The organism is Bradyrhizobium sp. MI1.3 (assembly GCF_055811695.1).
On sequence record NZ_JBVVPQ010000003.1, the window covers coordinates 31,995 to 84,239 of the forward strand.

Consider the following 52,245-nt stretch of genomic DNA (forward strand, 5'->3'; position numbering starts at 1 on the left):
GTTCTCGGGGCCCCCCCCCCCCCGGGGGGGGCGCCCCCCCCCCCAAAAAACCCCCCCAACCCCCCCCCCCCCCCCCCCCCCCCCCCCCCCCGCCCCCCCCCCCCCCCCCCCCGCCACCCTCTCCCGCAAGGGGAGAGGGAAGAGTCTTACTTCGGCAACAGCGCTTTCAGCTTGTCCATGTCGCGCACGTTCATCTTGAAGCCGCCGGGCATCACGATGTCGCCGGGCTTCTGGTCCGGCTTGCAGGCCCCCAGCCATTTCGCTTCGAGCTGCAGGGTCGTGTCGCGGCCTGCTGCGCCGGCGGCGCCGCCTTGCGCGTGCGACGACGTCTTCACTGTATAGGCCGAATTGAAATCGCCGGTGATCTCGGCATGCGAGGTCGTGCTGATGCCGGCGACATTGCATTCGGAATCGCTGACATAGCCGGTCGCGGTCTTCTTGATGTCCTGCTTGGCGCAAATCTGCTTGGCCATCGGGGAGACGTTGTTGTTCATCTCCTTGTCGACGGTCTCGTCGGTGCAGTGCTGCATGGTCATCTCGGGCACCGGCGTGCCGGTCCTGACCATCTTCAATTCCCACAGGCCCGCCTTGCGCACCGGCAGGTCGTCAGCGCGGGCGCTGCCTGCCGACACGACGAGGCAAAGGGCGGAGCCGAGCAAAGCGAGTTTGCGCGTCATGTGGGAAGCTCCCGGCTGAGAGGTAGCGGCGCTGCGAAAGCGCCTCAGTAGAGCGTGCGGATCGGCTGGTCGGCCGCGCCATAAGGCACCCAGCGGCAGGAGAACGAGATGTAGCCGCCCTCATAGGCCTGCATCGCCAGGAATTTGGCGACCTTGCCGTAGCGCGCGCAGTGATCGACCGCGACCTGCCGCGCATCGACCTGGGTTGCCATCGAATAGGCGATGATACCGCCGGTGTCGTTGCCCTTGAACGGAGGCACCGGAAGGAGATCGGCGCGCGCCGACTGGCTCGCCATCATACCCAAGGCAAGTAGGCCCGCGGCCGCAATGATTCGCATTCCCGTCACTCCGATTGGTTGGTGGCAGTTTACGGTGCCGGCGCGGCGGTGGAAAGAACCGAAGACCCCTCTGGTGCAGCATTGCGGTCAACTCGTCGGCAAGTGTTGCCGCGCTGCACTTGACCTCCCCCGGCCTTCGCGGCACCGTCCGACCCTCGCAGATCATGCTGTCTGGATTGCCCATGCGCGCCTCGACCTTCCTGAAATCGCTCCGCTTTGCCGCCGTGCTCGGCCTCCTGTTCGGGGCGCTGTCGCTCGGTGAGGCCAGGGCCGCCAATCCGCTGGAGCTGAATTTCTGGCTGAGCGGGCCGCGCTATGACGGCAACGTCTCCGAATGCGACAGGGCGCTGCCGACGATCGCCAGCCAGTTCTGGGAGAAAGAAAGCTCGTTCTGGAATTCCTCGTTGAAGATCACCGGCTTCTCCGCCGTTCACGAGACCGCGTTCCGGCCCTGGGCGTCCGACAACATCCCGCGCCGCTATTGCACCGGCGAGGCTATGCTCACGGATGGCAAGCTGCGCAAGGTGCATTTCTCGATTGTCGAGGATGGCGGCTTCGCCGGCTACGGCCAGGGCGTCGAATGGTGTGTGGTCGGGCTCGACCGCAACTGGGCCTACAACCCGGCCTGCCGCGCCGCCAAACAATAATTGCAAAAGTTCTGATCCGGACCGATCAGGCGGCCGAACGACGGTCGTCCGAATTTTGTTCTTGAAATGTTCTTACCGCCTGCTAGGCTCTTCTGCACAGTCTAGTTGAGGGGCGTCGCCATGTTTCATTCCAGATTGCATTTTTTCTCCCGCCTGATGATCTCGCTGACGCTTGCAGCCGGGCTGGCTGCGCTGGCCGGCGGTGCCAAGGCCCAGGACAAGCGGCAGAACACGCCCGGCGAATTCGATTTTTATGTGCTGTCGCTGTCGTGGTCGCCCTCCTTCTGCGAGGAGGCGGCGGAGCGCGGCGGCCGCTCGCAGACCCAGTGCAGCGGACGGCCCTACGCTTTCGTGGTGCATGGTCTGTGGCCGCAATATGAGAACGGTTTTCCGGAATATTGCCAGCGGCCCTCGCCGCGGCTGAACCGCAGCATCGTCTCCTCCATGCTCGATCTGATGCCGGCGCCGGGTCTGATCTTCAACGAATGGGACAAGCACGGCACCTGCTCGGGGCTCGCCGACCGCAGCTATTTCGAGACGATCCGGAAGGCGCGCGCCGCGATCAAGATTCCGGCTGAATATCTCGATCTGTCGCAGGCCAAGACCGTGGCGCCGGCGGAGGTGGAGGAAGCCTTCATCAAGGCCAATCCGGGCCTCAGCAATGCCGCCGTCTCGATCACCTGCAACCGGACGCGGCTATCGGAAGTCCGCATCTGCCTCAGCAAGGACCTGCAATTCCGCGCCTGCGAGGAGATCGACCGCCGCGCCTGCCGCCGCGACCAGGTGGCGATGCCGCCGATCCGGGGTGGGTAGCCCAGGCATCGTGCCTCTTTGCTCAAGCCGCCACGTGGCGTAGTGCTCTTGCATGAATTACCGCCACGCCTTCCATGCCGGCAACTTCGCCGATGTCATCAAGCACATCGTGCTGGCGCGCATCATCACCTATCTCCAGGACAAACCGGGCGCGTTCCGCGTCATCGACACCCATGCCGGCGCCGGCCTCTACGATCTCGAAAGCGACGAGGCGCGCCGCGGCGGCGAGTGGCTGACGGGCATTGCGCGGCTGATGCACGCGCGGCTGTCGAACGACGCCATGGCACTGACCAAGCCCTATCTCGACATCGTCCGCGCCTTCAATCCGAAAGGCGAGCTCAAGGCCTATCCGGGCTCGCCGCTGATCGCGCGCGCCCTGATGCGGCCGCAGGATCGCCTCGTCGCCTGCGAACTCGAGCCGAAGGCGCGGAAAGCGCTGATCGGCGTGCTGCGCCATGACGAGCAGGCCCGCGTGGTCGACCTCGACGGCTGGATGGCGTTGCCGGCTTTCGTGCCGCCAAAGGAACGGCGCGGGATCGTCCTGATCGACCCGCCGTTCGAGGCAAAGGACGAGTTCGAAAAGCTCGGCGAGGCCTTCTCGACGGCTTTCGCGAAATGGCCGACCGGTATCTATGTAATCTGGTATCCCGCCAAGAGCCGGCGCGCCACCGACGCGCTGGTGCAATCAGTGGCGCGGCTCGCAGCCGCAGCAAAACCGCCGGGAAAATGCCTGCGCCTCGAATTCAGCGTGGCGCCGCAGGCCGACGGTGCAACTCTCACCTCCACCGGGCTCTTGATCGTCAATCCCCCTTACACGCTGCAGGGCGAGCTCAAGACGATCCTGCCCGAGCTGGAAATGCCGCTCGGCCAGGGTGGCGCTGCCAGATTCCGATTAGAGGTGCCGAGACCGTAACACTCCGGCATCTTGGGAAAAATATGCAGGAGCGGTGGTCAATCTGCGGAGAACCGTATTATGCTGTTTCCGTGACTGGCTTTACGTTCCGCTTCCGCGAATGGTTGCGGCGGAGTGAAGGCCTAAGAAAGATCCAGTCGGACCAAATGGTCTGCCCAAGGATGGCCAGCTCCCGGGCTTCGTAAGGCCCGGTCATATCGTGACGTGCGTCTGCGTCACGACGGAGGAGCAATGAGGGGGAGTTTCCCGATGGCCATGACGGGAACGGTCAAGTTTTTCAACGGTGAGCGCGGCTACGGATTCATCAAGCCGGACGACGGGGGCCGCGACGTCTTCGTACATATTACTGCTGTGGAGCGGGCCGGACTGAAGGACCTTGCCGAAGGACAGCGTATTACTTTCGAAGTCGAACCGGACAAGAAGGGCAAGGGGCCGAAGGCGGTCGATTTGGTCATCCTTCCCTAGCGAGCCTGGCGTAAAAAAAATCCCGGCCGCAAGCGGCCGGGAGGTTGGTCCGGTATTTTCTTCTTAGCTATCAGAAGTGATAGTTCACGCCTGCGCGCACAACGCTGGCGCTATAGCCGTTTGACACGCCTGTAATCGCGAACTGACTCGTCGACAGATCGATATAGAGATATTCGAGCTTGGCGCTCCAGTTCGGCGCGAATCCGACTTCCGCGCCGGCACCGATGGTCCAGCCAGCGCTGGTGTGCGACTCGGTCCAGCCGAACGTCTGCGCGCGCAGCTCGCCGAAGGCGAGGCCCGCCGTGCCGTAGAACAGCACGTTGCTGAAGGCATAGCCGGCGCGGCCGCGCAGGGTACCGAACCACGGATTGGAGAACTTCCACGGCGCGAAGGTGTCGTCGGCACCGGCGGCCTGGATGTCGCCCTCGACGCCGAACACCCAAGGGCCGGTCTGGAAATTGTAGCCGGCCTGAACGCCGCCGACGAAGCCTGACGGCTTTGCGGGATTGTTGTTCACCGAACCCCATTCATAGCCGAGATTGGCACCGAGATACGGGCCGGCCCAGCTATAGGCATTGAGCGGCTGATTGACCGTATAGGGCGCACGCTGCCCGTAATTGAGATCGGCGGCCTCTGCCGAAGCCGTCCAGCCGACTGCAGCCAACGCGGCTGCGCCCACAACGAGCGCCTTCATCACACACTCCAACGCAACTGCCGTCACCGGTGCGATGCCTGCGCCGCCGCGCGAGGCAAAACCGCATGGTTACGGAACCACCACTTTTTCGCGTAAGATTTATCGAGAGTTTTAAGTTAAAGGCCTGTTAAGTCGGGTTACCGGGCTGTTAACAGGCTTAAGCAAGCGTTACCGGGAACTGCGCCGCCATCCTGTGCGTGCCGCACGGCCGGAACTTCAAATCGGCACCCGCAGCGCCTAAATTCGCACCATGGTTCACGATTCCACCGACAATCCGGACGACGCACGCACGCGCAAACCCGTGCGCGGCAACGCACCCGATGTCCCGGCCCAGGAAACCGAAGCGGCGCCGCCCGACCTCGATCCCGCCACAGCAAACGGCGACGACGAGGACGACGCACGGCTGCCGGACATCCTGGAAGAGAGCGGCACCGTCGGCGAAGAGCCGCTGGCGACCGGCCACGAGGCGATCGAACGCGCGGTCCGCCTCGCTCCCACCTCGCCCGGCGTCTACCGCATGCTCAATGCGAATGCCGACGTGCTCTATGTCGGCAAGGCCAAGAACGTCAAAAAGCGCCTGTCGAACTATGCGCGCCAGAGTGCGCCGCAGCCGGCCCGCATCCTGCGCATGATCGCCGCTACAGTTACCGTGGAAATCATCTCGACCCACACCGAGACTGAAGCACTGCTGCTGGAGGCCAACCTCATCAAGCAGCTTCGGCCGCGCTTCAACGTGCAGCTGCGCGACGACAAGTCGTTTCCCTACATCCTGATCACGGGCGACCATTGGGCGCCTCAGATCCTGAAGCATCGCGGCGCGCAGACGCGGCCCGGTCGCTATTTCGGCCCGTTCGCCTCTGCCGGCGCCGTCAACCGCACCATCACCGCGCTTCAGCGCGCGTTCCTGATCCGCTCCTGCACGGATTCCTTCTTTGAGAGCCGCTCGCGGCCCTGCCTGCTCTATCAGATCCGCCGTTGCGCCGGCCCCTGCACCCGCGAGATCGACTTCCCCGGCTACACGACCCTGGTGCGCGAGGCGAGCGACTTCCTGTCCGGCAAGAGCCATGCGGTGAAACAGGAGCTTGCCGCCGAGATGGAGAAGGCCTCCGGCGAGCTCGAATTCGAGAGCGCCGCGCTCTACCGCGACCGCCTCGCTGCGTTGTCCGCGATCCAGTCGCAGCAGGGCATCAATCCGCGCACGGTGGAAGAAGCCGACGTCTTCGCCATCCACCAGGAGGGCGGCTTCTCATGCGTCGAGGTGTTCTTCTTCCGCACCGGGCAGAACTGGGGCAACCGCGCCTATTTCCCGCGCGCGGAGAAGACGTATACGCCGGAAGAGGTGCTCGGCTCCTTCCTCGCCCAGTTCTACGACGACAAGCCGCCGCCGAGGAATATCCTGCTCTCGCACGAGATCGAGGAGAGCGAGCTGCTCGGCAACGCGCTGTCGATCAAGGCCGGCCGCAAGGTCGAGGTGTCCACGCCGAAGCGCGGCGAGAAGAAGGAGCTCGTCACCCACGCGCTCACCAACGCGCGCGAGGCCCTGGGCCGCAAGCTCGCGGACACCGCGACGCAGAGCCGTCTGCTCGACGCCATGGCCACGACCCTGAACCTGACGCATGCGCCGAAGCGGATCGAAGTCTACGACAACAGCCACATCCAGGGCACCAACGCGGTCGGCGCCATGATCGTCGCCGGCCCAGACGGTTTTGTGAAAAACCAGTACCGCAAGTTCAACATCAAGTCGGAAGGGATCACGCCGGGCGACGACTTCGCCATGATGCGCGAAGTGCTGGAGCGCCGCTTCAAGCGCCTGATCAACCCGCCCGAAGAGGGCGCGGCCAAAACCAAGGACGACGACTTCCCGCAATGGCCCGATCTCGTGATCATCGACGGAGGCCGCGGCCAGCTCAACGCCGTCCGGGAAATCTTTGCAAATCTCGGCCTGACCCAAGTGGCGCTGATGTCGGTGGCCAAGGGGCCGGACCGGGACGCCGGCCGCGAGACCCTGTTCATGCCGGAGCGCGAGGCGATCAAGCTGGAGCCGCGCGACCCCGTGCTCTATTTCATCCAGCGGCTGCGGGACGAGGCGCACCGCTTCGTCATCGGTTCGCACCGCAAGCTGCGCAAGAAGGACATCCGCGAGGCCGGCTTGCAGGAGATTCCGGGCATCGGTCCGTCACGCAAACGTGCCTTGCTGCACCATTTCGGAACCCTGAAGGAGATCGAACGGGCTTCGATCACCGATCTCGGCAAGGTTCCGGGGGTGAGCGCCGAGAGCGCTCGCAGGATTTTCGAGTATTTCCATCCCCAGCCGGGGTGAAATAAAGGGGGGCCGCGGTCATATGGTCGTCGCATCCCGCACCCCATTTGGGGAGCGGAACGGTTGACCTTCAGGCTGCAGCGGTATTGGTAGGACGGATGAACATCGCCACGACACGAGGGACCACCAGCCGCGCGATGTCCCTCCCGAACATCCTGACCTACGGCCGGATCGCCGCGATCCCGGTCGTGGTCGGGTGCATCTACGCACAGTCGATCATGGACGGTCCGCTGTGGCTGCGCTGGGTTGCGGTCGCCATTTTCATCGCGGCTGCGGTCACCGATTACCTCGACGGCTATTACGCGCGAATCTGGAATCAGCAATCGGCGTTCGGCCGCATGCTCGATCCGATCGCCGACAAACTTCTGGTCGCCTCGTGCCTGCTGATGCTGGCCGCCGACGGCATCATTCACGGCTGGTCGCTGTGGGCCGCCATCGTGATCCTGTGCCGCGAGATCCTGGTCTCGGGCCTGCGCGAATATCTTGCCGCGCTGCGCGTCAGCGTGCCCGTGACCAAGCTTGCGAAGTGGAAGACGACGGTTCAGCTCATCGCCATCGGCTTCCTGCTGGCTGGTCCGGCCGGCGATGAGGTGGTGCCCATGGTCTCGATGATCGGGCTGGCGCTGCTCTGGGCCTCGGCGATCCTCACCATGTACACGGGCTATGACTATTTCGGCGCTGGCATCCATCACCTCATCAAGGAGGATGAGGGATGAAGGTGAAGTACTTCGCCTGGGTGCGCGAGCGCGTCGGCAAGGCCGAGGAGACCATCGAGCCGCCCGCAACCGTGCGCACCGTGGAAGAGCTGATCGCCTGGCTGTCCGGCCAAAGCGAAGCCTACGCCTACGCCTTCGAGAAGCCGAAGGTGATCCGCGCCGCGATCGACCATGCCCACGTCAAGTCGGACGCCGCGATCGCGGGCGCTCGCGAGATCGCGTTCTTCCCGCCGATGACCGGCGGCTAGGCCATGCCCGTCGCCACCTGCCCCGTCACCATCCGTATCCAGCAAGACGATTTCGACATCGCGCGCGAGATCGCGGTCCTGACCGGGAACCGCACCGACATCGGTGCGGTCGTGAGCTTTTCCGGCATCTGCCGCGGCGACGAGGACAGCGCGAAGATCGCCGCACTCTCGCTCGAGCATTATCCTGGCATGGCCGAGGAAGAGATCAGGCGCCATGCCGACGAGGCCACCTCGCGCTGGCCTCTCAACGGCGTCACGGTGATCCATCGCGTCGGCCGGTTCATGCCCGGCCAGAACATCGTGCTGGTGCTGACCGCCTCTCAGCACCGCCAGGCCGCGTTCCAGGCAGCCGAGTTCCTGATGGATTATCTCAAGACCAACGCGCCGTTCTGGAAGAAGGAAGAGAGCGCCACCGGCACCGGCTGGGTCGAGGCCCAAGCCCGCGACGACGAAGCAACCGCACGCTGGACCCGATCCTGATGGCAACAACGACCAAAAAGAGCGTGCGCGGCCGCGCCGCGCCAAAGCTCGCGAAAGTGGGCCGCGGCGAGCTTCTCACGCTGATCGATTTTGTCCGCTATGCGGTCAGCCGCTTCAATGAGGCCAAGCTTGCCTTTGCCCACGGCACGCCCGATCCGGTCGCGGAAGCGGCCTTCCTGGTCTGTGAAGCCCTGCATCTGCATCCCGAGCAGTTCGAGATTTTTGCCAACGCGGGCGTCACGGCCGCCGAGGGCAGGATCATCATCGATCTCGTTCATCAGCGCGTCACCACGCGCAAACCGGCCGCCTATCTCGTCAACAAGATCTACATGCGCGGCCTGCCGTTCTATGTCGACGAGCGCGTCATCGTTCCCCGCTCCTTCATCGGCGAGCTCTTGGAGTCGCATTTCGGCGGCGACGGCGAAGCCGGCTCGCTGATCGACGATCCCAGCGCCGTCGAGCGCGTGCTCGATCTCTGCACGGGATCGGGATGCCTCGCGATCCTCGCCGCGCATCATTTTCCGAACGCCACGATCGACGCCGTCGATATCTCCAAGGGCGCGATCGACGTCGCCAGACGGAATGTCGGCGAATACGGGCTCGATGACCGGATCAGCCTGCATCGCGGCGACCTGTTCGCCCCGCTCGGTGACGCCAAATACGACCTGATCATCACCAACCCGCCTTATGTCGATGCCGAAGGCATGGCGGCGCTGCCGCTGGAGTGCCGGGCCGAGCCGAAGCTCGCCTTTGACGGCGGCGCCGACGGTCTCGACGTGGTGCGCCGGATCCTGCGCGACGCGCCCGACCACCTGACGCCGGATGGCGGGCTGATCTGCGAGATCGGACGCGGCCGCGAACTCGTCGACGAAGCCTTTCCCGAACTGCCGCTGCTCTGGCTCGACACCGAGGACTCCGAGGGCGAAGTGTTCTGGATCGCGGCAGCCGATCTCGGCTGATCCATCACGGCGGGCAGACCTCGTCGGAACAAGTCAAATACCGCCACGTTCATCCCCCGACGAATTTTCTCGCACTCGGAGGATAACCGCATGCTTGCGCCATCGGGCGAATTGCTGCGCGCCGGCGTCGCGCTCAAGCTCAACCATCTTAAGCGCGCCGCCCAGTCCTATGCCCGCGACCGGAGCAACCAGGCCACAGGGCGCATGACGTCATACGCGGCTGCGGCCGGACTGCTCGCGGTTGCGGGCTTGTTCGTCGTCGCAGCCTTCTTCGTCGGCCTGATCGCCCTGTACCGCTGGATTGCAATCCATTACGGGCAATTCTGGGGGTTCGGCGCCGTCGGCGCCGTGCTCCTGGTCCTGGCTGCCGCCTGCGCCGGCGTGGCCACGGCTCAGATGAAGCGCAAGACCAAGCCGATCGTGCCGCTTGCCAGCCGCCTGCGCGTGGCTATCGCCACCCCGCGCATCCCGCGCGGAACGGTGAAGGAGGCGGTGAAGGAGGTCGCGACCACAATTCCCCTGGCGCCGCTCGCGCCGGGCGAACGCGGACATGAAGGAGGACATGGCGGCAGCACGTGGCCGGCTCGGTCCAACCGGCCCGTGCAACTCGGGCTGATGCTCGCGGCCGTTGGGCTGGTCGGGCTCACGGCAGCGCGCCGGCGGCGTCACGGCCACCGAGCGGATACCTAAAAATGCGTATGCGGCGCGCCGAGCAATTCGACCGCTGGCTGTTAGTGGCAGCCACGACCGTGTTCGTGCTCACCGCGGAACGGTATATCCAGGATTCTGGCCTGGTCAGGGCGGGACCTCCGCAAGACCACCGCAACGGCGAGGCGAATTCGCCGGAAACGAGCCCGACGGGCGCAGCCTCGCAGCCCGGCCGCGGCCGCCGCGCGAAAAGCCCGTTCGCAATCCCGTGGGCAGGCTGGAAGGACATCCTCTGGCGCACCTATCAGCGCATCGACGAGGATCGCCTGCTCGCGACCGCCGGCGGCGTCGTCTTTTTCGGGCTGCTCGCGATCTTTCCCGCCATCACAGCTCTGGTTTCATTCTATGGCCTGTTCGCCGATCCCTCGACAATCAGTTCCAACCTGCAATCGCTCGCGATGATGCTGCCCGAGGGTGCGTTCCAGATCGTCGAGGACCAGGTGGCGCGCGTCGTGTCGCACGGCGGTGCGACGCTTGGTGTCACCTTCCTGTTTGGCCTCCTGCTCGCGATCTGGAGCGCCAATGCCGGCGTCAAAGCCATCTTCGATGCCCTCAACGTCGCCTATGAGGAGCGTGAAAAGCGCAGCTTCATCCGGCTGAACACGGTCTCGCTGGCCTTCACGGTCGGTGGCATCGTTGCCCTGCTGCTGATGGTGGGCGCCGTCGTCGCCTTCCCGCTCGCGCTCAACCACCTCGGCATGGCGCCCGAAAGCAAGCTGATCGTGGCGCTGGCGCGATGGCCGGTGCTGTTCGTCATTCTCCTTGCGGCGCTCGCCGTCCTCTACCGCTTCGCGCCCAGCCGCGATGCCCCGCGCTGGCAATGGCTGAGCCCCGGCGCGGTGACGGCCGCGATCCTCTGGATCGCCGGCTCGGCGCTGCTGTCCTGGTACCTTTCGGAGTTCGCCAATTACAATGCGACCTACGGTTCGCTCGGCGCTGCGATCGGCTTGATGATGTGGATGTGGATGTCGGCGATCGTCATCATGTTCGGGGCCGAGCTGAATTCGGAGATCGAACGGCAGACCCTGCGCGACACGACCACCGGGGCACCCAAGCCGCTTGGCACCCGCGAGGCCGTCTCGGCCGACACGGTCGGCGCTGCGGCGCCATCCTGACTCCGCGATTGGGTCGCTATCCCCTCGAATCAACAATGATGTTAAGCTCATGCCGCTTGGGGGAGCATGCGGCGTGACGGGTTCGAGACGCCACCCGTGTTTTCCCGGTCAGGCAGTCAGCTCTTGAGGCGTAACGCGCGGCATGATTCGTATTTCGACGATCTTCATCGCCATCTGCATGGTTCTGGTCGCGGCCTCGCTCGGGCTCGTGCTCTACGCGGTCGCCGGCATCAGCGGAACCGAATCCGCGATCGTGGCGCTAACGGCGCTGACCTTCCTGATCCTCTACAATGCAGTGTCGATGCGGTTGCGCGACCGCAGCGACGTCGGCGGCCAGATCGCCGACCTTTCGCGCGGCACCGCCGATCTCGCCCGCCAGGTCGCCGAGTTCGGCCGCCGGCTTGCCACGATCGAAGCACGCATCGCCTCCTCCAATTCGGCCAACTCAGACCGCATTCAGGCGGTGGTCGGCGAGATCAACGAGCTCGGCGGATTGGTCAGGCAGCTCGCCACCACCGTCTCGGCTCATGAGGATCTGATGGCCGGCAACGCGCCGCTCCCGGCCCCAGCTCCGGTCGCAAGGCAGGAGCAGGACGCGTCGCTCGACCTGATGGCCCCGTTCGAAGAGGAGCGGTCGGCTGCCCCTCCCCCGGCACCCGCGCCGACGCCACGGCCGGCGGCACCGGCGATCCAGACCCAGAGCGCCAATCCGGTTCAGACCGCCAACGGCCGCAACCAGACCCAATTGCTGGCGACGCTCCGCAACGCGATCGACGAGAACCGCATCGACATCTTCCTCCAGCCGATGGTGACGCTGCCGCAGCGCAAGGTCCGCTTCTACGAGGCCGTGACGCGCCTGCGCGACGAGCGTGACCAGCTGGTCGCGGCCGAGGAGTTCATCAGCATTGCGGAGGCCTCCGGCCTGATCGGGCGCATCGACAACATGGTGATGCTGCGCTGCGTGCAGGTGCTGCGACGCCTGATGGTACGCAACAAGGAGGTCGGCGTGTTCTGCAACGTCGCGGCTTCCACGCTCGGCAATTCCACGACCTTCGCGCAATACCTCGATTTCCTCGAGGCCAACCGGGCGCTGGCGCCCTCGCTGGTGCTGGAATTCAAGCAATCGACCTTCCGCAATCTCGGCCTGGCCGAGACCGAGAATCTCGCCGCGCTCGCCCAGCGTGGCTTCCGTTTCTCGATCGACCATGTCACCGATTTGCGGATCGAACCGCGCGAGCTCGCCGATCGCGGCGTGCGCTTCATCAAGGTGCCGGCCTCGCTCCTGCTCGACCCCAGGCAGGCTTCGACCTCGGACATCCACCCGTCCGACCTCTCCGACCTGCTCGGCCGCTTCGGCATCGATCTGATCGCCGAGCGGATCGAGGGCGAGCGCGCCGTGATCGACCTGCTCGATTATGACGTGCGGTTCGGCCAGGGGTTCCTGTTCGCGCCGCCCCGGCCATTGCGGCCGGAGGGGTCATCTGCTACCGCCGCGCCGAACCAGGCACAGGACACTCAGGGATCCAATGGCTCCGGCATACCCAGCTCGGGCGCGACATCGGCTGCGTCTGCGCCACAGCGCGTCACCGGCAACGCCGCACTCGCGCGCCGCATCTGATCGGCCGCACGCATCATGACCACGCTGCATTTCGCTGAAAGCCTGCGTGAACTCGTGGCGGGCGTGGACGTCGTGCTCAGCGACATCTGGGGCGTGGTCCATAACGGCCTCGAATCCTTCCCCGAAGCCTGCGACGCGCTGCACACCTATCGCAGCCGCGGCGGTACGGTCATCCTGATCACCAACGCGCCGCGCCCGGCCGACTCCGTGCAGCGTCAGTTGCGCAAGCTCGGCGTCGCCGACGAGACCTACGACGCGATCGTGTCTTCAGGCGATCTGACGCGGCTCTATGTCGCCGACCATCCCGGCCGCAAGATGTTCTGGCTCGGCCCCGAGCGCGACAACTCGATCTACCGCGGCCTCGATGCGGTGACCGCGCCGCTGGAGGAGGCGGATTACATCGTCTGCACCGGCCTCTATGACGACGAGACCGAGACGGCGGAAGACTATCGCGGCATGATGCTGAAGGCGCGCGAGCGCAAGCTGACGCTGGTTTGTGCCAACCCCGACATCGTGGTGGAACGCGGCGACCGCCTGATCTATTGCGCCGGCGCGATCGCGGAGCTCTATCGCGAGCTCGGCGGCGAGGTGATCTTCTACGGCAAGCCGCACCGGCCGATCTACGAGCGCGCGATGGCGCTCGCCGGCGAACGCCAGGGCCACCAGATCGACCGCAAAAAGGTGCTCGCGATCGGCGATTCCGTCCGGACCGACCTCACCGGCGCGCGCGAGTTCGGCATCGATTGCCTATTCGTGACCCGCGGCATCCATGCCGAGGAGTTCGAGGGTCTCGACCAGCTCGACCCGGCTTCGGTGCTGGAATTGTTCGGCCATCCGCCAAAGGCGCTGATGCGCGAACTGAAGTGGTAGCGAGTTGATCGTCATTCCGGCTTGATATCGGGCATCGATTCCAGAACGACGAACCAGACGCAGAAAGCCCGGGACAACCGCCCGGGCCTTCCGAATTCAACCGATGGCTTCGAGCGCGCCTTACGCGCTCGCCATGTCCGGGAAGACCGCCTCGATCTTGGTCTTCAGCGTCGCCGCGTTGAACGGCTTGACGATGTAGTTGTTCACGCCGGCCTTCTTGGCCGCGATCACGTTCTCGGTCTTTGATTCGGCCGTGATCATGATGAAGGGCGTGGTGGCGAGGTTCGGATCCGCGCGCACTTCGCGCAGCAGGTCGTAACCCGTCATCGGCTCCATGTTCCAGTCGGAAATCACGAGACCGTACTTCTTGCCACGCATCTTGTTCAGCGCTGCCGAACCGTCGCTTGCATCATCGATATTCTCGAAGCCAAGCTGCTTCAGGAGGTTCCTGATGATACGGATCATGGTGCTGTAGTCGTCAACCACCAGAACCGACATCGACAAATCAACCGCCATCTCGACTCCCCCAACGCAAACCCAGGAAATATTACGATCGGACCTGCCGGGCCGGAGCCCCGCGGTTCCACGCTCCAAGGACTAGCACCAAGGCGTTAAACAGCGCGTTAACTGGGAACGCCCCCGGTGGACTGAAATCACCTTCGATGCGGCCGCCCCCCTCCCGCTTGACTTCATCCGGCCCGTCGCGCCACGGTCCCGGCCGGTCCCGCCGGTTCGAGAATTCCCCTGATGGCTCCGCATTTTACCGTTATCCGCGACACCACGCCGGACTCCGCCATTGCAAGGGGGGCCGTGGTCGCCATGGGCAATTTCGACGGCGTTCATCTCGGCCATCGCGCCGTGATCGCCGCAGCCCTGGAAATGGGCAGGATCCATGGCCGCCCTGCGCTGGCATTGACCTTCGAGCCGCATCCGCGGCGGTTTTTCAGCCCCAACACCCCGCAATTCCGCCTGACGGACGAGCGTGCCAAGCTGCGGCTTCTGGCCGGCACCGGACTTGACGGCGCCGTGGTCATGACCTTCGACAAGTCCCGCGCCGGGACCAGCGCGCAAGACTTCATTCACCATGACCTGATCGGGCGCCTGGGCATCGGCGGAATCGCAGTCGGCTACGACTTCCACTTCGGCAAGGGTCGCGTCGGCTCGCCGAGCCTCCTGGTCAACGAGGCGCCCCGGCTCGGCATCGAGGTCGACGTGCAGCCGCATGTCGACATCGACGAGCGGCCGGTCTCGTCCAGCGCGGGCCGGATCGCGCTCGCAGAAGGCCAGATCGACGAGGCCACGGCCATGCTCGGCGCGCCCTGGTTCATCACCGGCGAGGTCATCCACGGCGAGAAGCGCGGCCGCGACCTCGGTTATCCCACCGCCAATATCCGCCTCGATGCCAATTGCGGCCTCAAGCACGGCATCTATGCGGTGCGGGTCGGCCGCGGCGCGGAGCGGCTGGACGGGGTGGCAAGCTTCGGCCGCCGCCCGACCTTCGATAACGGCGCGCCGCTGCTGGAAATCTTCCTGTTCGACTTCAAGGGCGATCTTTACGGACAGACGCTCGACTGCGCCTTTATCGGCTTCATCCGCGAGGAGCTGAAATTCGACGGCCTGGATGCCCTGATCCGCCAGATGGACGACGATTCCGCCCGCGCCCGCGCCATGCTCGCCGCCGCCCCGGACGCGTTTCCGCGGCTTGGCATCATCGATTGAGGCCGGAAACCGGCCCCCGAACCTTTTGCGCTTCCCTTAGCCCCCTGCTATGGAGAGCCCATGTTTGCGCGGCGCATCATAGGGATTAGCGGCCCGGCTTCCGCCTGAGCCTTCGGCTCGGCGCAAGACCGGGATGTTGTCGTTTCACCCGCGATTCCGCATCGCCATCCGTTCCCGCGCCCTTCCGAGCCAGTCAGCCTCATGTCCGACAAGCCACAAAAGTCCCAAAAATCCGAAGCCAAAGACTATTCGAAAACCCTGTTCCTGCCGCAGACCGAATTCCCGATGCGCGCCGGCCTGCCGCAGCGCGAGCCGGAGCTGCTGAAATACTGGAACGACATCGGCCTCTACGACAGACTGCGCCAGCAAGCCCAGGGCCGCGCCAAATTCGTGCTGCATGACGGCCCGCCCTACGCCAACGGCAACATCCATATCGGGCACGCGCTGAACAAGATCCTCAAGGACGTCGTGACCAAGAGCCAGCAGATGCTCGGCTTCGACTCCAACTATGTGCCTGGCTGGGACTGCCACGGCCTGCCGATCGAATGGAAGATCGAGGAAGAGAACTACCGCTCCAAGGGCAAGCAGAAGCCCGACTTCCGCGACTCCGCCGCGATGGTGGCGTTCCGCAAGGAATGCCGCGCCTATGCGACGCACTGGATCAACGTGCAGCGCGAGGAATTCAAGCGCCTCGGCATCATCGGCGACTGGGATCATCCCTATCAGACGATGAGCTATCCCGCCGAAGCGCAGATCGCCCGCGAGCTGATGAAGTTCGCCGCCAACGGTACGCTGTATCGCGGCTCCAAGCCGGTGATGTGGAGCGTGGTCGAGAAGACCGCGCTCGCCGAGGCCGAGGTCGAGTACGAGGACTACACCTCCGACATGGTGTGGGTGAAGTTCCCCGTCACGTCCCCGGCACATGGTGCGCTCGCCAATGCTTCGGTCGTGATCTGGACCACCACGCCCTGGACACTGCCCGGCAACCGCGCGATCTCGTTCTCACCGAAGATCGCCTACGGCCTCTACAAGGTGACGGATGCAGCCGCGGACAATTGGGCGAAGACCGGCGATCTCCTGATCCTGGCCGATGCGCTTGCCGCAGAGGTGTTCAAGCAGGCGCGCGTCACGGCCTATGAGAAGCTGCGCGACATTCCCGGCGATACGCTGGACGCCGTGGAGTGCGCTCATCCCTTGCGCGGCCTCGATGGCGGTTACGCGTTTATCGTGCCGCTGCTCGCCGGCGAGCATGTCACCGACGATACCGGCACCGGCTTCGTGCACACCGCGCCGAGCCACGGCCGCGAGGACTTCGACGTCTGGATGGCCAATACCCGCGAGCTCGATGAACGCGGCATCTCGACCGCGATCCCCTACACTGTCGACGAGAACGGCGCCTATACCGCGCAGGCCCCCGGCTTCACCGGCAAGCGCGTGCTCAACGACAAGGGCGAGAAGGGCGATGCCAATGAGGCCGTGATCAAGGCGTTGATCGAGGCCGGCAAGCTGCTCGCGCGCGGCCGCCTCAAGCACCAATATCCGCATTCCTGGCGCTCGAAGAAGCCGGTCATTTTCCGCAACACGCCGCAATGGTTCATCGCGATGGACAAGGACATCAGCGAAGATGGCCATGCCAAGAAGGGCGATACACTGCGGGCCCGCGCGCTGCATGCGATCTCGGTCACGCAATGGGTGCCGCCGTCGGGTGAGAACCGCATCAACGGCATGATCGCCAACCGTCCGGACTGGGTGATCTCGCGCCAGCGCGCCTGGGGCGTTCCGATCGCCGTGTTCGTGCGCGAGAAGAGCGACGGCTCGGCCGAAATCCTGCAGGACGAGATCGTCAATCAGCGCATCACCGAGGCCTTCATGGAGGAAGGCGCCGACGCCTGGTACATGGAAGGCGCCCGCGAGCGCTTCCTTGGATCGCGCGCGAGCGAAGACTGGAAGAAGATCGACGACATCTGCGACGTCTGGTTCGATTCCGGCTCGACGCATGCATTCGTGCTCGAGGATCGCCAGAACTTCCCGCAGCTCGGCAACATCGTCCGCAAGGTCGATGGCGGCGACGACACCGTGATGTATCTGGAAGGCAGCGACCAGCATCGGGGCTGGTTTCATTCCTCGCTGCTGGAGAGCGCCGGCACGCGCGGCCGCGCGCCCTATGACATCGTGCTCACCCACGGCTTCACGCTCGACGAGAACGGCCGCAAGATGTCGAAGTCGATCGGCAACACCGTCGAGCCACAGAAGGTGATCAAGGATTCGGGCGCGGATATCCTGCGCCTGTGGGTCTGCGCCACTGACTATGCCGACGACCAGCGCATCGGCCCGGAGATCCTGAAGAACACCATCGAGACCTATCGCAAGCTGCGCAACACCGTGCGCTGGATGCTGGGAACGCTGGATCACTACAAGCCCGCCGACGCAGTCGCACCCGCCGACATGCCTGAGCTCGAACGGCTGATGCTGCACGAGCTCGCGGTCCGTGCTGCCGTCGTCCGCAAGGCCTATCAGGAGTTCGACTACAAGACGGTGGTCGCAACCTTGTCCGCATTCCTGAACAGTGAGCTCTCCGCGTTCTATTTCGACATCCGCAAGGACACGCTGTATTGCGATCCGCCCTCCTCGCCGACGCGCAAGGCGGCGCTGACCACGATCGATCTGTTGTGCAGCTCGATCCTGAAATGGCTGGCGCCGATCCTCAGCTTCACCGCGGAGGAAGCCTGGCGCATGTACAGGCCCGGCGCCGAGCCCTCGGTGCACCTGACGCAGTTTCCCGACGACCTCGAAAGCCTGCGCGACGACAAGCTCGCCGCGAAGTGGGAAGCGATCCGCAACGTCCGCCGCGTCGTCACCGGTGCGCTGGAGCTCGAACGCGCCGCCAAGAACATCGGCTCGTCGCTGGAGGCCTCGCCGGTGATCTATGTCGCCGACCGCGACATGCTTGCGACGCTGTTCGACACCGACCTCGCCGAGATCTGCATCACCTCGAACTACGAGGTGCGCGAGGACGAGGCGCCGGCTTCCGCATTCCGTCTCGATGCCGTTCCCGGCATCGCTGTCGTGGTGGAGAAGGCGGTCGGCACCAAATGCGCCCGTTCCTGGAAGATTTCGCCGACGGTGGGTGAAGACCCCGAATACCCCGACGTCACCCCGCGCGACGCCAAGGCGCTGCGCGAATGGAAGGCGCTGGGGGTGAGTGTCTAACTTCGTGTCGTCCCGGCGGAGGCCGGGACCCATAACCACGACCGCCGATTGCAGCGAAGGCTGATGACCACGAGTCCCTCAAACAACTTCCGCCTCGGAGTATGGGTCCCGGCCTTCGCCGGGACGACGGCGGTGTTTGTAGTGGAGATAGAGATCTCGCCTGCATGACCCCGCTCCGCGCCGGCATCCTCGCGGCCCTGCTCACGCTGGTGGCCGATCAGGCTTCAAAGCTCTGGCTGCTGAATGTGTTCGACCTTGCCCGTCGCGGCGCGGTCGAGGTGACCCCGTTCTTCGACCTGGTGCTGGCCTGGAACATCGGCATCAGCTTCGGCTGGCTCCAGAACGACGGCCAGGCTGCGCAAATGGCGCTGATGGCCGTGAAGGTCCTCGCCGTGGTTGCGCTGGCGATCTGGATGGCCCGCTCGCACACCCTGCTGGCAACCATCGCGCTCGGCCTGATCATCGGCGGCGCCATCGGCAATGGGATCGATCGCCTCGCCTATGGCGCGGTGGTCGATTTCGCCCTGTTTCACGTCGAGATCGGCGGAAAGACCTATAATTGGTACGTGTTCAACCTCGCGGACGTGGCCATCGTTGCTGGCGTGGCGGCGCTATTGTATGATTCCTTCCTGGGGGTACCCGCCGCAAAAGCGCCCTGATCCCGGCCGATACGGACCGGCAGGCGGACCCTTGTTTTTGCGAGGGATTATGCCGCGCGAGAGCGGCAAACTGCCACAATTTGGAACAGGTACAGTGATGCGCAGCTCGAAGACCAGCAGTTCGATGGTTGGAGATCCCGGGCAAGGGTTCTGGCGGGCATTGAAATTGTCCGCTGTCGCACTCGGCATCGGTCTCGTCATGTCGGCTGGCGCCGCCCGCGCCGGTGACGACGGCGAGGACGATGACGATATGACCTTCGAAGAGAAGCTCATCGACAATCTGATGTCGGGCATCGGCGCCAAGAGCATGGAGAAGAAGGGTATTGAGTACCGTGAGCGGTCGCCGCTGGTGGTACCGCCCAAGCTCGACCTGCCGCCGCCCGCCGGCACCGAAGCCAAGAACGCGCCGAACTGGCCGAAGGACCCGGACGAAAAGCGCCGCAAGGAGGCCATCGCCCAGCGGAAAAAGGCCGTCAAGGCCACAGAGAACTGGCAGGCAGGCCGGACGTTGTCGCCCGCCGAGATGGAGGTCGGCAGGACAGCCGCACCCGAGCGCACGAGCAACGACCCCATCCAGCCGGGCACCAACGGCAACCCGTCGCTCAGCCCCGCCCAACTCGGTTTCACCGGCGGTCTGTGGGGCATGATGTCGAACAACAAGGGCGAGGCGAAGCAATTCACGACCGAGCCGCCGCGCCAGTCGCTGGTCGAGCCACCGCCGGGCTACCAGACGCCGTCGCCGAGCTACGCCTATGGCGCCGGAGAGGACAAGACGAGGCGGACCTATTTCGACATCATGTCCGGGAAGGACAAGGAACAATAACGCTCCTGTCACTTTGCGATATCCCGACAGACGCGGTCCCGCGCCGACGGCTCGTGCGCGCCGGACGCGGTCTTTAATTGCTTATCAGTAACTTGCGCCCGAGTTGAGTTCTCTGCTTCGTGACGCGAAGCGTTTGCCGCACGGTGTACCATGCCGTGCCTCCGAGCCGGACATCCGGGCTCGGCCTTTCATAAGGATCATGATGTCCTCTTACCGATCGGCTGCCCGCCTCCTTGCCGCGCTGCTTTCGACGAGTGTCCTCACGGCCGGCGCATCTCTTGCGCAGACCACGGTGACATCGGCTCCGCCCGCCAGCTTCACGCTTGGAAACGGCATGCAGGTCGTGGTGATTCCCGACCACCGCACGCCCGTCGTCACGGAAATGATCTGGTACAAGGTCGGCTCGGCGGACGAGACGCCGGGCAAGTCCGGGCTCGCGCACTTCCTCGAGCACCTGATGTTCAAGGGCACATCGAAGCATCCGGTCGGCGAATTCTCCCAGACCGTGCTCCGCGTCGGGGGCAACGAGAACGCCTCGACCTCGGTCGACTACACCAACTATTACCAGCGCGTGCCGAAAGAGCAGCTGCCGACCATGATGGAGTTCGAGGCCGACCGCATGACCGGCCTGATCCTCAAGGACGAGAACGTGCTGCCCGAGCGCGACGTGGTGCTCGAAGAATACAACATGCGCGTCGCCAACAATCCGGACGCGCGGCTGAACGAGCAGATCATGGCCGCGCTCTATCTCAACCATCCCTACGGCCGGCCGGTGATCGGCTGGCACCAGGAGATCGAGAAGCTCGATCGCGAGGATGCGCTCGCCTTCTACCGCCGCTTCTATGCGCCGAACAACGCGATCCTGGTGATCGCGGGCGACGTCGAGGCCGCCGACATCCGCCCGCTGGTGGAGCGCAATTTCGGCTCCATCCCGGCCCAACCCGCGATCCCGGCCCGCCGTGTCCGCCCGCAGGAGCCGGAGCCCGCGGCGCCGCGCACCGTGACCCTTGCGGATCCGCGCGTCGAGCAACCCGGCTTGCGGCGCTATTACCTGGTGCCCTCGGCGACCACGGCTGCGGCCGGCGAAAGCGCGGCCCTCGACGTGCTGGCGCAGCTAATGGGCAGCGGCAACAATTCCTATCTCTACCGTGCGCTCGTGGTCGACAAGCCGCTCGCGGTCTCCGCCAGCGCCAGTTATTCGAGCATCTCGCTCGACCCGACCCAGTTCGCGATCTCGGCTTCGCCCAAATCCGGCGTCAGCTTCGCCGAGATCGAGCAGGTGGTCGACGGCGTCATTGCCGACATCGCGCAGAATCCGATCCGTGCCGAGGATCTCGAGCGGGTCAAGACCCAGCTCATCGCCGAGGCGATCTACGCCCAGGACAACCAGGCGGTGCTGGCACGCTGGTATGGCGGCGCACTGACCACGGGCCTGTCGATCGAGGACATCCGGAGCTGGCCAGATCGCATCCGCGCGGTCACCGCCGAGCAGGTCCGCACCGTCGCGCAGAAATGGCTCGAGAAGAAGCGCTCAGTGACAGGCTATCTGATCAAGGACACCGCGACCACCAAACGCGAGGAGAAGCGTTCGTGACCTATCCCTTCCTTCGACGCGTTGCGTTCTCCTTTGCCACCGGCGCGGCACTCGCGCTCGCTACCGTCTCGCCGTCGCAGGCGGCTGCAAAGATCCAGCACTTGACGTCGCCGGGCGGCATCGAGGCCTGGTTCGTGCAGGATGCGACCGTACCGCTGATCGCCATGGAATATTCCTTTGCCGGCGGCTCGGCCCAGGATCCCAAGGACAAGTCGGGCGTCGCCAATCTGGTCGGCGATCTCCTCGACGAAGGCTCCGGCGATCTCGATTCCAAGACCTTCCATGAGCGGCTCGATCGCCGCGCCATCGAGCTCTCCTTCTCCGCCACCCGCGACACGTTCCGCGGCAGCCTGCGCATGCTGCGCGACAACAAGGACGAGGCCTTCGACCTGCTGCGGAGCGCGCTGACCTCGCCGCATTTCGAAACCGCCGATGTCGAACGCATTCGCTCGCAGGTAATCTCGGGCCTGCGCCGCGAGACCACCAACCCGACCTCGCTGGCGAGCCGCAAATTCCTGGAAGTCGCCTTCGGCGAACATCCCTACGGCCGGCAGTCCAACGGCAACCTCGACAGCGTTCCGACCATCACGATCGCCGACATGAAGGACTATGTCGGCCGCGTGCTCGCCAAGGACACGCTGAAGATCGCGGTGGTTGGCGACGTTGATCCCGATACGCTCGGCAAGCTGCTCGACCACACGTTTGGCAGCCTGCCCGCCAAGGCCAATCTCGTGCCGGTCCCCGACGTCGAGGCCGCCAAGCCGCCGCAACGCGCCTTCGTGACGCTCGACGTTCCCCAGACCGTGATCACCTTCGGCGGCCCCGGGGTGAAGCGCAGCGATCCGAACTTCATGGCGGCCTATGTCGTCAACCACATCCTCGGCGGCGGCGGGTTGTCCTCGCGGCTTTATCGCGAGGTGCGCGAGAAGCGCGGGCTGGCCTATTCGGTGTTCGAATCGCTGCTCTGGATGGAGCATTCGGCGGTCTTCATCGGCAATACCGGCACCCGCGCCGACCGCGCAGGCGACACCATCGACGCCATCGACAAGGAAGTGCGTCGGATCGCCGAGGAAGGCCCGACGCAGAAGGAGCTCGATGAGGCCAAGTCCTACCTCAAGGGCTCGCAGATGCTGGCGCTCGATACCTCCTCGAAGCTCGCGCAGGCGCTGCTGCAATATCAGCAGGACAAGCTGCCGATCGACTACATCGAGAAGCGCAACGCCGTCGTCGATGCGGTCACCATGGATGACGCCAAGGCGGCCGCAAAGCGCCTCTGGGGCCAGGGCCTCCTGACCGTCGTCGTCGGCCGCGCTCCGCAGGCGGCGGCGCAACCGGCAGCCGCACCGGTGACGAAGTCGAACTGACGTCTTTCGTACGCTTCTGAAATGGCCGGGCTCGCCCGGCCATTTGCATTCCGGGCGCCATTGCCGAACCTAGGCGTCCGGGATATGTCCGGGCATCACGAATGGTGCCACCATGCTGCGGATATCCCGCGATCTCGTCATCGACGAGGACGACATCGAGATCGGCTTTGTCCGCGCCTCCGGCCCCGGCGGGCAGAACGTCAACAAGGTCGCGACCTCGGCGCAATTGCGCTTCGACACCCGCAAACTGACGCTGCCGGAGGATGCCGCGTTGCGCCTGGCCCGGCTCGCAGGGCAGCGCATGACCAAGGACGGCGTCATCGTGATCCAGGCCCAACGCTTCCGCACCCAGGAGCGCAACCGCCAGGACGCCATCGACCGCCTTACGGAGATGCTCGGCGAAGCCATGATCCGGCCGAAGCCACGGCGCGCGACAAAGCCGACCTTTGGGTCCAAGCAGCGCCGGCTCGAGGGCAAGAAGCGCCGCAGCGACATCAAGTCGAAGCGCGGCGGGCATTTCGAGGATTGACCGATTGACGAAAAAACCTCCGGCCGCAATGCGACCGGAGGTTTGCCGTTTCGCTGGCTGCGTCAGTAGCGCTTGCCGGTCGCAGCACCGCCCGACACGGAATCGTCAGCCGTGCCCTTGTGCGTCGCGCTGCCGGTGGTGCCGACCGTGCCCTTCGTACCCTTGGTCGACTTCATGCCGACCTTCTCACCCGCGGCTCCCTGCTGTGCGCCGAGATCCTCTTCATCGCCGCTCGAGGCACCGCCCTGCATGGTCTTGCCCTGCGCGCTGCCACGCAACTTGGTGTCCGACGATACGCCTTGTGCGAGAACCGGTCCCACCAGCAGTGCGGAAAGAGCGCATGCGATTACAGAGGTCTTCACTACCTTCATCCATTTCTCCTGGATTTTGTTCGCGATGAGCGGTTGGTGTTTTCGCCGTTCGCCTGGACTGGACCATCCCATCGCGCAGAGAGCCGAACGGCGCAGTCGCCATGCAATCCGGATCGTGTGGTCATCGTTGAGGGATTTCGCGGCGGTTTCGCGGAATTGTGCTCCTCATATGCGGCGGTGCGGAACAAGTTGCGGACCGCGAACGCGACGCTCGGGCTCGCGGGGTCGTCAACGACGGCCCCCGCGACCGGCGCGATCGTCCAATGTCTTCAGTGCGATAGGCCCCCCTTTTCCCCAGGGCGCCACGCGCCTGTTGCTCACCACATGCTTTTGACGCAACACGGCCTAGAATAGCGTCCCGAATCTGAAATCGAACTCATGCCCGTCCGCCAATTGCCAGAACAGGTCGTCAACCGCATCGCCGCCGGCGAGGTGGTCGAGCGTCCCGCGAGCGTGGTCAAGGAACTGGTCGAGAACGCCATCGATGCCGGCGCCAGCCGCATCGACGTCTTTACCGATGGCGGCGGGCGCCGGCGTATCGGCATCACCGACGACGGCGGCGGCATGACCGCCAGGGACCTCGCACTGGCGGTCGAGCGTCACGCCACCTCCAAGCTCGACGACGAGGACCTGCTGCAGATCCGCACGCTTGGATTCCGCGGCGAGGCGCTGCCCTCGATCGGCTCCGTGGCGCGGCTCTCCATCACCACGCGGCATGCCAGCGAGCCGCATGCCTGGGCGCTCAATGTCGAGGGCGGCGAGAAGTCCGAGATCATGCCGGCCGCGCTCGCGCACGGCACGCGGGTCGAGGTCAATGACCTCTTCTACGCCACGCCGGCGCGGCTGAAGTTCTTGAAGACCGACCGGACCGAGGCGGAAGCGATCCGTGAGGTGGTGCGGCGCCTCGCGATGGCGCGGCCCGAAATCGCCTTCACGCTCGCGGGCGAAGAGCGCGCCCCGGTGACCTGGGCTGCCGCACTGCCCGGCGTCGCCGGTCGCCTCACGCGTCTCGGCGACATCCTGGGGGCAGAGTTCCGCAGCCATGCCATCGAGGTCCATGCCGAGCGCGAGGGCGTGGTGGTCGCCGGCTATGCCGCAGCGCCCGCGCTGACCAAAGCCAACGCGCTTGGGCAATATCTCTTCGTCAACGGCCGCCCGGTGCGCGACAAGCTGATCTTAGGGGCGGTACGCGGGGCCTATGCCGATTATCTGCCGCGCGATCGTCATCCGGTGCTGGCGCTGTTCGTCACGCTCGATCCGCGCGAGGTCGACGCCAACGTGCATCCGGCCAAGACCGAGGTGCGCTTCCGCAACGCCGGCCTCGTCCGCGCGCTGATCGTGCACGGATTGAAGGAAGGGCTTGCACGGGAGGGCCGGCGTACGGCCGCCAACAGCGGCGAGAGCGCGCTGTCGTCGTTCCGCCCCGCATTCACGCCGCGCCCGGCAAGCTGGGACTGGCGGGCGTCGCCATCCGCCCCGGTCGCGCCGATGCCGTCATTCGACGGTGCGGCTGCGCCCACCTTCGCCGAGCGCGCGCAGGCTGCGTTCGATGTCGGTGCGCCCAGTGCGGACGTGCGGATCGAAACGCAGCCCGCCGGCGATCTGGTCCACCGCCCGCTCGGCGCGGCGCGCACGCAAATCCACGAGACCTATATCGTCTCGCAGACCCGCGACGGCCTCATCATCGTCGACCAGCACGCCGCGCATGAACGCATCGTCTACGAGCGGCTGAAGGCTTCGCTGGCAGCCAACGGCGTGCAGCGGCAGATCCTGCTGATCCCCGAGATCGTCGAGATGGACGAGGCCACGGTGGAGCGCCTGCTGGAGCGCAGCGAGGAGCTGGGGTCGTTTGGTCTTGCGATCGAATCCTTCGGCCCCGGCGCGGTCGCGGTGCGCGAGACGCCGTCGCTGCTCGGTAAGACCAATGCGGGCGGGCTGTTGCGCGATCTTTCCGAGCATATGGCCGAGTGGGACGAGGCGCTGCCGCTGGAGCGCCGTCTGATGCACGTCGCCGCCACCATGGCCTGCCACGGCTCGGTGCGCGCCGGCCGAAGGCTCAGGCCGGAGGAGATGAACGCCCTGCTCCGCGAGATGGAGGACACCCCGAACTCCGGCCAGTGCAATCACGGCCGCCCGACCTATGTCGAGCTGAAGTTGAGCGACGTGGAGAAGCTGTTCGGACGGAGGTAATTCGAAATTACGGTCGCTTCAAAAACACGAATTCCGTGTCGTCATAAGGGCGCCGCTCCAATTCCTCGAAGCCTTCCGGCGTGACGAACTGCGCAGCCTTCGCCTCTTCCACGACGAGCAGCGCGCCCGGCGTCAGCCAGCCGCCGTCGCGCAGGCTCGCAAGCGCCTTCTCCGCAAACCCCTTGCCATAGGGCGGATCGAGGAACACCAGCGAGAACGGCTCGACCGGATGCGCAGGCCCGAGATCGGTCGCATCACGACGATAGACTTTTGTCACGCCACCCAAGCCCAGCGTCTCGACATTATTCCGCAGCAGGGCGCGCGCCTCCGCGCCGTTGTCGACGAACAGCACGAATTTCGCGCCGCGTGACGACGCCTCGATGCCGAGCGCACCGGTGCCGGCGAAGAGATCGAGCACGCGCGCATCCGCAATCGGATCGTCATAGGCGTGCACGAGGATGTTGAACACGGACTCGCGCAGGCGGTCCGCCGTGGGGCGGATGTCGCGCGAGGACGGTGAGGCCAGATTGCGCCCCTTCAATCGACCGCCGACGACGCGCAACGTCAGTCCTCCTTCGGCGCCAGATCGCGCTTGCCGTGATAGCCGCGCTTGGGACGGCGCGGCGGGCCGTAGCCGCTGGCCTCAGCCTCGTTGCGCTCGCGCGCTTCCTCGCTGCCGGTGCGTTGCACCAGGACGCGGCGGCCCTTGCGGTCGTTGATCACGCCGCGCTTGCTCGCGGGCTTCTTCTCGCGCGGCGCGTCGTCTCCCTCATGCGAGGCAGATTTCTGCGGCACGTCGAACTGCGCACCCGATTTCTCGATGATCTTTTCGCCGAGCTGGTCGCGCAGCACGCGGGACTTGATCTCCTCGACCTGGCCCTCGGGGACCTCGCCGAGCTGGAACGGGCCGTAGGAGACCCGGATCAGCCGGTTCACCTCGAGTCCAAGATGGGCGCAGACATTGCGCACTTCGCGGTTCTTGCCCTCGCGGATCGCGAAAACCAGCCAGACATTGGCGCCCTGGTCACGCTCCAGCGTGGCGTCGATCGGACCGTATTTGACGCCCTCGATCTCGATGCCGTTCTTCAGCTCGTCGAGCTGCGCCTGCGTGACGTCGCCATGGGCGCGGACACGGTAGCGGCGCAGCCAGCCGGTGTCCGGCAGCTCGAGCGTGCGCGCGAGCCCGCCATCATTGGTGAGCAGCAGCAGGCCCTCGGTGTTGAAGTCGAGCCGGCCGACGCTGATCAGCCGCGGCAGACCTTCGGGCAAATTGTCGAACACGGTCGGACGCCCCTCGGGATCGTCATGGGTCGTCATCAGGCCGCGCGGCTTGTGATAGAGGAACAGCCGCGTGCGCTCGCGCTCCGGCAACGGCTTGCCGTCGACGGTGACGACATCGTTCGAGGTGATGTCGAGCGCCGGCGAGTTGATGACACGGCCGTTGACGCTGACGCGGCCCTGCGTGACCATCTCCTCGGCATCGCGGCGCGAGGCAAGGCCCGCACGCGACAGCACCTTGGCGATACGCTCGCCAGCTTTCTTCGGCTTGACCTCTTCCTCGCGGCGCGGCCGCCGCTCGGAATCACGATCACGGTCGCGATAGGCGCCGCGACCGCCGAAGGCGGGACGTTTCTCGAAGATCCTGCTCTCGTCCTCGTTTTCGCGGCGTGGACGATCGCCGGTGCGAGCTTCGCTGCGGGGATGCTCGTGCCAGTCGGAGCGGCCCTCGGAGCGCTCGCGCGGACGATCGAATTTCGGGCGATCGCCGCCGCGATCGAACCTGGGACGATCATCGCGGGGGCGATCGAATTTGGGCCGCTCGCGGAATGGACGGTCACCCGATGGACGATCGTCGCGCGAACGCGAAAAGCGCGGACGGTCGTCGCCGCCGCCTTGCCGATCGTCGCGCTTCTGCCAAGGCTTGTCCTGACCGCGGTCGCTGCCGCCAAACTCCTTGCGCGGACCCTTGCTGAAGTCCTTGCGCGGCGGCCGGTCGCCGCGTGGGGCCGCATCGCGCTTCTGCCAGGGTTTCGAATCGCTGCGCTCGCTGCGATTGCGGTCCGGTGCGCCGCGCGAAAACTTCCGCTCGCCGTCGAACTTGCGTTCCGGACGGTCGCCACGCGGCGCGTAAGGTCGCTTGTCGCCAAACTTCGTGTCACCGGTTCGGCCGGCCGGACGGGAATCGTCGCGATCCCTGCGCGGCGGACGGTCATCACGCCCATAGGACGGGCGATCACCGCGCGGCTTGAACGACCGCTTCTCGCCATCGCGCGAGGGGCGATCAGAAAATGGGCGGTCGCCCCGGGGCTTGAACGGGCGCTTCTCGCCGTCGCGCGACGGACGATCCGAAAACGGACGGTCTTCACGCGGCTTGAAGGGCCGATCGCCACGCGGCTTGAAGCTGCGCTCGCCACGATCTTCGCCGCGCGGCCGGTCTTCCCGATTGAACTTCGGACGGTCGCTGAAGTCGCGGCGCGGGGCATCGCCCTCCTCGCGGCGGCGGACCGGCCGGCTGTCGCGGTCGCCGCGGGGCGGGCGGCTGTCGCCCTTGCCCTCGAAGCCGCGCTTGGCGAACTTCTTCTCGGGGCCCCGCGCCTTGCCGGAACGGCCGCCCTTGGCCGGGCCGCGATCACGACGGCCGCGGGAATCGTTGTCTTTGTCGCTGTCGCGAGGCATGAATAATCTCACTCAGGGGGTGGCCAGAAAGCATTGTGCGCGCTCGTCTCGAGCCGCATGCTCAGGCAAAATCGTAAGCACTTCTGCTGAAGGCGCAGCTACTAGCAGGTTTCTGGCGATGATACGAGGCTTGAAAGCCCCCTCTTTCATGGATTTGGCGCTCAAAACGGCCGAAAACGCCGGAAAGGCGGGCGAAGTTCCGATCGGATGCGTCGTGGTCCGCAATTACGAGGTCATCGCCACCGCGGCGAACCGGACGCTGACCGACTACGACCCCACGGCGCATGCCGAGATCGTTGCGCTGCGCGAGGCGGCCAAAAAGATCGGCAGCGAGCGCCTGGTCGACTGCGACCTCTACGTGACGCTGGAGCCCTGCACCATGTGTGCGGGCGCGATCTCGTTTGCAAGGGTGAGGCGCCTGTATTACGGCGCCGCCGACCCCAAGGGCGGCGCGGTTGAATCAGGCGTGCGGTTCTTCACCTCGCCGACCTGCCATCACGTCCCCGATGTCTATTCCGGGGTCGGCGAAAGCGAAGCGGCGCGGCTGCTCAAGGACTTCTTTCGGGAGCGGCGCTAAGGCGCGGCAAAGAACTCGCGCAGCGCCTTTGCGGTGACGTCGGGGTTCTCCTCGGTGAGGAAGTGCCCGGAGTCCACGGGCTGGCCTTCCACGTTGGTCGCCCATTGCTTCCAGATGTCGAGCGGGGTGGCGGCGGCTTGCGCCACGCCGGCATTGCCCCACAGCGCCAGCATGGGAATGGTGATCTTCTTGCCGGCCTCGAAATCGGCCTTGTCGAGATCGTAGTCGAAATAGGCGCCGGCGCGATAATCCTCGCACATCGCGTGGACGCGGGCGGGATCGCGGAACGGCGCGATGTAGTGTTCGAGCGCGCGCGCGTCGATGGCCTCCAGCGTCTTCGACCTGGTCTGGCTTGCCATCTTGAAGCGCAGGAAGAACTCGCCATTGCTCGCAATCAGCGTCTCCGGCAACGGCGCGGGCTGCGCCAGAAAAGTCCAGTGATAGATCTTCAGCGCGTAGGCGCGGTTCATCCGCTCCCAGTAATTATAGGTCGGCAGGATATCGAGCACCGCAAGCTTCGACAGCCGGCCGGGATGATCGAGCGCAAGGCGATAGGAGACGCGGCCGCCGCGATCGTGGCCGGCGAGTGCGAAGTGCACGTGGCCGAGGCGCTCCATCGCCTCGACCATGGCCTTGGCCATCGCGCGCTTGCTGTAGGGCATGTGCAGCGCATCGCTCTCGGGCATGTCGGACCAGCCATAGCCGGGTAGATCGGCGATGATCAGCGTGAACTGGTCGGCCAGCTGCGGCGCGACGCGGTGCCACATCACGTGGGTCTCGGAGAAGCCGTGCAGCAGCAACAGCGGCGGTCCCTTGCCGCCGACGCGGGCGAAGATGCGGCCGAGGGAGGTGTTGATCCATTCGGAGGCGAAGCCGGGATAGAGGTCGGCGAGATCGGACATCTTCTGCATCCTTATCTGTCAGCGTGGGCTGTTCGGTCTTGAGAATGCCCCAAAACAAAAAAGTCGAAAAACAACCCCATGCACAGTAGCTAAGTCCAACAGCCGCCTACACAATTTCGGAGTGCCGACGGCGCGGGCGGAAATTGCGCGCGCGTGCGAAAAAAGCCTGTCAGCCCTTGGACTTCTCGGCGTCCACCGCCTGCCAGCCGATGTCGCGGCGGCAGAAGCCTTCCGGCCAGTTGATGCGGTCGACGGCTTGATAGGCGCGGGCCTGCGCTTCCGTCACGGTCTTGCCGAGCGCGCAGACATTGAGCACGCGGCCGCCATTGGCGAGGATGGCGCCGTCCTTCTCGACCGTGCCGGCGTGGAAGATCTCGGCGGTCTCGACCTTGGCGGCGTCGTCGAGCCCCTCGATCCGCGTGCCTTTCTGATAGTCGCCGGGATAGCCCTTCGCCGCCATCACCACCGTGAGCGCGGCCTCCGGATGCCAGCGGAGGTCAAAGTTCTTCAGCTGCCCGTCGCAGGCGGCGAGGAAGGCCGGCACGATGTCCGACATCATCCTGAGCATCAGCACCTGGCACTCGGGATCGCCGAAGCGCACGTTGAACTCGAACAGTTTTGGCCCTTGCGTCGTCAGCATGATGCCGGCGTAGAGGATGCCGCGAAACGGCGTGCCGCGCTGCTTCATGCCTGATACCGTCGGCAGGATGATCTTGGCCATGATCGCGTCATGGATCGCCGGCGTGACCAGCGGCGTCGGCGAATAGGCGCCCATGCCGCCGGTGTTCGGACCGACGTCGTGGTCGAACACGCGCTTGTGGTCCTGCGCGGACGCCAGCGGAATGGCGGTCTCGCCGTCGCACAGCGCGAAGAAGCTGATCTCGCGGCCCGGCAGAAACTCCTCGATCACGACCTCGGCGCCGGCCTCGCCAAAGCCGCCCTCGAACATCATGGCGATGGCGTCCTCCGCCTCGCGCACCGACTTGGCGACGACGACGCCCTTGCCGGCGGCCAGACCGTCGGCCTTGACCACGATCGGCGCGCCCTGGCTCTGGACGTAGGCACGCGCATCGGCGGCGTTAGTGAATCGCTTGTAGGCGCCGGTCGGAATGCCGAACTCGGTGCACAGCGCCTTGGTGAAGCCCTTCGAGCTTTCGAGCTGGGCGGGGATCCTGTCCGGCCCGAACGCCTTGATGCCGGCGGCGGTGAGGTCATCGACGATCCCGGCCGCCAGCGGCGTCTCCGGGCCGACCACCACGAGCTCGACCGCATTCGCCTTGCAGAAGTCGATCACGGCGGCATGGTCGGCAACATCGAGCGCCACGCATTCCGCCTCGCGCGCGATCCCGGCATTGCCCGGCGCGCACCAGAATTTGGTCACCAGGGGAGAGGCCGCGATCTTCCACGCCAGCGCATGTTCGCGGCCGCCGGAACCGAGCAGGAGAATGTGCATAAGAGGCTCAGAAATGAGGGTTTTGCTGGGGGCGGAGGTCGCATGAATCGGGGTGGGGCTCAAGGGGGAAAGGGCCCGAACTCCCCGTGATTCCGGGGCGCGGCGAAGCGCTGTCTTCTCTTCTCCCCTTGAGGCAGAATTCAGCTGAGCGGTCCGAAAATTCCCTCGCGCTTATAAGGAGGCGGGCCGGGCGGCTGTTCCACCGTGTGTCCCTCTTTGATAAACCCCAGAGCGCACTCTGGAAGTCCAAACGGTTCTGATCTATTTAGGGACAGCAATGCCAGTCGATCAAGCTCAGCACCTCGCGCAGCGCGCCGCCGAGAAAACTGAAGCGGCCACCGCGATCAAGGCTGTACTTGCCAAGGTCGCGGATAACCCCGATGGCTGGCAGCGCCTGCATCTTGCACAGGCAATCAGTTGGCTTTGGCGAGGCGCCTACCGGCTTGCCAAGGTCAACGCTGCATTGGCGCTCACGCCTGCGAATGAGCACGTGCTGGTGACTGATCCGGCAACAGATAGCTACACGCCAGATGCACTGCGGCAGGCTCTTTCCGCGGTCGAGGCGGAGCCCGTGAGGGCCTTCGTTGCGTTCGGCGAGATCAAGTACACCGGCTAGGCCGACGACCCGGCTCGATTTTCAATCGGCTCAATCGCGGCGAAATGTCAGCGGCAGATGCCAACGTTGCCTTCCGGCAAGCTTTTACCGACGTCGTGACGGCCGAGAAGACGCGCGACGCGGTAAAAAGGCAATGTTTCGAATCCCATCATTGGATTTCGAAGAAGATGACATTTGAAAAGAAGCTAGCCGGTTTGCGGGACGGATACAAAACTGTTCACCTGTCAGCTACCGGGCGGTGGTTTTGAAGAACGATCCAACCAAGAATAGCGCGATGTCCGAATTGACGGAACAGGCCCAAGGTGACGCCACTGCTGGCACCATCAATGTGACCCTGCATCCGGACGGCGTCGCAGCACCTGCTCATCGGGCAGCCGTGATTTGCCGAGAGGTCATTGATCTCTATTTCGAAGCGCTGTCCAAAACTGATCTTTCTCAACCACCTCCTGCTCCGGGCGATGAATTCTTCCGATTTGACATCAAAGGGCCGGAGCTATCTGCCGAAGAACGACGTGGGGTTCATGAGCGCTGGGTTTTGATTAAGGCGTTCCAAGATCTGATGCGCGGCGTCAGGGGATCGCTAGAGGAGGCATATTTCTTCATCGCGCTGTTGAGAGAGGGAAAAATTCGAGCTCCGACAAGCGCGACGCTGGGTGAGATTCTCGCTCCCTATCGGGCCAAAGCGGAGGCAATGAACTTTCCGAACCTGATGGAGCAAGTAAATCGCGGGCTCGAAAAGCCGGTACCGTTTGCGGAGGCCTACGGCTCACTACAATCCGCGCGAAATTGTTTGGAGCATCGCGATGGGGTCGTCGGACGCCGGGACGTTGACGCGACCGGCGTTCTCAAGATCAGCGTCCCCAGAGCAAAGATTTTCGTCGAGCAAAACGGCGCAGAGATTGAGGTCTGTAAGAACTTTTATGCGGAGAAAGATACGGTAATTCAGATGCGGATGGAGACTCGCGATCTTGTTTTTCGATTGGGCGAGCCTCTGAAGATTTCCGCAAAGGATTTCGATGACATCGCGTTTGCGTGCGCGAACTTCGGTACAATGCTCGCTCAGCAACTTCCTAAGGTGCCGTCCCTAGGCTGAGTCGCAGGAGAGCCCGTAGAATGGGTTGAGCCCTTGCGAAACCCATCGCACTTGTTTCGTGGTAACGTCCCGTCCTCGTACCGCCGCAACTTCGTTCCGGGTGGGTGTTTCTTCTTTACCGTCAACCTGACGCGCGGAAGCTAGCGTTGCTGACGGATCACATCGGGTTGTTGCGCACGGCGTTTCGTGAAACGCACCGACGCCATCCATTCACGATCGATGCCATCGTGGTGCTGCCCGATCACCTTCACACGGTGTGGACGTTGCCAGAAGGTGATGCCGATTTTTGCAATGCGCTGGCAGTTGATCAAATCCACCTTTTCGCGCGGTCTGGCGCGCAACGAGAGGATATGCCCAAGCCGCGCGGCTAGAGGTGAACGGGGCATCTGGCAACGCAGATATTGGGAGCATACCATTCGCGACGAAGCCGATGTCGCGCGGCATGTAGACTATGTTCATATCAATCCGGTCAAGCACGGGCTCGTCGACAGAGTCCATGACTGGGCGCCCTCCTCGTTTCATCGCCGCATAAAGCTCGGCAATTACCCGGCCGATTGGGCCGGCGATCAGTCGGATGACGGCCGCGATTTCGGAGAACGGGGATAGAGAAGCGATGGGTTTCGCAAGGGCTCAACCCATCCTACGAGCTGAAGACGTCAGCTAGGAAGCCAGGAGCGGGCGCTTCCGGAACCATCATCGCTCGATCATCCCGCAGGTCCCGCTCGCCGAGTCGCCCAACGGGCGTGAATAGTATGATGTATGCAAGATCCTGCTTGCGCGGCGAGACGGCGGCAGTGTCTCCGCAAATGTCCGTGCTTGATCTCGACCAATGGCTCTGTTTGGATAGTTGCGTTTCGCGCAACTCGTATTCGGATAATCATAGTGAATGAAAGAGATGGATACCGACGTTCAATGGATGCTCTTTCACAAGAGAAAGCATCGTGACCCTCTACCGTACCGGCATCGGGAATCGGCTTTTGGCGGCTCTGCCGCCGGCGGATCTCGGCTTGCTCACGCCCCACTTCCGGAAGGTCTCCTTTGGGCCAGATGCCGTTTTGGTGCGCTCGGGCGATGAGATGGACCCGGTCTACTTTCCCCATAGCGGCGCAATCGCCTTCATGCTCGATATGCCGGACGGGCAAACGGTCGCAACCACCTTGATGGGACGGGAAGGCGCTTTGGCCTCTTTTTCCGTACTCGGCCCATCGCTTTCATCCGTGACCGCGATTGCACGCATGGCGGGCACAGCATCATTGATTTCCGCCGCCAAATTTCGGGATGCCTATGCGCAAAGCGCGGCCATCAGGAATGTCGTTCAGCTCCACGCCCGCGCGGTGTTATTGCAACTCCAGCACGTAGCCGCTTGCAACGCGCTGCACCGGGTGGATGGCCGCATGGCGCGGTGGCTTCTGCAGCTTCACGACCGCGTTCCCGATGACCTCCTCCCGGTGACGCAGGAGGCGCTTGCGCAATTGCTTGGGGTGCGGCGGACGACAGTGACTCTGACGATGAGCAAGCTACGCGAGGCCGGAGCCGTCCCCTCCGACCGGCGCGGATTTGTTGAGATCGATCGGGCGCGGCTCGAGAGGGTCGCATGCGACTGCTATGCGCTTATGCAGCGCAAGATCGATCGGATGTATTGCCAGGAATTGTCGGCGCCCCAACCTACCCGTGCGCCGTTCCGGGAAAGCGCCATCGTCTCGTCCGGCGGAGCGAGGGGTGAATCCAGAGCCGTTTCGCGGGCGGAGAAGTAGAGACTATGCGATGACCGCCTTCGGTCAGAAGCTGCCATTAGGTAGCAGTCGGCGCAGATCCGCAACGGGTCACAAGCCGTCGATCACGCCCGTGGTGGGAGACTTCCGCTTTGCGTTAGTAAGCCGACGTTTATGAGCACACGTCCTAGCTCTGCTTCCCCGCGATGATCTCCTGCAATGTCGCAACATGCCGCGCGAAAGCGACGCGGCCGGCGGCGGTGGCGGTGACGGTCGTCTGCGGCTTCTTGCCGACGAAGGCTTTTTCCACCGAAACGTAGCCCTCCTTGGCCAGCGTCTCGATATGCGCGCCGAGATTGCCGTCGGTGGCGCCGGTGAGCTTCTTCAGCCGCGCGAATTCGGGGCGAGGCGAGTCATCTCATGGCTTGACATCGTAGGAATGAATGTCGCTCGCCATATCATTTGACTGTGAAGTTCTCCTTCACACCCTGTGAGTTTTATCTTGGATAGCCCCTATCGAGCATGCGTCCTATCTCTCCTCAGCAATTTCAAAGCTCTCACAGGAGACACTGAGATGAACGACATCCCCGCAAAGCGCGATGAACTCCACCAGAAAGAAGTTTATTCGCCGCCTTCTCGACGGCTTTCTGAGCAGAACGCGGGCGGATTACATCGTCGAGCGTTTCTAGCTGCAAGTGCAGGCGCCACGGTTCTGCTTGGGGGCCCGAGTTCTGCGCAGGTCCAATCCCCGGTTGCCTCTGCTCCAACGGGTTCGGGCACAATGCCAAGCAATGTCAGAGTGGAACGCGTGGACGGCTCAATTCTGCTGATCGGCATTCGGCAGGAGACCGACCGTGTCGACCTATCAAGCGTCATTGGCTTGGGTCGCCTGATGTATATGCTCGACCACGATGACGCGCTGCGCGTCGCAGTCCTCTACTCCCAAGGCTCCGACTTCGTGGGCGGTGTGCTCGATCCTGACAGTTGGGCGCCAGTCTTGCGCACGGGCAAGTTCCCGGAAATGTCTGAGTTCATCAATCCCGTCGGCACGATACCTCCTCGCAGGCAGAAGCCACTCGTCGTCGCCGTCCAGGGCAAATGCCAGGGTGCAGGCCATGAGCTTTTCCTGGCGGCAGATGTCCGCGTTGCAGCGAGCGATACCGTGTTCGCCCAACCAGAGGTCACCCGCGGACACTTCCCTGCTGGGGGTGCACCGATCACGTTCGTCCGGGAAGCGGGTTGGGCAAATGCGATGCGCTACATGCTGACAGGCGACGAATGGAGCGCCGATGAGGCCTACCGAATGGGATTGGTTCAATACGTGACGCCGCCCGGAAAGCAACTTGATCGGGCGATCGCAGTCGCTCGCAGGATATCGGCCGCGGCTCCGCTTGGAATTCGAGCGACAATCGCGTCGGCCCATCGCGCGCTGAGCGAAGGTCAGGAAGCCGCGTACGCGGCGCTGTTTCCTGAACTGGCTCGATTGGCTCAGAGCGACGACCACCAGGAATATTTCCGGGCGCTTGGGGAAAAGCGTGCTCCCGCCTTCCGCGGGCGCTGACCGCCACACCGGGGCGGCCCAGTGAGTGCAGGCGTCAACGACGCCGAGACTTGGCGTGATGGTCAATGAAAGCTCGCAGTTTCGGCAAGATTTGGCGCTTGCTCGGATAATAGAGAAAAAGGCCGGGCGTTGTCGTGCCAAAGCGCGTCAACACCGCCTGCAATCGGCCCTCCGAGATATGAGCCTTAACAGGTGGGCCAGGCACCTGCGCAAGTCCCAGACCCTCCACTGCCGCTTCGATCAGCGTCGGATAATCGTGCGCGACAAGCGGACCCGAGACGACTGCCTCGATCGTTCTGTTGCCGTCGAGAAACGACCACGGCACGACTGATCCGTTCGGCCGGCGCAGACGCAGGCAGGCATGGCCACGCAGGTCGTCGATAAGCTTCGGTCGTGTCCGTGCGCGCAGATAATCGGGACTCCCGACAACGACGAACGGGAAGGGCTGGGAAAGCCTGACCACAATCATGTCGGCGTCGATGAACTGACCCATCCGGATGCCGGCGTCAAATCCTCCGGCGGCGAGATCTACTCGCTCCTCGCTGGCAGCGATCTCCACTTCGATCTCGGGATAAGCCTTGCAGAACGAGAGGATGACCGGCTGCAGGATCAGCGGAACGACCGCTCTGGGAACGGCGAGCCGCAAAAGCCCGACGGGACGTTGCCCGAGTTCGCGCACGGCAGCTCCGGCCGCGATGAGCTCTTCAAAGGCTGGTCTGGCGCGGGACAGGAATTGCTCGCCAGCTTGAGTGAGGCCGACACTGCGCGTTGTGCGAACGAACAGGGCAACGCCCATGCGCGCCTCGAGCGCGCGCACCGCCTGGCTCATCGCCGATGGGGTGATGCCCAGCTCTGCGGCCGCCTTTCGAAAGCTGCGGTGCCGGGCAACGCTGAGGAATGCCTCCACACCATCGATCGTGCCCTGCTTCATTGTGAAGTTCTGCTTCATGGCTTGTCCACTTTATAGCGGATAGTGGACCGACGAAAGCTTTCTTAAGTTCAGTTGCAGAGCGAGACGCCACGCCGGCGGGTGACTTGGTTGCCTATCGCGCCAGAGTCGGAGCCTGAAAACGATGACGCAAGTCCGGAACGCCGCCCTCACCTTCATCCTCATAGGAGCCCTTGCCATGACTGAAGCATCCATTGCCCAAACACAAAACCTATCGCCCGTAACAACTGGGGTGATGGTTATCCTGACGGCCAAGAGCAACGTCACACGCGAACAGGTCATGGCTGTAATGCCGGCCGAAGTCCGACAGACCGTGCAGCTCTACGTCGGCGGGAAAATCCGGGAATGGTTCTCGCGTGCCGATGGCCGCGGTGCTGTCTTCTTGCTCGACACCAGGGATGTGGCGGAAGCGCACGCGATCATGGATGATCTGCCGCTGGCCCGGCAAGGCCTCGTCGATCACGAGTACATCGCGGTCGGTCCGTTGCTGCCCCTTCGGTTGCTTCTGGCCAGCCCGGAACGCCCGCAATAGCGAGGAGGCAGAGAAATGCCCGCCATCAACCTGCCATTTGTTCTGAGCGTCGTCGGCGCCTTCCTGACAAGTTCAGCGATCGGTTACATCTATGTCTGGCCATGGCTGCGTAGCCTGCCGCGATTTGAGGCTTTGCGATTGATTGCGGCCTTTCATGCCTTCAGATTCTTTGGGATGAATTTCCTGGTGACTGGATTTGTGTCGCCGGAATTGAATCCGGATTTCGCCCGTCAGGTCGGATGGGGCGATTTCATCGCCGCGGCCTTGGCCCTTGGCTCGATGGCGGCACTCTCCCGGCGCTGGTCGATCGCCATTCCAGCTGTTTGGGTCTTCAATGTCTGGGGCACGATCGACCTCCTGAACGCATACTACATGGGAGTGACACAACTCAGAGATCCCGGTCTGATGGGCGCAGGGATTTACGTGCCCGCACTTTACGTCCCCTTGCTACTTGTCAGTCACGTTCTGATCTTTCTGCTTCTGTTTAAGGTCGGACCAGCGGAAGAATACTCGTCGACTCCGGCGCCGGCTCGCAACTAAGTCTCTTCGCATCCCGTACAACCCGGTGACGTATGCGCAGCATAGCGATGTGGGCCTGGTGGCAAGCGAACAACGAGCGCGCCAGCTTCGGAAGATCAGACCTATTGGAAGATCAGACCTGCTTCCCCGCAATGATCTCCTGCAACGTCGCGACATGCCGCGCGAACGCGCCGCGGCCTGCCGCGGTGGCGATGACCGTGGTCTGCGGCTTCTTGCCGACGAAGGCTTTTTCCACCGATACGTAGCCCGCCTTGGCCAGCGTCTCGATATGCGCGCCGAGATTGCCGTCGGTCGCGCCGGTGAGCTTCTTCAGCCGGGAAAACTCCAATCCTGTCGCGGCCGGCAGCGCGTTCAGTGCCGCCATGATCTTCAGCCGCAACGGCTGGTGGATGATGTCGTCGAGCTCGGCCATCAGATCCGCCGCATCCAGAGGCCGCCGAGGATCAGGCCTCCGCCATTGACGAAGGCCATCCAGAGCGGGAACGCCTCGCCGATGTAGAAGTAGCCGATCAGCGTCAGCGCGGAGATGCCGACACCGATCGCCATGAAGGCATAGCCGAACCAGAGACCGGCCAGCGTATAGAACAGCATGAAGTAGAGCGGCCAGAACGTGCCGAGCTGGCGCGGGCCGAAGTGACCGATCACGTTGGTGCACAGATAACCGAAGGCGAAGAACAGCACGAACACCAGAAGCAGTCTGACGTTGAAAGCGGCGCCATGGGAGTGATGCGGCGGATTGAAAATGCGCAGCGCCACCAGACCGCCGGCGCCCAAAGTGTCCGCGGCGACCCAGGCGTAGACCGCATAGACCGGCCAAAGCCAGGTCACGAGATTGGCCGCGAACACCAAGAGGCCCCACCAGACGGCAGCAAAGCTCGCCAGCTCATAGAGCTGCGATTGCTTCACGCGCTGGACGATGTCGTCGATATCGGCCAGCGCCGCGGACGCTTCCTTGCTGTCGATCATGACTGCCTTGCCCCGCGCGTCGCCACATCGTCGGCGATGACCGAAATCGCCTTCGGGTTGGTGACGATGCCCATATGGTTGATGCCGTCGATGATCTTGACATCGACCGACGGTTTGATGGCCTGCACGACTTCCGCATATTTGTCCGAGATCATCATCTCGTCCTCGGCGCCGCCGAAGATCGTGACCGGACGTGTCGTCGCCGGAAGATCGATGCGATAGCCGCGCGTCGCGAAATTGCGCGTCAGGCGATCGGAATAGGTGGAGACGAGGTACTTTGCCGAAGTCGCGGGCACGGCGAGCGCGAGCACCGGAAGCTGCGAACAGCAGTCGATGCCGAGCTTGCGCAGCGTGGCGAGCGCGAAGAAGCGCGGCAGGTCGACATTGGCCCAGCCGCCGGCATGCGGCTTATTGGTCGGGGCGTCATAGCCGAGATAGGGCGCGAGCAGCACGGTGCGCACGAACATGTCCTGCATGATCGGCGTCGCGGCGATGCGCAGCGAGAAGCCGGCGCCGGCGGAATGGCCGATCAAGGTGAGCGGCAGCTCCGGCGCGGCCTTGCGCACCTCGGCGACGAAATCGACGAGGTCGTCTTCGAGCTGGCCGACATAGCCGATGTCGCCGCGCGTGCCGGAGCCGCCATGGCCGCGGATGTCGAGCGCCCAGGTCTCCACTCCGCGCGAGGCGATGGCATGGGTCAGGGCATGATTGACGGTGCCGCTGGAGCCGGACGAGCCATGGATGAAGATCGCGCCGCGGCCGGTCGCGGGGCCGTTGGCAGCGTAGTGGCGGAAACCGATCCAGGTGCCGTCGCGGGCCTGGAAGCGCTCTAGGGGCGGGAGGGTGGACCAATCGATGCCCTTGGAGGAGTCGGAGACCGATCGCATCTCGGGCGGCCGCGTCAGCGGGGTTGCGATCATCGCGGCCAGGATCAGCGCCACGGCGCCGACCGCACAGAGGGCCCATTTCATTCCGTTCAACACGCCGCGCAGCAATCGAACTGCCATGATCCACTCCCCTCAAACCGATCAACTATAGAGAACTCTATATGACAGAGTACTCTCTTGGTCAATCCCCGGATTGGCGCGGCGCCGCAAAAATCCTTAACGTCGGGTCTGATCCCCAAATGCCGAATCGTTTGCCGATGCCTTCAGCGGAACCCCTGCTCAACACACCCGAATTCACCGTTTCCGAGCTCTCGCAGTCCCTGAAACGGACGGTTGAGGACACCTACGGCCATGTCCGGGTCCGCGGCGAGATCTCCGGCTTCCGCGGCGCGCATTCCTCCGGCCATTGCTATTTCGCGCTCAAGGACGAGAGCGCCAAGATCGAGGCGGTGATCTGGAAGGGCGTGCACGGCCGCATGCGCTTCAAGCCCCAGGAGGGGCTCGAGGTCATCGCCACCGGCAAGCTCACGACCTATCCGGGCTCCTCGAAATACCAGATCGTGATCGAGGCGCTGGAGCCGGCCGGCATCGGCGCGCTGATGGCGCTGATGGAGGAGCGCAAGCGGAAGCTCGCCGCCGAAGGCCTGTTCGACGAGGCGCGCAAACAGCTTCTGCCGTGGCTGCCGGAGGTGATCGGCGTGGTGACGTCGCCGACCGGCGCCGTGATCCGCGACATCCTGCATCGGCTGGAGGACCGCTTTCCCCGCCACGTGCTGGTGTGGCCGGTGAAAGTTCAGGGCGAAGGCTCGGCCGAGCAGGTCGCGGCCGCGATCCGCGGCTTCAATGCGCTGCCGGAGGGCGACAAGATTCCGCGCCCGGACGTGCTGATCGTCGCGCGCGGCGGCGGCTCACTGGAGGATCTGTGGTCGTTCAACGAAGAGATCGTGGTCCGTGCCGCGGCCGAGAGCATGATCCCGCTGATCTCGGCGGTGGGGCATGAGACCGACATCACGCTGATCGATTTCGTCGCCGACAAGCGCGCGCCGACGCCGACGGCGGCGGCCGAGATGGCCGTGCCGGTGCGCAGCGATCTCTTTGTCGAGGTCGGCGATCTCGGGCGACGCACCCGGTCCTGCTGGCAACGCGGCCAGGAGAGCCGTCGCAGCGAGCTGCGTGCGGCCGCGCGCGCGCTGCCGGCGGCAGGCGATTTGCTGGCGATCCCGCGGCAGCGGCTGGATTCGGCAGGTGCGTCCCTGCCCCGCTGCCTCAAGGCCAATACGCACGCGCATTTCCGCAGGTTCACCGCCGCAGGCGCCAAGCTGACGCTGCGGGTGCTGCATGGCCAGATCGCGCAGGCCGATCATCGCCTCACGGTGTGCGGCGAGCGACTCGGACTGTCCACGCGCTCGCTGCTGCGGCGGCGGCGCGACCGCTTCGCCGGGCTGGAGGTGCGCTTGCGCGCCTCGAAGCTCTCCAATGCGCAGGCGCAGCGCAACGCGATTGCGCGCCAGCGCGAACGCACGCATCGCCTGGCCGAGCGCGCGGGCCGCGCGCTGGTGACGCTGTTGCAGCGGCTCGACGCCCGCGTCGAGAACAGCGGCAAGCTGCTCTCCGCGCTGTCTTATCGCGGCGTGCTCGCGCGCGGCTTTGCGCTGGTGCGCGACGAGGCCGGCCATCCCCTGCATTCGGCGGACACGATCGGGCCTGGTGCAAGAGTCGAGATCGAGTTTGCGGATGGACGCGTGGGTGCGACCGCGGATGCGGATCGTGCAGCACCGACGGCAAAACGCGCGCCGGCGCAAGCCAAGGCGGCGGCGCAGGAGGCGAAGCCAGCGCCAAAGCGCGTGGGCAAGCCGGTGGATCAGGGGAATTTGTTTTAGCTGGAGCGACGGCATCGCGTCACCCTCGGCGTCATTCCCCGCGAAAGCGGGGAATCCAGTACGCCGCGGCTTCTCGATCAATCACAGGCGTCTCGGCGTACTGGATCGCCCGGTCAAGCCGGGCGATGACAGTGAGTGTGTGGGACGCGTGCCACGAAATCGCTGTCGTAGCCCGCATGAGCGTAGCGACATCCGGGACCAGCGGCCCCGGATATCGCTACGCTCATCCGGGCTACAAGACTGCGCGTCTCAGCGGCAGGACAAGCCCGCGTCGATCGTGGTCCAGAAACCGCAATGTTCCGGCGCGAGTTGTGGCGCGCCGGCATGGGCTTCGAACAGATGGGCTTCGAACAGGAAGACCGCGACGGTGAAAACGATCAGGGCGGAGGAGAACAGGACGAAGCGGTTGCGCATGGGACTGCGTTTAATCGACATCGTGGTCGAATGATGGCGTCGGCACGGGCTGAAACCCACACGGCGCGGGATCCGTAGAGTCACGGTCGGCCATTTTCCGTGCAGGGCGGTGGTCGATGCGGGGCTGTCCGCTGTTGTTCCCAAGGGCGGCCCCGCTCGGCACATGTAGCCCGCACGAGCGCAGCGATATGCGGGACGGACCTACCCGGATATCGCTACGCTCATCCGGGCTACGGCACTGCCGTCACCGCGCCAGCCACTCCGCAACTTCCTTCTGCGATTCCGCGCGCGCTGCCGCATCGGTGCCGAGATGGCCGTGCTCGGGCGTGGCGGCGTCGGTGCTGCCGGCAGCTGCGTGCAGCGGCGTGTTGGCGCGGTCGAAGTCGTGATAGGCGCCGGGATAGACCACGATGCGCGCGAGCGCGCTGCGGCCATGCGCGCCATCGACCATCTGGCGGCAGGCCGGCGGCGACGAGACGTCGTCATTGCCGCCGATCAGCACCAGCGTCGGCACCCGTGTGCTCCAGCCGAGGCCTGCGGAAATCCTGCAGTCCGGATAGAACGCGATCGCGGCGCGGAAATCCGGGCCCACATCGCGCGCCAGGCTCTGCGGACGCACGGCCCAAAGCAGCGCGCTGGCGCCATTCGCCCACCCCATCAGGCTGACGCGGTCGCGCGCAACCCAACTCTGCCGCATCAACCAGGCGCGCGACGCCGCGATGTCGGTGACGCGTTCGCGCCGCGCCTTGACGTGGATGTCCTTGACGCGGCATTGCGGCCCGAGCTCACGCGAGCCGTAGCTGTCAGGGAGCAGGACGGCGTTACCGGACTTGAGCAGCCGCTCGGCCCAGTCGCGATAGCGCGGCAGCACGGAATCGGAATGGCCACCGAGCCCGCCGCAGCCATGAAGCGCGATCACGGTCGGAAACGGCCCCGCGCCCTCGGGCTTGTAGAGCTGCGCATGCAGCACGCCGGACGCCAGCGGAATCTCGACCGGCTGCGGCGCCGGCGACGCGTGCGCGGCCGAGATCAGGAACGTCAGGAACAGGGCGGTGAACGGAAGGCGCATCGAACTTTGCCGTTGGATCCTTCGCTCAAGCACTATCACGCGGAAACGGCGCCAAAACATCACAAACCGGTGGGTTTACCGGGCGGACAAGCCACCCTATTTATGCTACATCCCGTCCAACACATCGTGCCCTCCAAGGTGACCCCGGAGCGGCCTTCCACGGAGACTTTCGACCGTGCTGAACAAGTTCGGCCCCTCGGGCCATGGCGAAGCGCAGGTGCAATATCTCGACGGCGATTTCCGCGTGATCTCGCCGGGGACTTTCGTGCGCTGCGCGATCACCGATACGCGCATCCCGCTCGACGAGTTGAAATACTGGAGCGTGGACCTGCAGGAAGCCTACGCCACACCCGCCGCCGTGCTCGAGCGACATTACCCGGGCGCGCCCAAGCCGCAAGCCTGAGGCCGCGGGCGCGCGTCTATTGCTGCTCCGCGCCATCCGTGCCCACGCAGGTTTTGATGAAACTCTTCCTGGGCTCGCCGACGATCTTCTGATCGATCGCCTGCTTGAGGCAATCCAGCCGCGCCTGCGCCATGCAGAGCTGCATCTGGTCGCGCTTGTCCTGTCCCTTCAGGTTCTGAGTTGTCGCGAGGCAGGTGACGCGCTTGGTCGCGGGCACCGGCACGGTGGTGGTTTGAGGAGCCGGCGGAGTCGTTTGTGCAAACACCGGCGCAATGATCAGACACACAAGGCTGGCGGCAACGGCGGCGAACGGCAACTTCATCGAACTCTCCTGGTCGTATGAAACGGTTAGGAGTTTTGCGATGAACGACGCGTGAATGGCAGGCTGCTGTGTCGGATGGGCAAAGCGCAGCTGCCCTGCCGGCACAGCACGAGCGGTGCAGCTTTTTCACGAGGCATGTTCGCACGCACCAGAAATGCTGCTCGCACAGCCGAGACGATTTCCGTTATGCCGATCCGCGTTGCATCGAAGAGTGCTTGCACTCCGTGGTTAGCCATTTCGCGTTGTGGTTGGATTCTTTGTTGCGATTGGCGCTCTTAGGTTGTTTGACGAAGTCTTGGTGAAACAAAGCGCCGCTATGCTTCATCTTAGGTAATTGGCCCTGCTCTTTTTATCGCACAGACAATCAAGTCAACCAAACGGCCACTGAGCTCTGGAATTGGCGCAGTCTGTGAACGGGCTCATATCGAAGAGCCATCTGTCGGGCTACGATCACCTCGAAAATTCGCGGTGGATTATTTGTAAATCGAAAATCAACGATGGGGGTGATCATGCCCACCATACTAGACCTGCTCTATCGTGAATATTGCCGCGCCCGCCTCGCTGAAATGCGGAAACAGCTTCTGATCGCAGCTGAACGCTTTGAAGCTCTCGAAGCGCATCATCATCCGGATCAGGGTGACGATGAGAGGACGGACACACAGCGCAAGACCGGTCGCCGCGCGCCGAATTGAAGCGGCCCGAGACCGGCGATCTCTCCCGCGTAGCAGTGACCAAGCAGTTGGCAACAGTTTGGGAGGCAGCAATGAATACACCCGAGTACTATACCGCCATGGTAGCCTGCGCCTCGTGCCTGACCATTATCGGATTGATGGCCGTTGGGGCGTGGTGAGCATGATTGACTGCTGAACCGCAATCGCAGGCCGTTGCCGAGGTCGCTGGCAAGCACGTCCGGTCGGACGACGGCGCGGACGCAGCACGCAGCGTACAGCATGGTTCGTCAACGGAGGCTGGAAGGCCTTCGCCTCGGCTTGCAAACATTATTCCTGCTGTGAGGTGAGCGTTGCCGCCGTTTCGGACTGCGGCGGCTTCGCTTCAGATCCGGATGTCAGCTTCCGGGCGGGGTATACGAAGAGCGCAGCTTCGCCGCGTTCTGGCGGACCTGCTTGATCTCGTCCTGCGTGAACAGCCGCGTCAGTTTCACGTTCTGCAGGGTGCCCGCCGTGACGGTCAGGCCGGAAATGGCCGGAGCCGCACCCGGATCAGGCACATCGAAAATCACCAAAACGCCTGGGCCGTCGGCCGCAACGCTGAACATCGAAATCAGCTTTCCGCCGGCCGCTTCGATAAGTTTTCTTGCCGCCTCCTGACGATCGGTCTTGGGGTTCTCCAAAATGGCATTGAGAGCGCGTGGTGTGTATTGTCCGGTGAGGCAAAAATGCATGGCATGTTCTCCTCTGGGTTTTTGGCAATGACTTTCCCTGCCGTTCCGAACTCGTCGTTACGGCCGCTGCATCTGAAATGATGAAGGTACTGCCCGCCGTGGGCATAAACGCCGTCGATGATTTCCGGGAGTTCGGCACGTCCCGGTGACGGCTCTCATGAAACGCTACATCAACTCCCGAACGTGCGGAAGAGAATTCGTCAGCCGCGACATGTCACCTCGGTTGCCACATATCGCACCCGCGCATGAAATGCTTTTCGTCACACCGTGCGTCCACAACGAGCGCGGTTCGCCCGCCGTCCGACATTATCGCCTGCCGAATCTTCGCTCGCGCGCCTTGTAGAGATGATCGCTGATCAGTTGCCGGAGCGTAGCCGGGTCGTCGAACTCGAGCTGGACGGCGAACGGCACGATGCCGTCCGGCACGCCTTCGCGGCCGTGCAGACGCGCGAGATCCTTTTCCGTCGTCACCAGTGTTTGCTGCTCGCGCTGCGCCTCCGCGGCGAGAGTTGCGATCTCGTCGTTCGAAAACATGTGATGATCGGCGAAGGCGCGCGTGCGTGCGACTTCGATACCGCCAGTGCGCAAGCTGCGGAAGAACCGTTCGGGATCGCCGATGCCGGCGAACGCGAACACCGGCTTGCCCAACAGTCTTGCGACCGACCCGGCGTCGGGTTTCAGCCGCGCGCGCAGCTCCGGCTTGTTGCGCCTGGCAAGCTCGGCGGCGACAGCGTCGGCGGCGCGGCCGCCGCCGATCAGGACCAGCGCGTCGGTGCGCGCAAGCTGCGCCTTCAGCGGCGCACGCAGGGGACCGGCCGGAAACACCTTGCCATTGCCGAGGCCGCGCTCGCTGTCGATCACGATCAGCGAGGTGTCCTTGAGAAGACGCGGGTTCTGGAAACCGTCGTCCATCAAAATCACGGTGGCGCCTTGCGACTTCGCCAGCACGACGCCGTCGAGACGGTCGCGCGCGACCGTGACAGGGACGTCGCGCGCCATCATCAGCGGCTCGTCGCCGACGTCGGACGCGGTGTGACGCATGCTGTCGACCATCACCGGGCCCTTGAGGCTGCCGCCATAGCCGCGGCTGAGCACCACCGGCGTCTCGCCGAGCTCGCGCAAGAGCTTCGTCAGCGCCAGCACGGTCGGCGTCTTGCCGGCGCCGCCGACATGGTAGTTGCCGACGCAGATCACGGGGATGCCGGCGTCGACGCCCTCGCGCAGCATCCGCCGTTCCGTGATCGCGCCGTAGAGCGCACCCAGCGGCCCCAATGCGTACGATTCGAGGGAACGTGGCCGGTACCAGAAGGCCGGCTCACGCATTGGCGGCCCCCATCTCGATCCGCAACTGCAAGAGATAAGGCTCGAGCGCGGTCATGGTGCGGTTGAGCGCGCCGCCGAGATCCTCGACCACGCCGGCGCCCGACTGCTGGACGTTCTTTCGCACGGCAGGATCGGCGAGCAGCTGGCCGAGCTGCTTGATCAGTAGTTCCTGCGTGTCGGCTTGGCGCGCGCCGCCGCTGTGATCGAGCGCCTCGTAGACATCGGCGAAATTGAAGACGTGTGGACCATGGACGATGGCCGCGCCGAGCTTGATCGCTTCGATCGGATTCTGGCCGCCATGATGGATCAGCGATCCGCCCATGAACACGATGTCCGAGAGGCGATAGAACAGGCCGAGCTCGCCCATGGTGTCGGCGACATAAACGTCGGTGGTCGCGGTCGGCAGCTCGTCGCGCGAGCGCAGGGCCGGCTTCAGGCCGGAGGCCGTGATCAGGCCTGTGATCGAGGAGCCGCGATCCGGATGGCGCGGCACGATCACGGTCAGGAGCTGCGGGAAGAAACCGGTGAGGCTGCGATGCGCCGCCACCAGCATCTCCTCCTCGCCCGGATGGGTCGAGGCCGCGACGATGATCGGACGCCCGCGCGTCATCGCCATCAGCCGTTCGAGCTTGGCGGGATCGGCCGGGGGCGCCGGCACGTCGAGCTTGAGATTGCCCGTGGTGACGACGTCGCGGCCGCCGAGCGTCGAGAAGCGCTCGGCATCGGTCTTCGACTGCGCCAGACAAATGTCGAACCGCGACAGCAGCGCCGAGATGGTGCCTTGCATCCGGCGCCAGCGCGGGAACGAGCGCGGCGACATCCGCCCGTTGATCAGCACCATCGGCACGCGGCGCGCGGCGCCGGCCAGGATCAGGTTCGGCCACAGATCGGATTCGATGAACAGCGCCAGCGACGGCTTCCAATGGTCGAGGAAGCGCGCGACATAACGCGGGGAATCATACGGCACGTATTGATGGATCACGTCGGGCGGAAAACGCTTTGCCACAATAGCAGCCGACGTGACAGTGCCCGAGGTGAGCAGAATGCGCAGGTTCAGATCGCGCAAGCGCTCGATCAGCGCCGCCGCGGCGAGGACCTCGCCGACGCTGGCGCCGTGAATCCAGACCAGCGGACCGTGCGGCCGCACGTCCCGGGACAGGCCCCGCCGTTCGCTGACCCGCGCGGGATCTTCCTTGCCCTGCTTCAGGCGCCGCTTGATCAGCACAGGCGCGAGCGGCACCAGGCCACGCGCCAGGCGCCGGTACATCCGCAGCGTCAACGGCAGCGAGCCGGGCAGCGATTTAGGCATCTGCAGGTCCCGGCCGGCCGAGTTGCGCATAGGCTTGGCGGGTCGCCTCGTTCAAGGTCTCCTCCAGCTCGAGCCGCAGCGCTTCCATGGTGGCGGCGTTCGCATCCGGCGGAACGTGGATTTCCTTGATGCCGACCAACGCGCCCCGCCCGAACGGCAGGTTGATGGTGGTGCGGTCCCAGTTCTTGAGCCGGATGAAGCGGCTGGTCGCCATCGCAAAAGGCATGATCGGCCGCCCCGATTCCCGTGCCAGCATGATGATGCCGAGCCCGGCCACGCGCGAGCGCTTGGGGACGTCGGCGGTCAGCGCGACATTACAACCGTCCTGGAGCGTCCGCACCATTTCCTTGAAGGCACCGACCCCGCCTTTGCGGTGAAACGCGCCGCCATGGTCTCCGGACCCGCGGATGGTGCCGATGCCAAGCCGCTCGGCGGCAATCGCGTTGAACTCGCCGTCGCGGTGACGGGAGATCAGGACCCTGGCCTTGTACCAGTCCTTGTTCTTGATGAAGGGGGTGAGGAAATGCTGGCCGTGCCAAAACGCGAAGATCGCCGGGATCTGCGGCTCGACGCGGTCATAGACGTCCGGCGGATCGAACGTGAATTTGTTCGTCCGCCAGACCAGACGCAGATATTCCGCCGCCAGGATTCCGACGGCACGCTGAACGAAGCTGCTCCTCAGCGTATTGCGAAGCAGCTTTTTCAACGCGCCGGTTCTTGATTCGGGTCGAGCAGCCGATGGAGATGGACGATGAAATAGCGCATCTGCGCGTTGTCGACCGTGCTCTGCGCCTTGGCGCGCCAGGCGGCGTGCGCGGTCGCATAGTTCGGATAGAGGCCGACGATCTCGACGTCGTCGAGGTTCTTGAAGGTGTTGTGCTCGAGATCGACGAGCTCGCCGCCGACGACGAGGTGGAGCAGTTGTTGCGGGGCACTATCTGGCATCGGTTCTGTTCCTAACGGGCTGCCCGGCAAAGCAGTGTTCGACAAGCACGAGAAAGCGCTTCACGGCAAGGGGCGGTTTCGAAAATGCGAGACAATGTTCGCATGACGATCGCGACCCGCTGCCACCAGCACCCCATGCGTGACTTGCCGGCGGTTATAGAGGATGGGATCTCCGGAGAGATCGCTCATCCTACCATCGGCTTCCTGCACGATCAAATCCGCCGCCGCAAGGTCCCAATCATGACTGTTGCCGCCCGCAAAAGCCGCATCCAGCGCGCCATGGGAGACCCGGCACAGCCGCAGCGCGAGCGAACCGATTCGCGGATGCAGCTTGATCTCGCCCAGTGACGGCTTCAGGCGCTCGACCAGGGGCTTCGGACCCGCGACACGCGAGAAGTCGAGCTCGGACCCAGCCGTCGCCCGCACCGGCACATCGTTGAGGATCGTGCCCTGGCCGCGGGCGGCGAAGAAGAACTCATCGCTGGTCGGCGCGAACACCGCGGCCAGCACCGGCGAGGCGTCCTCAACCAGCGCGACGCTGACGCACCATTCGTCGTGGCCGTTGAGGTAGTTGCGGGTGCCGTCGATGGGATCGACGATCCAGGTCATCCGCCGCGACAGCCGCACCTCATCGTCGGCGCTCTCCTCCGACAGCCAGCCATAGTCGGGCGTCGCCGCGCGCAGGCGCGCTTCCAGGAGATCGTTGACGGCGATGTCGGCTTCCGAGACCGGCGAGGACGCGCCCTTGGTCCACTTCTTCAGCTCGGTGCGGAACATCGACTGCGCGAGTGCGCCCGCCTCCCGCACCGTGTCTTGCAGCAGCGCCGCGTCGCGCGTCAGGATGGCTTCGCCTGTTGCGTTCGCGTCAACGTCCGCCAAGCGTCAAACCCTCGATGCGCACCGTCGGCGCATTGACGCCGTAGCGGAACTCGAGATTGTTCGCCGGCTGCATCGACTTGAAGATCTCGAACAGATGGCCGGCGATCGTCACCTCGCTCACGGGATAAGTGAGTTCGCCGTTCTCGATCCAGAAGCCGGAGGCGCCGCGGCTGTAGTCGCCAGTCACGCCGTTGACGCCCGAGCCGATCAAATCGGTGACGTAGAAACCCTGCTTGATGTCGGAGATCAGTTCGGCCGGCGTCGGCGTGCCGGGTTCAAGATGCAGATTATACGGCCCGGGCGACGGCGAGGAGGAGACGCCGCGATGGGCATGGCCGGTGGTGGTGAGACCGAGCTCACGCGCGGTGGCGCAATCGAGCAGCCAGGTCGTCAGCACGCCTTCGTCGATCAGCGCGATCTTCTTCACGGCGACACCTTCAGCGTCGAACGTCTGCGAGCGCAGGCCGCGTTTGCGCAGGGGATCGTCGATGATGCGGATGTTCTTGGCGAACAGCTGCTGGCCGAGCTTGTCCTTCAGGAAGCTGGTCTTGCGCGCAATCGAAGCGCCGTTGATGGCGCCGACGACGTGACCGACCAGCGAGCCCGCGACGCGCGGATCGAACACCACAGGCACTTTGCAGGTCTCGACCTTGCGCGGATTGGCGCGCGCCACAGTGCGCTCGCCCGCGGAACGGCCGACGATCTCGGGCGACAGCAGATCGGCACCATGCGGCGCCGAGGTGAAATCGTAGTCCCGCTCCATGCCGGTGCCGTCGCCGACAATGGCGGTGGCGGAGATGCCCTGGCTGGAACGCAGGTAAGAGCCGTGGAAGCCGGTGCTGGTGACGAGCACCATGCCGCCCATTCCGGCAGAGGCCGAGGCGCCGCCGGATTTGGTCACGCCCTTCACTCCGAGCGCCGCAGCCTCGGCTTCGAGCGCGCGGCGCTCGAGTTCCGAGGTGGCGGGCACGTCAGGGTCGAGCAGATCGAGATCGGGAAAGTCGCGCGCGAGCAATGCGGGATCGGCAAGGCCGACATATTTGTCGTCGGGCGCAACACGCGCCATCGCAACCGCTCGCTCGGCAAGCTTGGTCACGGCATCGCCGCTGGCGTCGTTGGTGGAGACCACCGCCTGGCGCCGGCCGACCAGCACGCGCAAGCCGACATCATCGCCCTCGGAACGCTCGGATTCCTCGACCCGGCCGTCGCGGACCTCGACGCCTTGCGAGACGCCACGCACGGCGACCGCATCGGCCGCATCCGCGCCGGCGCGCCTGGCAGCCTCCACCAGCCGCTGCGCGAGATCGGAGAGCGCAGACTGGTCGAACAGGTCGCGGCTGGCTGTGGACGAATTCTTGGGTGAAAGCGTCGAGCTTGGTGAAGGGTTCACAAACGAAATCCTGTTGGGGCGGGCTGCGGGACCGGAACCCACAGATGTGCCCTGATCGCGCGGACTTCAAGCATTTTCAACCCACCAAAAGCTCAGATTCGCACCTTGCGCGCAACGTCTCGTCAATCATGCGCGCCAAGGTCTTGTCAATCATGCGCGGCGGTGAGGTTGGATTAACCAGCCTTTTTAAGCGGTTTCGGAAAGGCCCGCGCTAAGGTCCTCGCATCGACCGGGAACATAATCCTGGCGGGGAGAACTAAAGCCGTGAGGCGTCAAACAGCAACAAGCGGGATCACTCCCGCCGGGGGGGGGGGGGGGGGGGGGGGGGGGGGGGGCGCGCCCGCCCCGCGCCGCCCGGGGGGGGGGGGGCGGGGCCCCCCGCCGGCGGGGGGGGGGGAGAGGGGA

54 protein-coding genes and 2 pseudogenes are annotated in these 52,245 nt (G+C 64.5%); 32 read left to right on the forward strand and 24 right to left on the reverse strand.

The features are described from left to right. Positions 1 to 146 precede the first annotated feature (146 nt). Both AC0L3A_RS02480 and AC0L3A_RS02485 read right to left on the reverse strand, forming a co-directional pair. The gene (locus tag AC0L3A_RS02480) at positions 147 to 677 is read right to left on the reverse strand and encodes a DUF3617 domain-containing protein (protein ID WP_007596851.1); all 531 of its coding nucleotides are present in this window, start codon (positions 675 to 677) and stop codon (positions 147 to 149) included. Between the two features lie 44 nt (positions 678 to 721). Further along, entirely contained in the window at positions 722 to 1,015 is a 294-nt protein-coding gene (locus AC0L3A_RS02485) for a hypothetical protein (RefSeq protein WP_007596852.1), read from the reverse strand. Between the two features lie 182 nt (positions 1,016 to 1,197). Here AC0L3A_RS02485 and AC0L3A_RS02490 point away from each other — a divergent pair, with 182 nt between their 5' ends. The 4 genes from AC0L3A_RS02490 (at position 1,198) to AC0L3A_RS02505 (ending at position 3,853) form a co-directional block, all read left to right on the forward strand. Further along, positions 1,198 to 1,662: a hypothetical protein gene (locus tag AC0L3A_RS02490; RefSeq protein WP_007596853.1), complete on the forward strand. Its 465-nt coding sequence runs from the start codon at positions 1,198 to 1,200 to the stop codon at positions 1,660 to 1,662. A 120-nt stretch (positions 1,663 to 1,782) separates the two neighbouring features. Then, positions 1,783 to 2,475 (forward strand): ribonuclease T2 family protein, encoded by a 693-nt coding sequence (locus AC0L3A_RS02495; RefSeq protein WP_007596854.1) that lies wholly within the window; start codon positions 1,783 to 1,785, stop codon positions 2,473 to 2,475. Between the two features lie 52 nt (positions 2,476 to 2,527). Next, positions 2,528 to 3,388 carry a 23S rRNA (adenine(2030)-N(6))-methyltransferase RlmJ gene (locus tag AC0L3A_RS02500; RefSeq protein WP_007596855.1) on the forward strand — a complete coding sequence of 287 codons (861 nt, stop codon included), beginning with the start codon at positions 2,528 to 2,530 and terminating at the stop codon, positions 3,386 to 3,388. Between the two features lie 249 nt (positions 3,389 to 3,637). Beyond that, the gene (locus tag AC0L3A_RS02505) at positions 3,638 to 3,853 is read left to right on the forward strand and encodes a cold-shock protein (RefSeq protein ID WP_007614865.1); all 216 of its coding nucleotides are present in this window, start codon (positions 3,638 to 3,640) and stop codon (positions 3,851 to 3,853) included. Between the two features lie 70 nt (positions 3,854 to 3,923). Here the strand turns inward: AC0L3A_RS02505 and AC0L3A_RS02510 are convergent, their stop codons facing one another. Next, positions 3,924 to 4,547 (reverse strand): outer membrane protein, encoded by a 624-nt coding sequence (locus tag AC0L3A_RS02510; protein ID WP_007596857.1) that lies wholly within the window; start codon positions 4,545 to 4,547, stop codon positions 3,924 to 3,926. Between the two features lie 250 nt (positions 4,548 to 4,797). On the opposite strand from AC0L3A_RS02510, the gene uvrC reads away from it, so the two are divergent. From uvrC to AC0L3A_RS02555, 9 genes are all read left to right on the forward strand, one after another. Beyond that, on the forward strand, positions 4,798 to 6,867 hold the full coding sequence (gene uvrC, locus AC0L3A_RS02515) for an excinuclease ABC subunit UvrC (RefSeq protein ID WP_007596858.1): 2,070 nt from the start codon (positions 4,798 to 4,800) through the stop codon (positions 6,865 to 6,867). A 98-nt stretch (positions 6,868 to 6,965) separates the two neighbouring features. Continuing rightward, on the forward strand, positions 6,966 to 7,583 hold the full coding sequence (gene pgsA, locus AC0L3A_RS02520; RefSeq protein ID WP_007596859.1) for a CDP-diacylglycerol--glycerol-3-phosphate 3-phosphatidyltransferase: 618 nt from the start codon (positions 6,966 to 6,968) through the stop codon (positions 7,581 to 7,583). Further along, positions 7,580 to 7,831 (forward strand): molybdopterin converting factor subunit 1, encoded by a 252-nt coding sequence (gene moaD / locus AC0L3A_RS02525; protein WP_007596861.1) that lies wholly within the window; start codon positions 7,580 to 7,582, stop codon positions 7,829 to 7,831. Before pgsA ends, moaD begins: the two co-directional genes overlap by 4 nt. 3 nt (positions 7,832 to 7,834) lie before the next feature. After that, positions 7,835 to 8,311 (forward strand): molybdenum cofactor biosynthesis protein MoaE, encoded by a 477-nt coding sequence (locus AC0L3A_RS02530; RefSeq protein ID WP_007596863.1) that lies wholly within the window; start codon positions 7,835 to 7,837, stop codon positions 8,309 to 8,311. Beyond that, entirely contained in the window at positions 8,311 to 9,270 is a 960-nt protein-coding gene (gene prmB, locus AC0L3A_RS02535; protein WP_473253544.1) for a 50S ribosomal protein L3 N(5)-glutamine methyltransferase, read from the forward strand. Before AC0L3A_RS02530 ends, prmB begins: the two co-directional genes overlap by 1 nt. A gap of 90 nt (positions 9,271 to 9,360) precedes the next feature. Beyond that, positions 9,361 to 9,960, forward strand: a complete 600-nt coding sequence (locus tag AC0L3A_RS02540) for a phage holin family protein (protein WP_354168555.1) — start codon at positions 9,361 to 9,363, stop codon at positions 9,958 to 9,960. A gap of 2 nt (positions 9,961 to 9,962) precedes the next feature. Next, on the forward strand, positions 9,963 to 11,093 hold the full coding sequence (locus tag AC0L3A_RS02545) for a YihY/virulence factor BrkB family protein (RefSeq protein WP_473253545.1): 1,131 nt from the start codon (positions 9,963 to 9,965) through the stop codon (positions 11,091 to 11,093). 142 nt (positions 11,094 to 11,235) lie between these two features. After that, complete coding sequence (locus tag AC0L3A_RS02550; protein WP_473253546.1) at positions 11,236 to 12,711, forward strand: EAL domain-containing protein; 1,476 nt, start codon at positions 11,236 to 11,238, stop codon at positions 12,709 to 12,711. Between the two features lie 15 nt (positions 12,712 to 12,726). Further along, positions 12,727 to 13,581: a TIGR01459 family HAD-type hydrolase gene (locus AC0L3A_RS02555; protein ID WP_007596875.1), complete on the forward strand. Its 855-nt coding sequence runs from the start codon at positions 12,727 to 12,729 to the stop codon at positions 13,579 to 13,581. 120 nt (positions 13,582 to 13,701) lie between these two features. Here AC0L3A_RS02555 and AC0L3A_RS02560 read toward each other — a convergent pair whose 3' ends face one another. Next, positions 13,702 to 14,097: a response regulator gene (locus tag AC0L3A_RS02560; RefSeq protein WP_007596883.1), complete on the reverse strand. Its 396-nt coding sequence runs from the start codon at positions 14,095 to 14,097 to the stop codon at positions 13,702 to 13,704. Positions 14,098 to 14,328: 231 nt separating this feature from the next. Between AC0L3A_RS02560 and AC0L3A_RS02565 the strand changes: the two genes are divergently transcribed. The 7 genes from AC0L3A_RS02565 (at position 14,329) to arfB (ending at position 23,479) form a co-directional block, all read left to right on the forward strand. Next, positions 14,329 to 15,300 (forward strand): bifunctional riboflavin kinase/FAD synthetase, encoded by a 972-nt coding sequence (locus AC0L3A_RS02565; RefSeq protein ID WP_473253547.1) that lies wholly within the window; start codon positions 14,329 to 14,331, stop codon positions 15,298 to 15,300. Between the two features lie 201 nt (positions 15,301 to 15,501). Then, on the forward strand, positions 15,502 to 18,510 hold the full coding sequence (gene ileS / locus AC0L3A_RS02570) for an isoleucine--tRNA ligase (protein ID WP_473253548.1): 3,009 nt from the start codon (positions 15,502 to 15,504) through the stop codon (positions 18,508 to 18,510). A 164-nt stretch (positions 18,511 to 18,674) separates the two neighbouring features. Further along, entirely contained in the window at positions 18,675 to 19,169 is a 495-nt protein-coding gene (gene lspA, locus AC0L3A_RS02575; RefSeq protein ID WP_007596886.1) for a signal peptidase II, read from the forward strand. A gap of 97 nt (positions 19,170 to 19,266) precedes the next feature. After that, positions 19,267 to 19,992 (forward strand): hypothetical protein, encoded by a 726-nt coding sequence (locus AC0L3A_RS02580; RefSeq protein WP_007596887.1) that lies wholly within the window; start codon positions 19,267 to 19,269, stop codon positions 19,990 to 19,992. A gap of 199 nt (positions 19,993 to 20,191) precedes the next feature. Beyond that, positions 20,192 to 21,586 (forward strand): M16 family metallopeptidase, encoded by a 1,395-nt coding sequence (locus tag AC0L3A_RS02585; protein ID WP_198288256.1) that lies wholly within the window; start codon positions 20,192 to 20,194, stop codon positions 21,584 to 21,586. Beyond that, positions 21,583 to 22,950 (forward strand): M16 family metallopeptidase, encoded by a 1,368-nt coding sequence (locus AC0L3A_RS02590; protein ID WP_007596890.1) that lies wholly within the window; start codon positions 21,583 to 21,585, stop codon positions 22,948 to 22,950. The genes AC0L3A_RS02585 and AC0L3A_RS02590 overlap by 4 nt, the downstream gene beginning before the upstream one ends. Positions 22,951 to 23,062: 112 nt before the next feature. Then, positions 23,063 to 23,479, forward strand: a complete 417-nt coding sequence (gene arfB / locus AC0L3A_RS02595; RefSeq protein ID WP_007596892.1) for an alternative ribosome rescue aminoacyl-tRNA hydrolase ArfB — start codon at positions 23,063 to 23,065, stop codon at positions 23,477 to 23,479. Between the two features lie 62 nt (positions 23,480 to 23,541). Here arfB and AC0L3A_RS02600 read toward each other — a convergent pair whose 3' ends face one another. Continuing rightward, on the reverse strand, positions 23,542 to 23,850 hold the full coding sequence (locus AC0L3A_RS02600; protein ID WP_007596894.1) for a hypothetical protein: 309 nt from the start codon (positions 23,848 to 23,850) through the stop codon (positions 23,542 to 23,544). A 378-nt stretch (positions 23,851 to 24,228) separates the two neighbouring features. Here AC0L3A_RS02600 and mutL point away from each other — a divergent pair, with 378 nt between their 5' ends. Continuing rightward, complete coding sequence (gene mutL / locus AC0L3A_RS02605; protein WP_473253550.1) at positions 24,229 to 26,040, forward strand: DNA mismatch repair endonuclease MutL; 1,812 nt, start codon at positions 24,229 to 24,231, stop codon at positions 26,038 to 26,040. A gap of 7 nt (positions 26,041 to 26,047) precedes the next feature. Here the strand turns inward: mutL and rsmD are convergent, their stop codons facing one another. Continuing rightward, the gene (gene rsmD, locus AC0L3A_RS02610) at positions 26,048 to 26,602 is read right to left on the reverse strand and encodes a 16S rRNA (guanine(966)-N(2))-methyltransferase RsmD (RefSeq protein ID WP_007596898.1); all 555 of its coding nucleotides are present in this window, start codon (positions 26,600 to 26,602) and stop codon (positions 26,048 to 26,050) included. A gap of 2 nt (positions 26,603 to 26,604) precedes the next feature. Then, the gene (locus tag AC0L3A_RS02615) at positions 26,605 to 28,716 is read right to left on the reverse strand and encodes a pseudouridine synthase (protein ID WP_219685628.1); all 2,112 of its coding nucleotides are present in this window, start codon (positions 28,714 to 28,716) and stop codon (positions 26,605 to 26,607) included. Between the two features lie 118 nt (positions 28,717 to 28,834). Between AC0L3A_RS02615 and AC0L3A_RS02620 the strand changes: the two genes are divergently transcribed. Further along, positions 28,835 to 29,293 carry a nucleoside deaminase gene (locus tag AC0L3A_RS02620; RefSeq protein ID WP_007596901.1) on the forward strand — a complete coding sequence of 153 codons (459 nt, stop codon included), beginning with the start codon at positions 28,835 to 28,837 and terminating at the stop codon, positions 29,291 to 29,293. Here AC0L3A_RS02620 and AC0L3A_RS02625 read toward each other — a convergent pair. Continuing rightward, on the reverse strand, positions 29,290 to 30,195 hold the full coding sequence (locus AC0L3A_RS02625) for an alpha/beta fold hydrolase (RefSeq protein ID WP_473253551.1): 906 nt from the start codon (positions 30,193 to 30,195) through the stop codon (positions 29,290 to 29,292). The two genes, AC0L3A_RS02620 and AC0L3A_RS02625, sit on opposite strands and share 4 nt — an antisense overlap. 169 nt (positions 30,196 to 30,364) lie before the next feature. After that, positions 30,365 to 31,648: a phosphoribosylamine--glycine ligase gene (purD, locus tag AC0L3A_RS02630; protein WP_473253552.1), complete on the reverse strand. Its 1,284-nt coding sequence runs from the start codon at positions 31,646 to 31,648 to the stop codon at positions 30,365 to 30,367. 277 nt (positions 31,649 to 31,925) lie between these two features. Here purD and AC0L3A_RS02635 point away from each other — a divergent pair, with 277 nt between their 5' ends. From AC0L3A_RS02635 to AC0L3A_RS02650, 4 genes and pseudogenes are all read left to right on the forward strand, one after another. After that, positions 31,926 to 32,264, forward strand: coding sequence for a hypothetical protein (locus AC0L3A_RS02635; protein ID WP_473253553.1), 339 nt, complete (start codon positions 31,926 to 31,928; stop codon positions 32,262 to 32,264). A gap of 274 nt (positions 32,265 to 32,538) precedes the next feature. After that, positions 32,539 to 33,357, forward strand: coding sequence for a hypothetical protein (locus AC0L3A_RS02640; protein ID WP_473253554.1), 819 nt, complete (start codon positions 32,539 to 32,541; stop codon positions 33,355 to 33,357). A gap of 51 nt (positions 33,358 to 33,408) precedes the next feature. Further along, positions 33,409 to 33,963, forward strand: a pseudogene (locus AC0L3A_RS02645) (REP-associated tyrosine transposase). Between the two features lie 335 nt (positions 33,964 to 34,298). Further along, the gene (locus AC0L3A_RS02650) at positions 34,299 to 35,111 is read left to right on the forward strand and encodes a Crp/Fnr family transcriptional regulator (protein ID WP_219685638.1); all 813 of its coding nucleotides are present in this window, start codon (positions 34,299 to 34,301) and stop codon (positions 35,109 to 35,111) included. A 145-nt stretch (positions 35,112 to 35,256) separates the two neighbouring features. Here AC0L3A_RS02650 and AC0L3A_RS02655 read toward each other — a convergent pair. Next, positions 35,257 to 35,469 (reverse strand): annotated as a pseudogene (locus AC0L3A_RS02655) (transcriptional regulator); the annotation flags it as partial. Between the two features lie 174 nt (positions 35,470 to 35,643). Between AC0L3A_RS02655 and AC0L3A_RS02660 the strand changes: the two are divergent. Next, complete coding sequence (locus tag AC0L3A_RS02660; protein WP_219685589.1) at positions 35,644 to 36,630, forward strand: crotonase/enoyl-CoA hydratase family protein; 987 nt, start codon at positions 35,644 to 35,646, stop codon at positions 36,628 to 36,630. A gap of 34 nt (positions 36,631 to 36,664) precedes the next feature. Here AC0L3A_RS02660 and AC0L3A_RS02665 read toward each other — a convergent pair whose 3' ends face one another. Beyond that, entirely contained in the window at positions 36,665 to 37,579 is a 915-nt protein-coding gene (locus AC0L3A_RS02665) for a LysR substrate-binding domain-containing protein (RefSeq protein WP_007596914.1), read from the reverse strand. Between the two features lie 178 nt (positions 37,580 to 37,757). Between AC0L3A_RS02665 and AC0L3A_RS02670 the strand changes: the two genes are divergently transcribed. Then, positions 37,758 to 38,111, forward strand: coding sequence for a hypothetical protein (locus AC0L3A_RS02670; RefSeq protein WP_354128661.1), 354 nt, complete (start codon positions 37,758 to 37,760; stop codon positions 38,109 to 38,111). A gap of 15 nt (positions 38,112 to 38,126) precedes the next feature. Beyond that, complete coding sequence (locus AC0L3A_RS02675; protein ID WP_007596916.1) at positions 38,127 to 38,651, forward strand: hypothetical protein; 525 nt, start codon at positions 38,127 to 38,129, stop codon at positions 38,649 to 38,651. A gap of 112 nt (positions 38,652 to 38,763) precedes the next feature. Here AC0L3A_RS02675 and AC0L3A_RS02680 read toward each other — a convergent pair whose 3' ends face one another. Genes AC0L3A_RS02680 through AC0L3A_RS02690 form a run of 3 tightly spaced genes read right to left on the reverse strand, consistent with a single transcriptional unit; the run spans position 38,764 to position 40,624 of the window. After that, positions 38,764 to 39,063: a winged helix-turn-helix domain-containing protein gene (locus AC0L3A_RS02680; protein WP_007596917.1), complete on the reverse strand. Its 300-nt coding sequence runs from the start codon at positions 39,061 to 39,063 to the stop codon at positions 38,764 to 38,766. Next, positions 39,063 to 39,617: a hypothetical protein gene (locus AC0L3A_RS02685; protein WP_007596918.1), complete on the reverse strand. Its 555-nt coding sequence runs from the start codon at positions 39,615 to 39,617 to the stop codon at positions 39,063 to 39,065. The genes AC0L3A_RS02680 and AC0L3A_RS02685 overlap by 1 nt, the downstream gene beginning before the upstream one ends. Next, on the reverse strand, positions 39,614 to 40,624 hold the full coding sequence (locus AC0L3A_RS02690; RefSeq protein ID WP_007596919.1) for an alpha/beta hydrolase: 1,011 nt from the start codon (positions 40,622 to 40,624) through the stop codon (positions 39,614 to 39,616). The genes AC0L3A_RS02685 and AC0L3A_RS02690 overlap by 4 nt, the downstream gene beginning before the upstream one ends. Positions 40,625 to 40,761: 137 nt before the next feature. Here AC0L3A_RS02690 and xseA point away from each other — a divergent pair, with 137 nt between their 5' ends. Next, positions 40,762 to 42,384 (forward strand): exodeoxyribonuclease VII large subunit, encoded by a 1,623-nt coding sequence (xseA, locus tag AC0L3A_RS02695; protein ID WP_354128662.1) that lies wholly within the window; start codon positions 40,762 to 40,764, stop codon positions 42,382 to 42,384. 249 nt (positions 42,385 to 42,633) lie between these two features. Here the strand turns inward: xseA and AC0L3A_RS02700 are convergent, their stop codons facing one another. Further along, complete coding sequence (locus AC0L3A_RS02700) at positions 42,634 to 42,798, reverse strand: hypothetical protein (protein ID WP_007596920.1); 165 nt, start codon at positions 42,796 to 42,798, stop codon at positions 42,634 to 42,636. A gap of 244 nt (positions 42,799 to 43,042) precedes the next feature. After that, entirely contained in the window at positions 43,043 to 43,867 is an 825-nt protein-coding gene (locus AC0L3A_RS02705) for a dienelactone hydrolase family protein (RefSeq protein ID WP_219685584.1), read from the reverse strand. Between the two features lie 175 nt (positions 43,868 to 44,042). Between AC0L3A_RS02705 and AC0L3A_RS02710 the strand changes: the two genes are divergently transcribed. Continuing rightward, the gene (locus tag AC0L3A_RS02710) at positions 44,043 to 44,270 is read left to right on the forward strand and encodes a DUF2093 domain-containing protein (RefSeq protein WP_007596922.1); all 228 of its coding nucleotides are present in this window, start codon (positions 44,043 to 44,045) and stop codon (positions 44,268 to 44,270) included. 16 nt (positions 44,271 to 44,286) lie between these two features. On the opposite strand, the gene AC0L3A_RS02715 is transcribed toward AC0L3A_RS02710, so the two are convergent. Next, positions 44,287 to 44,592: a hypothetical protein gene (locus tag AC0L3A_RS02715; protein WP_007596923.1), complete on the reverse strand. Its 306-nt coding sequence runs from the start codon at positions 44,590 to 44,592 to the stop codon at positions 44,287 to 44,289. 497 nt (positions 44,593 to 45,089) lie between these two features. On the opposite strand from AC0L3A_RS02715, the gene AC0L3A_RS02720 reads away from it, so the two are divergent. Then, positions 45,090 to 45,284 (forward strand): hypothetical protein, encoded by a 195-nt coding sequence (locus tag AC0L3A_RS02720; RefSeq protein WP_083869876.1) that lies wholly within the window; start codon positions 45,090 to 45,092, stop codon positions 45,282 to 45,284. Positions 45,285 to 45,658: 374 nt separating this feature from the next. Here AC0L3A_RS02720 and AC0L3A_RS02725 read toward each other — a convergent pair whose 3' ends face one another. The 7 genes from AC0L3A_RS02725 to AC0L3A_RS02755 all read right to left on the reverse strand — a co-directional run bounded on the left by AC0L3A_RS02725 (position 45,659) and on the right by AC0L3A_RS02755 (position 51,840). Next, positions 45,659 to 45,994 carry a GYD domain-containing protein gene (locus AC0L3A_RS02725; protein ID WP_007596925.1) on the reverse strand — a complete coding sequence of 112 codons (336 nt, stop codon included), beginning with the start codon at positions 45,992 to 45,994 and terminating at the stop codon, positions 45,659 to 45,661. A 306-nt stretch (positions 45,995 to 46,300) separates the two neighbouring features. Next, positions 46,301 to 47,317, reverse strand: coding sequence for a tetraacyldisaccharide 4'-kinase (gene lpxK / locus AC0L3A_RS02730; RefSeq protein ID WP_007596926.1), 1,017 nt, complete (start codon positions 47,315 to 47,317; stop codon positions 46,301 to 46,303). Next, entirely contained in the window at positions 47,310 to 48,656 is a 1,347-nt protein-coding gene (locus AC0L3A_RS02735) for a 3-deoxy-D-manno-octulosonic acid transferase (protein WP_088941022.1), read from the reverse strand. The genes lpxK and AC0L3A_RS02735 overlap by 8 nt, the downstream gene beginning before the upstream one ends. After that, positions 48,619 to 49,332 carry a lysophospholipid acyltransferase family protein gene (locus AC0L3A_RS02740; protein ID WP_007596928.1) on the reverse strand — a complete coding sequence of 238 codons (714 nt, stop codon included), beginning with the start codon at positions 49,330 to 49,332 and terminating at the stop codon, positions 48,619 to 48,621. Before AC0L3A_RS02740 ends, AC0L3A_RS02735 begins: the two co-directional genes overlap by 38 nt. After that, positions 49,329 to 49,571: a DUF4170 domain-containing protein gene (locus AC0L3A_RS02745; RefSeq protein ID WP_007596929.1), complete on the reverse strand. Its 243-nt coding sequence runs from the start codon at positions 49,569 to 49,571 to the stop codon at positions 49,329 to 49,331. Before AC0L3A_RS02745 ends, AC0L3A_RS02740 begins: the two co-directional genes overlap by 4 nt. 60 nt (positions 49,572 to 49,631) lie before the next feature. Continuing rightward, complete coding sequence (locus AC0L3A_RS02750; RefSeq protein WP_007596930.1) at positions 49,632 to 50,450, reverse strand: inositol monophosphatase family protein; 819 nt, start codon at positions 50,448 to 50,450, stop codon at positions 49,632 to 49,634. Next, entirely contained in the window at positions 50,437 to 51,840 is a 1,404-nt protein-coding gene (locus AC0L3A_RS02755) for a TldD/PmbA family protein (RefSeq protein ID WP_354128663.1), read from the reverse strand. Before AC0L3A_RS02755 ends, AC0L3A_RS02750 begins: the two co-directional genes overlap by 14 nt. Positions 51,841 to 52,245 lie beyond the last annotated feature (405 nt).

Bases quoted from the DNA above. Each gene is read 5' to 3' on its own strand.
- AC0L3A_RS02480 (WP_007596851.1), bottom strand. From the start codon at position 677: ATGACGCGCAAACTCGCTTTGCTCGGCTCCGCCCTTTGCCTCGTCGTG.
- AC0L3A_RS02485 (WP_007596852.1), bottom strand. From the start codon at position 1,015: ATGCGAATCATTGCGGCCGCGGGCCTACTTGCCTTGGGTATGATGGCG.
- AC0L3A_RS02490 (WP_007596853.1), top strand. From the start codon at position 1,198: ATGCGCGCCTCGACCTTCCTGAAATCGCTCCGCTTTGCCGCCGTGCTC.
- AC0L3A_RS02495 (WP_007596854.1), top strand. From the start codon at position 1,783: ATGTTTCATTCCAGATTGCATTTTTTCTCCCGCCTGATGATCTCGCTG.
- AC0L3A_RS02500 (WP_007596855.1), top strand. From the start codon at position 2,528: ATGAATTACCGCCACGCCTTCCATGCCGGCAACTTCGCCGATGTCATC.
- AC0L3A_RS02505 (WP_007614865.1), top strand. From the start codon at position 3,638: ATGGCCATGACGGGAACGGTCAAGTTTTTCAACGGTGAGCGCGGCTAC.
- AC0L3A_RS02510 (WP_007596857.1), bottom strand. From the start codon at position 4,547: ATGAAGGCGCTCGTTGTGGGCGCAGCCGCGTTGGCTGCAGTCGGCTGG.
- uvrC (WP_007596858.1), top strand. From the start codon at position 4,798: ATGGTTCACGATTCCACCGACAATCCGGACGACGCACGCACGCGCAAA.
- pgsA (WP_007596859.1), top strand. From the start codon at position 6,966: ATGAACATCGCCACGACACGAGGGACCACCAGCCGCGCGATGTCCCTC.
- moaD (WP_007596861.1), top strand. From the start codon at position 7,580: ATGAAGGTGAAGTACTTCGCCTGGGTGCGCGAGCGCGTCGGCAAGGCC.
- AC0L3A_RS02530 (WP_007596863.1), top strand. From the start codon at position 7,835: ATGCCCGTCGCCACCTGCCCCGTCACCATCCGTATCCAGCAAGACGAT.
- prmB (WP_473253544.1), top strand. From the start codon at position 8,311: ATGGCAACAACGACCAAAAAGAGCGTGCGCGGCCGCGCCGCGCCAAAG.
- AC0L3A_RS02540 (WP_354168555.1), top strand. From the start codon at position 9,361: ATGCTTGCGCCATCGGGCGAATTGCTGCGCGCCGGCGTCGCGCTCAAG.
- AC0L3A_RS02545 (WP_473253545.1), top strand. From the start codon at position 9,963: ATGCGTATGCGGCGCGCCGAGCAATTCGACCGCTGGCTGTTAGTGGCA.
- AC0L3A_RS02550 (WP_473253546.1), top strand. From the start codon at position 11,236: ATGATTCGTATTTCGACGATCTTCATCGCCATCTGCATGGTTCTGGTC.
- AC0L3A_RS02555 (WP_007596875.1), top strand. From the start codon at position 12,727: ATGACCACGCTGCATTTCGCTGAAAGCCTGCGTGAACTCGTGGCGGGC.
- AC0L3A_RS02560 (WP_007596883.1), bottom strand. From the start codon at position 14,097: ATGGCGGTTGATTTGTCGATGTCGGTTCTGGTGGTTGACGACTACAGC.
- AC0L3A_RS02565 (WP_473253547.1), top strand. From the start codon at position 14,329: ATGGCTCCGCATTTTACCGTTATCCGCGACACCACGCCGGACTCCGCC.
- ileS (WP_473253548.1), top strand. From the start codon at position 15,502: ATGTCCGACAAGCCACAAAAGTCCCAAAAATCCGAAGCCAAAGACTAT.
- lspA (WP_007596886.1), top strand. From the start codon at position 18,675: ATGACCCCGCTCCGCGCCGGCATCCTCGCGGCCCTGCTCACGCTGGTG.
- AC0L3A_RS02580 (WP_007596887.1), top strand. From the start codon at position 19,267: ATGCGCAGCTCGAAGACCAGCAGTTCGATGGTTGGAGATCCCGGGCAA.
- AC0L3A_RS02585 (WP_198288256.1), top strand. From the start codon at position 20,192: ATGATGTCCTCTTACCGATCGGCTGCCCGCCTCCTTGCCGCGCTGCTT.
- arfB (WP_007596892.1), top strand. From the start codon at position 23,063: ATGCTGCGGATATCCCGCGATCTCGTCATCGACGAGGACGACATCGAG.
- AC0L3A_RS02600 (WP_007596894.1), bottom strand. From the start codon at position 23,850: ATGAAGGTAGTGAAGACCTCTGTAATCGCATGCGCTCTTTCCGCACTG.
- mutL (WP_473253550.1), top strand. From the start codon at position 24,229: ATGCCCGTCCGCCAATTGCCAGAACAGGTCGTCAACCGCATCGCCGCC.
- AC0L3A_RS02615 (WP_219685628.1), bottom strand. From the start codon at position 28,716: ATGCCTCGCGACAGCGACAAAGACAACGATTCCCGCGGCCGTCGTGAT.
- AC0L3A_RS02620 (WP_007596901.1), top strand. From the start codon at position 28,835: ATGATACGAGGCTTGAAAGCCCCCTCTTTCATGGATTTGGCGCTCAAA.
- AC0L3A_RS02625 (WP_473253551.1), bottom strand. From the start codon at position 30,195: ATGTCCGATCTCGCCGACCTCTATCCCGGCTTCGCCTCCGAATGGATC.
- purD (WP_473253552.1), bottom strand. From the start codon at position 31,648: ATGCACATTCTCCTGCTCGGTTCCGGCGGCCGCGAACATGCGCTGGCG.
- AC0L3A_RS02635 (WP_473253553.1), top strand. From the start codon at position 31,926: ATGCCAGTCGATCAAGCTCAGCACCTCGCGCAGCGCGCCGCCGAGAAA.
- AC0L3A_RS02640 (WP_473253554.1), top strand. From the start codon at position 32,539: ATGTCCGAATTGACGGAACAGGCCCAAGGTGACGCCACTGCTGGCACC.
- AC0L3A_RS02660 (WP_219685589.1), top strand. From the start codon at position 35,644: ATGAACGACATCCCCGCAAAGCGCGATGAACTCCACCAGAAAGAAGTT.
- AC0L3A_RS02665 (WP_007596914.1), bottom strand. From the start codon at position 37,579: ATGAAGCAGAACTTCACAATGAAGCAGGGCACGATCGATGGTGTGGAG.
- AC0L3A_RS02670 (WP_354128661.1), top strand. From the start codon at position 37,758: ATGACTGAAGCATCCATTGCCCAAACACAAAACCTATCGCCCGTAACA.
- AC0L3A_RS02675 (WP_007596916.1), top strand. From the start codon at position 38,127: ATGCCCGCCATCAACCTGCCATTTGTTCTGAGCGTCGTCGGCGCCTTC.
- AC0L3A_RS02680 (WP_007596917.1), bottom strand. From the start codon at position 39,063: ATGGCCGAGCTCGACGACATCATCCACCAGCCGTTGCGGCTGAAGATC.
- AC0L3A_RS02685 (WP_007596918.1), bottom strand. From the start codon at position 39,617: ATGATCGACAGCAAGGAAGCGTCCGCGGCGCTGGCCGATATCGACGAC.
- AC0L3A_RS02690 (WP_007596919.1), bottom strand. From the start codon at position 40,624: ATGGCAGTTCGATTGCTGCGCGGCGTGTTGAACGGAATGAAATGGGCC.
- xseA (WP_354128662.1), top strand. From the start codon at position 40,762: ATGCCTTCAGCGGAACCCCTGCTCAACACACCCGAATTCACCGTTTCC.
- AC0L3A_RS02700 (WP_007596920.1), bottom strand. From the start codon at position 42,798: ATGCGCAACCGCTTCGTCCTGTTCTCCTCCGCCCTGATCGTTTTCACC.
- AC0L3A_RS02705 (WP_219685584.1), bottom strand. From the start codon at position 43,867: ATGCGCCTTCCGTTCACCGCCCTGTTCCTGACGTTCCTGATCTCGGCC.
- AC0L3A_RS02715 (WP_007596923.1), bottom strand. From the start codon at position 44,592: ATGAAGTTGCCGTTCGCCGCCGTTGCCGCCAGCCTTGTGTGTCTGATC.
- AC0L3A_RS02720 (WP_083869876.1), top strand. From the start codon at position 45,090: ATGGGGGTGATCATGCCCACCATACTAGACCTGCTCTATCGTGAATAT.
- AC0L3A_RS02725 (WP_007596925.1), bottom strand. From the start codon at position 45,994: ATGCATTTTTGCCTCACCGGACAATACACACCACGCGCTCTCAATGCC.
- lpxK (WP_007596926.1), bottom strand. From the start codon at position 47,317: ATGCGTGAGCCGGCCTTCTGGTACCGGCCACGTTCCCTCGAATCGTAC.
- AC0L3A_RS02735 (WP_088941022.1), bottom strand. From the start codon at position 48,656: ATGCGCAACTCGGCCGGCCGGGACCTGCAGATGCCTAAATCGCTGCCC.
- AC0L3A_RS02745 (WP_007596929.1), bottom strand. From the start codon at position 49,571: ATGCCAGATAGTGCCCCGCAACAACTGCTCCACCTCGTCGTCGGCGGC.